Raw genomic sequence first — 57,671 nt, 5'->3', positions numbered from 1 at the left:
CGCTTGCTGCTCGGACAGCGTGACCGTGGTGACCCGCGCACCGCGACGTGCTGCACGAATCGCGAGTTCACCCCAGCCCGTCCCGATCTCGAGGAGTTCCGTACCGGCCCCGACGCCGGTCTCGTCGAGCAGTCGGTCGATCTTCGCGTGCTGCGCAGCAGTCAGGTCGGACCAGTCCGTGCGGGTCTCGTCGTCGAACAACGCGGCCGAGTAGGTCATCGTGGAATCGAGGAATGCGGCGAACATGTCGTTCGATAGGTCATAGTGCGCGGCGATGTCCTCCTGCGCGGCCTGCCGCCAGTCTCGCGTCTCGACGGGCGAACGTCGGACGGCGAGGCTGCGCAGTCGCTGCCACGATGCGGGCACGAGATTCGCGACGTTGTCGGCGAGCACGGAGACCAAATCGGTGAGCACGTCTGCGTTGGTGGTCGTCCACTCGCCTGCCATGTACGACTCGCCGAAACCGATAAGTCCACTGTTTCCGAGGCGAGCGAAGAACGCTGCCGGATTCATCACGACCATCATCGGGTCGGCGATCGACCCGGCGCCCCACGTTCCGATGCCGGCGAGACGCACTCGCATCGGCAAATTCTTCACCGCGTTCTTCATGATCATCCGCGCGATCGGCGTACGCCACGTTGCAGCGGGCACCGTCGACACGTCCGGCCACCGATCCGGATCGATGAACTGTGGCTCTCGGATGGACGCAATGGTGTCAGTCACTGTGGATTCCTTTGGCGTTCTGGTAAGGCTGGATGTCAATTTTCTTGCGCCACAAACTGATTCCCTGGCGACGGATGCGGGCGCTGGTGAGGAGTGAAGTGCCGACCGCGAGTGCAGCCGCGATCGTGCGGGGCGTGATGGCGACCTGGTCGCCAAGCACGGACGCCACGAACGGCGGCTCACCGCTCCGATGGAGGCTCACCGTCAGCACAAGGGACTGGCTCGGCACAGGGGACTGAATGTGGTACTCGCCGGAGGTGTCGTAGAAAGGCGACACGAAGAGTTCCTTGCGCGTCTCTGCGTGGTGATGCTCGTCCGGACGCAAGAGGTAGCGATGCCGCTGCCCGTAGGTGTTGTGGACCTCGGCGATCACCGCGACCGGTTCGCCGTCCACGCGCTGGCAGTAGAAGACGGTGATCGGGTTGAACGAGTAGCCGAATTGGCGAGGTGTCGTCAGCATCTTGATCGTGAGGCCGGTTGGGTCCACGCCTTGTCGGGACAGAAATGCCCGGACGTTGGCGCCGATCGGAGCGGTGGGATCGCCGCAATAGTCACGCGGTTCGAACCGTGCCACCAATCGCACGGACGGGGGCAGCGCGTCGAGTTGGTCGACGTCGACGAGCCACCAATAGCCCCGGTAGGTGAAGTCGTGCTCGACCGGATGCAGGCGTCGGTGAAAGATCCGAGTTCGGTACAAGCGGACGCTGTCTACCATTTCGCCCCCAGGGCATGCGCGGCGGCAAGGCCGGATCGAGCGCCGTCCTCGTGGAATCCCCACCCGTGGTAGGCGCCCGCGAACGCGACGCGGTCACTGGTGAGTTCAGGCAGCCGTCGCTGTGCGGCCACGGAGGTCGGCGTGAATTGCGGATGGGTGTAGTTCATCTCCGCGTGGATGCACGCCGGATGGACGTCATCGGAAGCGTTGAGACTGACGAGGTAACGCTGAGACGTCGGGATCTGTTGGAGCCGGTTCATGTCATACGTGATGGTCGGCGGGTCGCTGATCGAAGTGCCGCAGGAATAGCTCCGGTAGTTCCACGACGCGCGCGCCCGGTCGCTCACCGGGAGCTGAAATTCGTCGGAGTGCAGCTGCGCGGGATTCGGGGAGTATTCGAATGCGCCGAGTACCTCCTTCTCGAGAGCGGTTGCGTCGGACAGCAGCGCGAGCGCCTGGTCGGCGTGCGTGGCGATGACGACGGCGTCGAAGGACTGCGAGCGACCGCTCTCAACCTGAACCTCGACGCGCCTGGAGTGGCGGGTCACACCGACGACCTGCGTGTTCAGTCGGACGTCCGGAAGCTGTTCGGCGATTCGGTTGACGTACTCGCGAGAACCGCCCACGACGGTCTGCCACTGTGGCGATCCCCAGATCCGCAGCATGCCGTGGTTGTTCAGGAAGGAGAACAGGTAGCGGGCGGGATAGTCGAGCGCCACGACATCAGGGCACGACCACACGCACGCCACGAGCGGCGTGACGAAGTGATCGATGAAGTACTGGCTGAATCCGTGGCGGTCGAGGAACTCGGCCAACGTTTGATCCGAGTGATCGCTCGAGGCAAGCAATTCCCGCGCAGTGCGGTGGAAGCGCGGGATTTCGGTGAGCATCTTCAGATATGCGCGGTTCCGGACCATCTTCCGGCGGGGAAACAGTCCGGCTAATTTCCGTGCACCCGCATACTCGAGGCCACAGCCGCCGCACGACACTGACATCGACATCTCGGCCGGTTGGGTCGCCACGCCGAGTTCGGAGAACAGCCGCACCAGCGTGGGGTAGGTGGCGAAGTTCATGACGATGAAACCGGTGTCGACGACATCGCTGCTACCGTCCGGCCGGGGAATCACATGCGAATGAGCATGGCCGCCGAGACGTGAGTCACCCTCGAAGAGCGTGACATTCGCGGTGGTCCGTAATGCCCAGGCGGCGGTCAGTCCCGCAACTCCGCTGCCGATGACGGCAATTCTTTCCACGATGTGGCCTTCCGTTTGGGAAGCCCGGCTGGTCAGTCTCAGATTTCGACCAGCCGGGCAGTCGACCGCCCGGGTCGGGTGGGATTCCGGGCAGGCGACGTGTGAAATTCGGAGCGGCGCGGCCAGCGGATTGGCACGAGGCGGAAATTCGTCTATTTACTTGACCTATGCGCGCGCGATCGGTCGTCGGCCGGGAATCGGCCACTGGGCTGATCGCGACCGTGGTCGATGCCGCGCCGGCGAGAGGCGGTTCGGTCGCCATCATCGGCGGCGCTGGGGTCGGAAAGTCGGCTCTCATCCGGGCCGCTGCGGTCGACCCGGCGCGCTGTGTCATCGGCCGTTGTGTTCCGCCGCCCGTCGCGGCGCTGCGACCGATTCGCGAAGTGAGCCTCGGGCTCCTGCGTCGCGGCGCCGATCCGGAGTCGCCACAATTGGCACGGCTCCGGCGGCCGATCAACGCGTTGGTATCCGCGGAGCCGGACGACTCCACGGCAGAGCCACTGACTGCGATGACGATGGGCGAGGCAGTGCTCGCGTTGATGCGCGCTTGCGGTCGTCGTGCACCGGCTGCCGTCGTCATCGAGGATCTCCACTGGGCCGACCCCATGACGGTGGAGGTCGTCGAGTACCTTTCCGACGCGGCACCCGCCGCCGGATTTGCGCTGATCACGACCCTTCGCCCGGATTGCGACGCACTGTCGACGATCCATCGCCTCGGCCAGCGTCGCGCCCTGGAATTGATCGACCTCGCGCCGCTCGCCCCGGCCTCGGTGTCGGCGATGGTCGCCGACTGCTTGGGCTCACCCGACATCCCGCCGGGTTTGCTCGATCTTGCTAGTCGTGCCGAGGGCGTCCCGCTGTTGATCGAGGAGATGCTCAGCGTCGCTGCCGTCCGGGGTGACCTCGAACAGGACCGCGGATCGTGGCGTTACCGGCAGTCCGCGGTCGTGGTTCCCCCGACGATCATCGACACCGTCCGCATTCGGCTCGAGGGACTCTCGGTGCCGGAGCGCGACACTCTCGAAGCGGCCGCGCTGCTGGGGCGCCGCTTCGATCGGTCTATCCTCCCCATGGCCCTCGAGGCGACGCCCGAAGCGGTGGCCGCAGTTCTCGATCGCGGACACGCGCTGGGCCTTCTCGAACGCGAGCCCGGAACGGGGACGGTGCAATTCATGCACGCGCTCGTTGTCGATGCGGTTCTGGCCTTGGCGGATCCAACGAGGGTCTCCAGGACGGCGTCGGTGCTGGCGGTCGTTCATGAATCGCGTGGCGATTTCGAGTCGGCCGCGGCGATGGCGGAGATCGCCGGTGAATCGACCAAAGCCAGCCAGTGGTATCGCGCTGCCGGTGAGGAGGCGCTCGGACGAGGCTTGACCGCCGCGGCGATCGCACTGTTCGACCGTGCCCTTGCGGGGCAGTCGAACCCCGAACAGCTCATCGAGATTCGCGAGCATCTGACCGACGCGCTGGCTGCGGCCGGCGATGCCGACCGGGCATCCCGCGAAGGCATGCGACTCATGCGGCAATTGCCGGCTCTGGGGGCGGACACCGAACGCCAACAACGCGTTCGGTTGGCGGTCGCTCGCGCGGAAGCGAACGCCGGCCGTTGGACGCAGGCCGACGCGATGGTGCGTTCGCTCCGGGAGAACGACGAATTCCCGCCAATCGCAAGGAGTCTCGCCGCACTCGTGGCGTTGGAGTGTGGTCGCCTGGGCGAGGCGTCAGCGTTGGCCAAACGAGTGGTGGAAGCGAACGCGGACACGACGTCGGTGTGCGAAGCCGCCGAGGTGCTCGGCCGAATCGCCCGGCTCGACGATCTCGATCAGGCCAGATCCTGGTTCGAACTGGCGCTCAGCAAAGCCGAACTCGGTGGCTCGGCGCTTCGCCAGGCCCGTGCCCACCACGAATTGGCGACTCTCGATCAGCTCACGGACCTGGTTGTCGAACCGCTGTACCGGGCGCGGGACGCGGCGCTCGCCGCGGGTGCGCCGGGACTGCTCGCCGCTGTCGACTTCCATCTCGCGGCCGTGCATGGTGTGCGGTTCGAAAGTGAGCAGGCGATCGACGCCGCACGCCGCGTTCGCGCGACCGCAGTTTCTCTGGGAGCACGACTTCAGGAAGCGTGGGCGTGGATTCTCATCGGTCAGGCGCAGGCCGTTGCCGGGGCGCGCAACGAGGCCGCGGACTCCGCAGCGAAGGCGATCGCGCTCGCCGATGGCGATGCCGAGGTTCTCGGGGTGGCGACCGGAACCTGCATCGGGCTGGCCGCTCTCCTCGATGAGGACCGAACCGCGGCCTCGACGTACTGGCAGAAGGCGATCGATCACCTACGCGCAGCTCCGAATCAGGTCGCGCTGCCGCCGTGGTACCTGTGGCCGCTGCTCGCCACCGTGTGGGACCTCGAAGGCGACGGCGGAGTGCGGGCACGCGAGGAGACGGACACCCGCAATCTTCGCGTCCTCCCCGGGGTGGATGCGATCTGGCACCTTGCGGTTGCCGTGGCTCAGGGCCGGGACGGAAATCGCCAGGGCGCGAACGACGAATATGACCGTGCCGCAGAAGGATTCCGTCGCGTTCCCGCTTTCGCCGGCTATCGAGCGCTGGCCTTGCGGATCGTGGCCGAGGCGGCACTTCGCGATGGATGGGGTGAACCGGCTGCGTGGCTGACGGACGCGGACACGTGGTTTCTCGCCAACGGTTTCGGCCGGGCATCTCGTGCCAGCCGAGCGTTGGCGCGCAAGGCCGGAGGGCCGCAGCGCCGTGCCGGGAGGGGTTCGAGCGATGTGCCCAAAGGGCTCGCGCGGCTTGGGGTCACCAGCCGTGAGGTCGACGTTCTCAAGCTCGTCGAACGCGGTCTGACCAACGCCGACATCGCCGGCGAGCTTTATCTGTCGCCGAGCACGGTCAAGGGATACGTCGAATCGCTCCTGGCGAAGACCGGTTCGGAGAACCGGACCCGGCTTGCTGCGCTCGCCCGTGTCCACCGATTGGGGGAGCCGGGTTTCCCCTCGTAGAGGGCCTTTTCGGCCGATCAGGCGAGGCGACGGTTCGCGGGAAAGTTAATGCATCGCCGGAATACACCGGCACAGAACTTCTCCCGATAAGGACCACTGACATGAACACCAAGACCCTCATCGCCACCCCGCTCATCGGCCTTGCTGTCATCGGCGCCGGAATCGGAGCCGCCGGCATCGCATCCGCCGGAACCCTCCCGACCGACGGCAACACGATCGCCATGACGATCTACAACGACACCGACCAGACGATGACCCTCACCGGTGACTACACCTCGTCCGGTGACTTCATCGCCGCACCGCAGGACACCCTGGCGCCGCATTCGAGCGAGATCGTCACCGCGTCGGTCACTGATTGGGATGGATTTACCGCAGTCGTCAACTACGGCGTTCCGAACACCAACACGATCGCCACCTTCGAGGCCAACAACACCCCGCAAGGCGCTTCCACGGACGGCACCCAGGTCGGCGGATATTTCGCCCACCGGTACGACCTCAGCAGCAACATCGACTCGGCATTCCCGAACATGAACGCAAGCTTCACGATCGCACCGAACGGAGGACTTGTTTACTGACCTGAACTGACTTACCGACCGGAATTGCTCACAGCGCCCGCAGCCCACCAGCTGCGGGCGTTCCTCTGGGCTAAAACCCGCCGATCGGCGGGTACCCGCCGGTGGGTCCACCGAGGAACCTTGGGGATGTCCGAAAGAACAATCCAAGGAGATTCCAATGCACACAATTTCTTCCAACGTCGAATTCGTCCGCACGATGGTCGAGGCATTCCAGCGCGGTGACCTCGACACCGTCGGCTCGTGCTTCGCCGACGACGCGGTCTGGGAACTGCCCGGGACCTCGCCCGTTGCCGGCACCTATACCGGACCAGAGCAGATCGTCGGGTTTCTCGCTGACTCCTTCGTTCGCAGCGGCGGCACTCTTCGCCTCGAACTCATCGAGATCCTGGGCAGCGACTGGGGCGCGGTCCAGGTTCAGCGCGTGCTCGCCGAACGCGACGGGCGGACGCTCGACTGCGTGGAGCTGCTGGCCCACGAGGTTCGGGACGGGAAGATCGTGCGCACCTACCACCGGCCGGACCAGTACGCGATCGACGCGTTCTTCGGCTGAGTTCAGAGCAGGGGATTGTTGATCTCGAATAGGAAGGCTGCCGCGCCGCCGATGAACCCGGCGGCCGCGCAGACCGGAATCAACATCCACTCGTAACCGCCGAGCGCCGGGCGGATGAGGGCGCCGTACTGCGTCGGCGTGAGGTCGAGCATCTTGTGCACGAAGACGTCTTCGAGCACGATCTGACGTTCGCGATTGAACGTCGGCTCGTGCAGGGGCTCGAGCGCTTGGTCGATCGCCGCGTCCGTGAGGTCGTCGATGAGCCTGGCGACCTGCTCGCGCGAACGTTCTTTCTTGATGATCCGCATCGCCGGCTGCATCCCGTACTCGACAAGCGGAGTGACATGGCGCCGGATGATCTCGCGGGTTTGGTGTCCGCTGGGACCCTCAAGGGTGTCGCGGACGAGGTTCGACACCGTGATGATGTCGCGGGTGAAGATCCGCGTCGCGACTCGGACGGCGTTGTCCTGGTTCTGGTACAGCAGGCCATGGAAGGTGAACGGTCCGAGCTTGCCCAGCTCAGGCCACGCGAAGACCACCTGGATCGCCAGAAAAGCGCCGGCGGCGAACACGGTTGCGGCGGCGATGCCGTCGACCCACCACGGCTGGTGCGTCGTGTTCCCGATGAGCGATCCCAGCGCCGCGATGATGCCGATCGGCAGCCCCACGCGCTTGAGAAACAGGATCTCCTTGTGGCCGACGTGCTCGATCAAGCGGACGAGCATACCGGGCTGATCGATGAGGTGCACCTTGGTGATGTAGTCGATGCTCACGAGGTCGTCGAGGTTCTCCTCGATCTCACCAAGCAACTTCGGGATGACCTCGGGCATGCGTTCGTCGAGTCGCGTGTAGATCGATGTCTTGACGTCGTCGGGCAGGATGTCCCACAGCGTGGCGTCGGCGTCGAGGCACACATCTTCCACGATCTCGGGCATTCGCGGACGCAGCGAAAGAACCAGGTGTTCGCTGATCCGCGTCGGGTCAGCGTGGTCCCACACATCGCGAATCGTGCCGACCCGCGTCATGATCTGCTCGACCAACCGGTGGGCGATCACGGACGCCTTGGCGGGTACGAGACCACGCCAGCCGAAGATCGGCGGGATGCCCCGAAAGGTGATCGGGCGGAACATCGCGGCCACAGCAACGGATGTGACCACGTATCCGATCACGGCGAGAATCGCCGCGAGGACGACGAGCTTCACCGGGCTTCCACGCCCAGCCCGTCGATGGCCGCCTGGACCTGCGATCGCGATGGGGGATTATCGGTCCGGACCAGCACGAACAGCCCGCGACCCGAGACCGGATGCAGCGGCGCCGGGTTCGAGACGACCTTTCGCTGCTCGTCGACGTAACCGAGTACCGTGCCGTAGCCCTTCAAGAGCATCGTCGCGCCGATGTCGGCCCAACGGCGGTTGTCGATGCGCACGTTGAAACGCTGCGTGACGCTGCCTTCGCTGCTGAGGATGTCCTCGACGACGGTTTCCGAACCCGGGCACGCGAGCGCGCGAACGATGAACTCGGGGTACGAGCGGACCGGCCGGACGATGCGATGCGCACCGAATCGGCGGAAGCGCTCGCGCGAGGAATCCTCCACGACTTCGGAGATGATGCGTGCGTTCGTGTAGGTCTCGTGCAGTTCGAGCAGGACGTCGAAGTTCAGGCTGTCGGACCGGGGATGAGTCTCCTCCTCGGCGAGCAGCACGATGTACTTCGCCTTGTCCGCGCCGGCGCTCTGCAGGGCTTTCAGATCGTGTGGGGACCCGTGATAGAACACCGCCCCGAGATCGCGCAGGCCGTCCGGGAGTCCGTTGGTGAAGCGCTCGGTCAGGATCATGACCGGGATGTTGGTGAATTCGCGTTCGCGCCGGAGTAGCTCGATGAGCGAAACGAAATATCGCTCGGACTCTTTCGCGGGGGAATTCAAGATCAGAATGTGGTCGCGCAATTTCCACCTCCACGTGCCGTCACGCATACGGGTGAGCTTTTCCAGACGCATCTCGACCGCGGCCGACGCCACGTTGGCGACCATGAACACCGCGCCCGTGTAGAGCAGCAGCATGGTCGCCACTTTGCCCGGGATCGTGGCGGCGGAGATGTCGCCATAGCCGATCGTGAGGACCGTGGTCAGCGTGAGCCAGACCGAGTTCACGAAGACTTCGAGGCTGCTTTCGTCGCCACGTTTGTGCAGAGCGGCCTGTTCGAAAACGAGCATCGCGATGACGTGCAGCGCGATGAGCAAGAGCAGGAACAGCAGCATCTTGCGGAGTCGACTGGTGAGCGACGTTTCGATCTTGATTCGGCGATGCTCCACACCCAGCATGCGGGCGATGAAGAAGAACACCGAAGTAGGGTTTCGTTCCTCGACGCCAGATGTTTGCGGTTTACGCGAACCTGTCGGAAATGTCCGTATTCAGTGTTATCCGGTCTTCTTCTTTGACGATTGCTCGAGGCTCCGCTGCAGGGCCGCGACAAGATCGACCACCTCGGCGTCCTCCTCGCCTTCGGCGACCTCTTCGGCCGGGATGACCTTCTGGCCACCGGCCTTGATGCTCTCGTCGAGCATCTTCTTGAGCTGAACCTGGTAGTCGTCGGTGTACTCGGCCGGGTCGAAGTCGCCCGACATGCTCTCGACGAGCGTCTCGGCCATCTTGAGTTCGTTCGCGCGCGGTTCGCTCACGTCGTCGAGTGCCGGGAACTCGGCTGCCCGAACCTCGTCCGGCCACAGGAGCGTCTGCACCACGAGCACGTTGTTGCGCACCCGCAGGGCCGCCAGGCGCGTCTTCTGGCGCAGCGTGAAGTGGACCAGCGCGGTCCGGTCCGTGTTCTCGAGCGTGCGCGACAGGAGCACGTACGCCTTGGGTGTCATCGAGTCGGGTTCGAGGTAATAGGTCTTTTCGAACAGAATCGGGTCGATCTGCTCAGTCGGCACGAACTCGAGAACGGAGATCTCCCGCTTCTCGGCGGCGGGCAGCTTCGAGAGGTCCTGGTCGGTCACGATGATGCGATCGCCGTTCTCGTCCTCGTACGCCTTGTCGATATCGGCGTAAGGGACCGACTCACCGCACACCGAGCACTTTCGGTCGTACTTGATACGACCGCCGTCCTTGCCGTGGACCTGATTGAAGTGAATGTCGTGGTCCTCGGTTGCGGTGTACGCCTTCACCGGCACGTTGACGAGCCCGAAGGCGATCGAACCTTTCCAGATTGCTCGCACATCTCCATCATGGCTAACGATGATCAGATGTGCGAGTCGTTCCCCGCTGATCGACGGGCCGACATCGTTGCCGCGATGACGATTCGGCGCTGCGACATCGGCAGATCGGCGAAAACGCGGGCCATCGCGCGGGTCATTCCGGGCAGATTGTCGCGCTCACTGAGGTACGTCCGCTGCACGTCGACGGGCAGTGAGAAGAACGACGCGAAGAAGCTCGCGGTCTGATGCGGCTTGAGCTTGAGGAGCGTCCGGAGGCCCGCGAGTCGGAGTGCGTGAACTGCTCTCGCCGACGGCGTCCAGACGGTGCGCAGAAGCGACTCCTCGGCGGTGATCGCACTGGCGACGGTATCTGCGAGCGCGAGCGAAGTCGCGACGCTGTAGCCGGTACCCGGGTGCATCAGGGCACCCCGCGATCCGAAGCGGAACGCCTGGTTATTGCGTAGCGAGGGCGTCGGCGCAAGCACCGGAAAGCGCACCTTCTCGGTGGCCTCCGTGCCGGTCAGATGAATCCCGCGGAGGGCGAGACGAACCTGCAGTCGGCGCTGAAGCTCTTTGAGATCGAGGGCCGGGCTGCCGACGAGGCACGTCTCTTCGAGGAGCACGCGGTTGTCGTCAAGGGGAACGACGTAGAGAAAGGATCGTGGCTCGGCGGGTCGAGTGCCGTTGTCGAGCCACCAGTCCATGAACCAGGCCTCGTGCCCACCAAGAGCTTTCACGACGCGGTCACGATCTACGACAACGCCGAACGCCGTCTGCTCCGGGATGGACGCCGATCGGACCGCACCACGCGCGTCGACAACGTAGCCGGCTTTGACCTTGGCCCCGGAAGCAAGAACGACGTGGTTGCGGGCGACCTCCGCGACCCGATCCTGCACGACCTTGACGCCGCCGAGATCGAGCGATTCCTGCAGGCCTGGAGTGCTGAGGACGACGTACGGGCGATCGAGAACATGTTCACGAGTCGTCCAGGCGACCGGCTTTTCCACCCGTGTGGCGATCGTGTCGTCCGCGAGCCAGGCGGGAAGTTCGTCCGCCCAGGCGGCGTACGTCGGAGTCCAGCGGCGGTACGGATGCGGGTCGAGTGCGAGAACGTCGAGTCCCTGCTGTGTACAACGGTGGGCGAGAGCCCGGCCCGCCGGTCCCAGGCCTGCGATCACGACGTCCGGACTCTTCACATGGGCGAGGTTAGCGGGCCGCTCACAGATCCAGGTCGATGTCCGAGCAGGCGAGGCTGTCGCACACGGTGATCCGGTTGACGCCCACCTCGGCGTCCTCGTTCTGCGTGGTGCCACTCAACTTCGGCGTCACGCACGCTCGGCACAGGCCACGGCGGCAACCGGTCGGCACCGAGATTCCGGCGCGGTTCGCGGCTTCGAGCAGCGTCGTCGCGCCGTCGATCTCGACCTTGCGATCGCTGCGCCGGAAGTTCACCGTGTACCGGCGGCCGTCGTCAACGGGCCGAACCAGCTCGGGCGGCGTGAACGATTCGGTGTGGAACAGCTCGGCGGGCTGCCCGAGGTCGGACAGGTAGCCGCGCACCGAATCGACGAGTCCCGTCGGGGCACACACGAAAGTCTCACGCTCGTTCGCGTCGGGAACGAGTCGACCGAGGAGCAGCGCGGACGGCCGCAGACCCTCGAACAGGTGCACCCGGATACCCAGCTGGTTGCCAAGTGCTCGGATCTCGCGCTCGAAGAGTGTCGACTGCTTGTCGTGGTTGAAATACAGCAGGACGGCGTCGCTGGGGTCGCCGCTCCGGGCAATCTTGCGCAGGTGGCTGATGATCGGGGTGATTCCCACGCCGCCGGCCATGAACAGCGACTTGCGCGGCATTTCCGGCATGACGAGTCCGCCGGTCGACGTCGGCGCACCGACGAGCGTCACGTACGTGCCCTGCTGCAACGTGTCGTTGAGCTGGTTTGACACCCGGCCGCCGTCGACCCGCTTGATGCAGATGTCCATCGTGTCCGAGCCGTCGCTGTCGTTCACCAGGCTGTACTGACGCACGAGTGCTTCGCCGTTGTGTTCGACGCGAAGCGAGACGAAGGCTCCCGCGTCCCACCGCACGTCATCCCAGCCGTGGGGCTTCTCGAGACGGACGAGCCGTGCCCGGCCACCGGCCAGCTGCTGCGTCGCGACGACTCGGGCCGGAACGTTGTACCAGCGCGGCTTGTCGAGGTACGGGCTGTCGGGGAGGAGCCGATACTTTGCGCCGGCGACAACCCGCCGGGCGAGCGAGAACGGCTGCTTCACCAATCGCCAGGCGCTCGAATGTTCGCGTTCCCCGACTGGAATCGAGAGGCCAGTGAGGGCCTGCACCATCAGCCCGGCGGTGTCGGCAAGCGGCGTCTCGTGGAAAGGAAGGCCATATCGGAGAGCGATCTCCTTGACCTGCGGCGCGATCTCGCGCTGCCGGTTGGGCGGCAGATCGGGAAACAGATGGTGCTCGACGTGGGTGTCCAAGCCGCCGTAGAAGATTCGGAAGTCCGGCCGCTTCTCGTACGGCACCTCCTCCTCGAGGATCTGCTTGAACATCGAGTCGAGCCTCTCGTTCGGCAGGAAGTTGCGAGTGGCTCGGATCTGCCGGGAGTAGTACTCATCGCGCGTCTCGTCCGGGCCTGGGTCCGGGAAGGCCTCGACGTCACCGGCGTGGTGCTCGATGATGACCAGGAACAGCACAGCCAGGTAGCCGGCGACTCCGCCGACGTGATTGCCGAGCAGTGTCGGCAGGAATCGGGCACCCGCCGCGCGGGGTTCGGTGATGAGTCGGCGGACCGTGTCGCGGTAAGCGACCCCCGCCGGCACTTTCAGGGTGTCGAGGCTGAAGAACGGTGAGTTCTTCATCTGTCGGGCCGCATTGGTCACGACGAACGGTGCCACCTGGGAGACGAACGGCGTGGCCGCGCCGACCAGCAGAAGCTGCAGCGCATGGTGACCCAACCAGTCCTGTCCGGCATGAGCGCGCACGACGCTGTACCCGAGGTCGTGATCCTGACCGACGATGTTCGTGTTCGGGTGATGTCCCTCGTGGTGCATCACCTTCCACTCGGCGATGTCGACGTTGAAGTCCCACTGGTAGCGGTCGGAATGGAATTCGCCCGCGTTCGGCAGATGGTCGTACGACCCGTGGATGATGTTGTGGCCGAGCTCGGAGAATTGGAGGAGTCGGTACAGCATCTCGAGAACAACCGCCCGGCTCATCGCCTTGGGGGTGCCGGAGCGCACCAGCTCCCGGCGCCGCGCGTTGATTGCGTCCGCGTAGGCGGCGACGGCCCGGATGTGGGTGAGATCCTCGTCGCCGACCTTGGCCTTGGTCCTCGCGTAGAGGTCCTGGAGTTCGGTGGCGAGGGTGGTCTGTGGGGCGACGACTGCGGTGGCGTTCATGACATCAACGCTATGGACGTTGAATCCCCAGATGAACGTTCGCTTCGGGCGGACATTTGATATTTTCGGACAATGGCTGCCGCAGTTGCACCTGCCTGGGCAGTGCCTCGGGGGACCGAAGGTGTCCGGATCATGGCCAAGGGCGTCGCCGGACGCATGACCACTGCCGACCTTCTGTCGGGTACCGGATTGACGGAAGCGGACCTCGTCGACGAAACCGCGGAGATCTGGCCCCACCAGGAGTTCGCCGTTGTGCGGAACATCATTGGCCAGCTCGGCGATTGTCCAGGTCAGGGCATTGAGATCGGGCTGTTCAGCACCTTCGGCCGCGCCGGGATCGTCGGCTTCACGTTTCTCGCCAGTGCGACCGTCCGCGAGGGAATCGAGCGCATTGCTCCCTACCTGGCGCTCTCGCCGTCCCACGTTCGACTGTCGGCCGAAGTGGACGACACCCGCTCCTACATCGTCGCGGACGACAGCGACATCCCCGCTGATGTGCGATCGTTCATCGTCGAGCGTGACCTCGCCGGAATCGGGGCGGTGCTGCAGGGAGCCAACGTCTTGCTGTCCCCGGACTGGTTCGAAACCACTCTTGGCGAAGACCGTGCCGAACGCCTGGTCCGGACGTGGTCGCCAACGGCCGAGGTGCGGCCCAACAAGACACTCAACCGGATCGCCGGCCCTCGTGAAATGCTCGATGCCGAGCTGCCGCAGGCAGATCCGAACATGGCCAGACTGTTCGAGCGACAGTGCGCCGAGTTGCTCGATCGACGACTCGCACGAGTCGGGGTGTCCGGTCAGGTCCGCAGCCGACTGCTGCACGATCCCAGTCACTTTCCGTCCATGGAGTCCGTTGCGGACGAACTCCACCTCGACCCCCGGACGCTCCGGCGCCGATTGACCGAAGAAGGCACCTCGTTCCGGGCGCTCGTCGACGACGTCCGCCGCACCCTCGCCGAGAGCCTGCTAGCCGACGACATGACGATCGATGCAATTGCCGTGCGTCTCGGCTATGCGGAGACGGCGAGCTTGACGCACGCCTTCACGCGGTGGACCGGTATGTCGCCGAGTCGGTGGCGCGCACACCTGCGCCGGCGGTAGCCGAGACTTTCGTTGGTTTGGGCACGCCGTCGCCGCCGGTAGAATCGACCCTTGGCCCAACCCACAGGAGTTTCGTTTGATCACCGCCACCGACCTCGAGGTTCGCGCCGGTGTCCGGACTCTCCTGACAGCGCCGGGCCCGGCGCTACGCGTGCAGGCCGGGGACCGCATCGGTCTCGTGGGCCGCAATGGCGCCGGCAAGACCACGACGCTCCGCATTCTCGCTGGTGAGGGCGAACCGTATGCCGGGACCGTCGTGCGGTCTGGCGATCTCGGCTACCTTCCGCAGGACCCGCGCGAAGGCGACCTCGACGTGCTCGCGAAGGATCGCGTGCTCTCGGCGCGCGGCCTCGACAGCCTTCTGCGCAAGCTCGAGAAACTGCACGTTCTCATGGCCGAACTCGTGGACGACGCCGAGCGAGACCGCGCGATCCGCGAATACGGACAGGTTGAAGAGCGATTTTCCTCACTCGGCGGCTATGTCGCGGAAAGCGAAGCCGCACGGATCTGCCACAGTTTGGCGCTCCCCGACCGGGTGCTCGCACAACCTCTTCGGACACTCTCTGGTGGTCAGCGCCGCCGCGTGGAATTGGCGCGCATTCTGTTCGCCGCTTCCGACGGCAGCGGCGGCCGCTCGGACACCGTCCTGCTGCTCGACGAGCCCACGAACCACCTCGACGCCGACTCGATCACCTGGCTGCGCGGCTTCCTCCAGCAGCACGACGGTGGACTGATTGTCATCAGCCACGACGTCGAACTGCTTGGTGATGTCGTGAACAAGGTGTGGTTCCTCGACGCGGTCCGCGGCGAGGCCGACATTTACAACATGGGCTGGCAGCGCTATCTCGACGCTCGCGCGACCGACGAGCAGCGTCGTCGCCGCGAGCGGGCGAACGCCGAGAAGAAGGCGTCCGCGTTGCACAAGCAGGCCGCCAAACTCGGCGCGAAGGCCACCAAGGCGACCGCTGCGCAGAACATGGCCAAGCGTGCCGACAAGTTGATCGCTCAACTCGACGACGTTCGCGTCGCCGACAAGGTCGCGCGCATCCGCTTCCCGCATCCCGCATCGTGCGGCAAGACCCCGCTCATGGCGAGCGGTCTGACGAAGATGTATGGCTCGCTCGAAGTGTGGACCGGCGTCGATCTCGCGATCGACAAGGGGAGCCGCGTCGTCGTCTTGGGCCTCAACGGTGCCGGAAAGACCACCCTGCTGCGGGTTCTCGCGGGTGTCGAAACCCCGGAGGGCGGCAAGCTCGAGCCGGGTTACGGCCTGAAGGTCGGGTACTTCGCGCAGGAACACGACACGATCGACGGCGACGCATCGGTGTGGGAGAACATTCGCCACATGGCGCCGGACGCGGGGGAGCAGGACCTGCGTGGCCTGCTCGGTGCGTTCATGTTCTCGGGTCCGCAGCTCGATCAACCGGCCGGCACTCTTTCCGGTGGTGAGAAGACGCGTCTCGCGCTCGCCGGGCTGGTGTCGTCGGCTGCGAATGTGTTGCTTCTCGATGAGCCCACCAACAACCTCGACCCCGTCTCACGCGAGCAGGTTCTGGACGCGCTGCGCAGCTACGAAGGTGCGGTCGTTCTCGTGACGCACGATCCGGGTGCGGCTGAGGCGCTGTCTCCGGAGCGGGTCATCCTGTTGCCGGACGGTACCGAGGACCACTGGTCCGCGGACTATCTGGAGCTCATTCAGCTCGCGTAGCTAATGTCGGTTCGGTGCGGATTCTCTTCTCGAGCCTCGACGCTTTCGGTCATGTATTTCCCCTCATCCCACTCGCTCAAGCTGCCGTTCGTGCCGACCACGAGGTTCTGTTCGCGGCCGGCGACACCGCTAGTCAAGCGCTGCGATCGGCGGGGCTGAACTCGACGGCTGTCGGGTTCGGTATCCGCGAAGCCTTTGCCCGCGCAGTCGGGAACGTGCCCGTCGACCCGCGCACAATGTCCGACGACGTGCGCGAACGTGCGATCCGCACGGTGTTCGGCGAGATCATCCCGTTGTCGCAGGTGCAGGCTTTGCAACCAGTGATCGCCGAGTTCGCGCCGGACCTCGTCGTCGCCGAGGTAGGCAATCCCGGCGCAGCGCTGGCCGGCCTCTCAGCAGGTGTAAAGGCGGTGCGCCACGGCTTCGGCCGCGGCCACGCAAGCGTTGGTAATCCGTGGGCCGCGCTCAGTCCGGCGGTCCGCGAGGTGTTGGGGGACGCGTGCGTCGATTCGGTGCGCCGGACGCCGCTGATCGACATCTATCCGGCCTCGCTCCAGCCGGACGACCTCGATCCGGCGGTGCCCCGAATCCTCCTACGGCCCGTGCCCTTTGCTGAACCAGGTGCTGTGCCGGGGATCGTCACCGAAGGGAGCGGGCCGCTGATCTACCTCACCTTGGGCACTGCGTTCGGCTCACCCGATGTTTTCCGCGCGGTCCTCGAAGGTCTGTCGACTCATGGATTCCGTGTTCTGGTGGCCACCGGCCCCAGCATGCCAGTGTCCGTTCTCGGTGATCTACCGCCGAATGTCGTGGCACAACAATGGGTTCCGCAGGCCGAAATCCTGCCGCATGCCGACGTCGTCATCAACCACGGCGGCTCCGGAACCACTCTGGCCTCGCTGGGTGCCGGCGTTCCCCAACTGTTCCTTCCGCAGGGTGCCGACCAATTCATCAACGCCGCAGCCGTGAGCGACGCGGGTGCAGGTCTCACCATCACGGTGCCGGATGCCGAGATGATCGGCGAGAGTGTCACCAAACTCCTTGGCGACGACTATCGGGCACGCGCGCAGAAGATCGCCGCGGAGATCGCTGCGATGCCGTCTCCGGACGACGTCGCAGCGCGTCTGGTGGAGTTCGTCTAGGGAGTTCGATTGGCCGAGTGAGCCCAGAAGTCCTGGAGAATCTCGGCGATGCGATCCGGTTCCAGCAGGAGCGGTGCGATATGGCCTGCTCCCTTGACGGCGACTGCGCTCGCGTTGGGCATCCCAGCCACTGCCTTCTCGGCGTCGGCCGGGACCCAACCGGTGGGGTCGCGATCGGCCGCGATCATCAAGGTCGGTGCGGTGATCTTCGGCAGCAGGTTATCGAGGCTCGGACGTTGGAGCATGAAGCACCGCATGGCTCGCAGCATCGCTGGGCGATCCACGTTGCGGAATGCATCCATCGTCGCTTTCGCCTGATCCGGCTGTGCGGCCATGGCATCGGAACCGAGGAGTGCGTTGGCCAACGGCTTGACGAGCATGCGATGCGACCCGAGCAGGCGATACCCCTGAACGAGCGGAACGCACTGGGTCCAGCGCTCGCGGAAGCTCAGCGACTGCACCGGAGTTCCGATTGTCACCAGGGACCGAATTCGCGCAGGTTGGGTTGCCGCGAGCACGATCCCGATGTGTCCGCCGAGGGCATTGCCGACCCAGTCGACGGGCTCAGCGATGCCGAGATGGTCGAGGACTTCAGCGGCCGCTCGCGCTGCGTCTTCGACGGTGAAATCCCGGTCGGCAGGTTCGCTTCGACCGTGATTCGGTGCATCGATGAGGATCAGTCGACGGCCGGGAGCGAGGGACTCGACGACCAGCGCCCATGACACCTGATCGACGAAAAGGCTGTGGACCAGCACCGTCACGGGGCCGGAGCCGGTGTCGGTGACAAACAAGCGGCCCAGGCTGGTGGGAATCAGCGAGGACATCGAACCCTCCTCATTTACTTCGGTTACCGAAGCTTCGGTAACCGAAGTATTATCCCGCTATGGTGCCAACGTCAAGTGGTCTTCCTCCGGATCGCCAGGCAGTCGGGCAGTTGCTCGTTCGACTCCTGCGCGAGTTTCGGCGCGAGCTGTCCGAACCCCGGGGAGCCGGGGGCTACGGCGATATTCGCGACCCGCACCTGCAGATATTCGGCAATCTCGGGCCGCGCGGCGCACGTCTGACCGAGATCGCGGGTCGCGCCCAGCTCAGCCTCGCGGCGACCGCGGAGCTCGTCGACGACCTCGCCTCACTCGGTTACGTCGAGCGTCGCCCAGACCCGTCGGATGGCCGAGCGAAGCTCATCGTGTTCACCGAACGTGGCCGGCATCTGATGGTTGATGCGGGCAACCGGGTCGCGCAGATCGAAGCTCGCTGGGCTGACATCGTAGGGACAGAGCGATTTCACGCGGCGTGCTCGGTGATGCAGGAACTTCTCGACGAACTCGATCCCGACAACGCGCGGCGCTGAGTCAGTCAGCGCGAGTGACGGCGACCGGCCGGCCGTTCAGGTGAAAGCCGTTCCGCCAGGTCAGCAGGCCGTCGTCCAAGTGGAATTCGAACTCGATGCGGTCCGTGATGCGGAAGCGCATGGCTCGAATCGCGTGCGTCAGTCCGTCGATGCGAACACCCGCGCCCGGCGAGGGGAGCTCGATCCAATCGGCCGAGATGGACGGCGAACCGAGGTTCTCGACGTCGATCTCCGCGACCGCGCAATCCGTGTGCCAGAGAACGTGATTCTCGGCGGTCACTTCGTATTCATAGATGTCGAGACCCCGGCCGAGTTGGAGTGTCACGACGGGTGAACCGGCGGGGATCTCCAGGCGTATGCCGTCGACGTCGTATGCGCTTCCGTTGAGGTTCATCCGGGAAACGTCATGGGGTTCGGGCCGATGCGGTGGTTCTGATTCAGCGCCCCGATCGCGGCCATCTGGTCGCTGGTGAGTGCGAAATCGAGGTCGAAGTTCTCGCGCATTCGGCTGGGTGTCACGGACTTCGGGATCACGGCATTGCCCAGCTGCCGATGCCACCGCAGGATCACCTGGGCCGGCGTGCGCCCGACCTCCGCGGCGATTGCGTTTATCTGCGGAACGTCGGTGAGCCGCCCGCGCGCCAGCGGTGACCATGCGGTTGTCACGATCCCGTGCACCGCGTTGTACGCACGGAGCTCGTGTTGATTGAACAGCGGGTGGAGTTCGATTTGATTGACCACCGGTAGTTCGGGGAGGTTGTCCATCTGCTCGGGCTCGAAGTTCGAGACGCCGATCGAGCGGACGAGGCCGTCGTCGCGCAGCTTCTGCATTGCCGAAAATGTTTCGAAGTAGAGGCCGCGCGCGGGGCATGGCCAATGAATGAGCAGCAAGTCGAGGTATTCGAGGCCGAGGCGAGAGAGGCATTCCTTGCCCGCGCGCAGTGCGTTCTCGTAGCCGTGGCTGTCGTTCCACAGCTTGGTCGTGACAAAGACGTCCTCGCGGGCCAGGCCGCTGTCCCGCACGGCTTGACCCACGCCTTCTTCGTTTGCGTAGAGGGCCGCGGTGTCGACGCTGCGGTATCCGATCTCGAGCGCGTTGCGCACGACGTCACGAGCTTGTTCGGGCGGGACCTTGTACAGCCCGATCCCGATGCCCGGCATCGTGTGACCATCGTTGAGTCGAATCACGTCGCTCATTGTTCCCGAAGTCCCGTGTCTGCGCGTCAGTCAACCGATTCCTTGGCGTAGTCGTTCGCCCGTCCGAGCACCGTGTGCACGTAATCCATCGAGTTGTTGTACGACAGAATCGCCTGTTGCCAGCCCTCTGAGGTGCGCAGGTCTCGGTTGTTTGCGCAGAGATAGCGGGCTGCGGTGAGTGCCGCGTCGTCGATGTTGTCCGGGTTCGCGCGGCCATCGCCGTTGGCATCGACGCCCCAGCGGATCCAGGTCGACGGAATGAACTGAAACGGCCCGACCGCGCGATCGAATTTCTTGTCGCCGTCGAGGATGCCGCGATCGGTGTCGCGGATCTCCTGAACGCCTGCGCGTCCGTCGAGTGGGATGCCGCGAATACCGGGCCGGATGGTGCCGTCTGCGGCGATCTTCGCGCCGTCGTGCTGGCCGTGTTGACTCTCGGTTCGCGCGATTCCGGCGAGCGTCGTCCAGCTGATTCCGCAGTCGGGAGACGTCTGGCCGGCCGCTGCGGCGGCGTACGCGTAGGCCTCGAGGGCGGTGATCGGGATGTGGACCTTGCCGGTCAGATCCTTGGCCCAGTCCTGGAGTTGGTCGGCCGGTCGACCCGCGGCGTCGAATTCGACGTCCGGGATTTCGGCCCCGGCGGCGGGCGGAAATCCGGACGGATTGTCCGGTTTGTCATCGCACGCGACCATGATCAGAAGAATCGTGCCGAACACGGCGGTCCACGTTGGCCACGGAATCCGTCGGTTCACACTCACGAGTCCATGATCCAGACCTTTGGCCACAGACTGATCACGAGATCACCGAGTTGATCATTCGTTGACCCGATGAAGATCGCGAAAAATGATGCCATGGAAACAATGATCGCGTGGGTAATTGCGAATTCAATCGCAAAATTCGCTGTGCAGCAACATTTTTCGAATTCTTTGACGCGAATTCGGCGGCAACGCAACGATCTCCAATTTCAAACCTCAATTGCCACATTTTCCTCAGTTGAACCGTCTGTTCCGTGCGTTCCAGAAGTGGTTGAGCATCGTTGTGGGAGCGCCTACGTTAAATGCACATTCCCCCCTGCTCTGCCCACTTGGAGGACGGCGATGGCCCCAACTCCCACGCTCCCGCGCGGTTCCCGCGTAACCGGTAAGACTCGTGACCGGTTACAAAATCAACTCAAGAAGCAGTACGAAGCAGGTGCCAGCATTCGCTCACTTGCCAAGACCACAGGTCGCTCGTACGGGTTCATTCACAATGTGCTCGTCGAGGCGAACGTGAAGCTCCGCAGTCGTGGTGGGGCGAACCGTCGCCGCCGCGTGCTCGCCGCGCCAGCGATTGCGATGCCGGCCTAATAGCTGCTTCGCGCCTCAAAAACAACGAAAGCTCCTGAGCTTTCGAACTTCTCGACGACGAGACCGGCAGACGACAGCCAGGTGCGGGCGTCGGCGTTCGTGCCGGACGGACCGAACACGCCAGCCGCCCGCAACGTTGCCGCATAGGCATCTGCGCGACGCACTGCGCCTCTCGCGACGAAAGAAGAGATGAGGCGCCCGCCCGGGCGCAGGCATCGAGCCATTTCGGCGATGGCTGCGCCCGGGTCGGGCAAGCAATGCAATCCGTTGAAGCAGACGATCAAGTCGAACTCGCGATCCGAGAACGGCATGTTCACGACGTCGGCTTCGACGAATTCCGCGCTGACCCCGCTTTCCGCGGCGACCTTTCGCGCGCGATCCAGCATGACCGGCGAGATGTCGGCCGCGACGTATCGCAGGTGCTGATCGCGGCGCAGACGACGCATGGTGACCCCACCGCCACACGGCACATCGAGGATCGACGTACCGTTCGGGACGTCGCAAACGACATCCATTGCGGCGTACACCTTGCGTAAATCGGTGCCGAAGATGACGCGCGACAGTGGCACCGCGAGCGACTCCTTCTCGATCACCGAGTCGTAGAGCTTCGCTCCGACCGAACCGAGCCGGCTTGACTTCCACACCTCTGAAACGTCCCGCATCAGACCCCCACGTAAGTCGCTAGATGTTCGCCGGTCAGTGTCCCGCCCGATTCGACGAGAGCCTGTGGCGTTCCTTCGAAGACCACCTTGCCGCCGTCGTGCCCGGCGCCCGGACCCATGTCGATGATCCAGTCCGCGTGTGCCATGACCGCCTGGTGATGTTCGATGACGATGACCGACTTACCGGCGTCGACCAGTCGGTCCAACAATCCGAGCAACTGTGCGACGTCCGCGAGGTGCAGACCCGTCGTCGGCTCGTCGAGGACGTAGATCCCGCCCTTGTCCGCCATGTGAATCGCGAGCTTGAGGCGCTGGCGTTCGCCGCCGGACAGTGTGTTGAGCGGCTGTCCGAGGCCCAGATAACCGAGTCCGACATCGTTCATCCGGTCGAGGATCGCGTGCGCCTTCTTGTATTCGCCACCGCTGAAGAATTCGGTCGCGGCGCCGATCGACATCGACAGCACCTCGTGAATGTTCTTGCCGTCGAGGGTGTACTGCAGAACCTCCGGCTGGAAGCGGCGGCCCTCGCATTCCTCACACACGGTCGCGACGCCGGCCATCATCGCGAGGTCGGTGTACACGACGCCCAGACCGGAACAGTTCTGGCAGGCGCCCGACGAGTTCGCACTGAAGAGGGCCGGCTTGACGCCATTGGCCTTGGCGAACGCGGTGCGGATCTGGTCGAGCAGGCCCGTGTACGTCGCCGGATTGCTGCGGCGGGATCCGCGGATCGCCGACTGGTCGACCGAGACCACTCCCGACGATGCGGGGATCGATCCGTGAATGAGCGAACTCTTGCCCGAACCGGCGACCCCGGTGACGACGCACAGTATGCCGAGCGGAACGTCGACGTCCACGTTGACGAGGTTGTGCTGGCTTGCGCCGCGGATTTCGAGCTTGCCCTTGTGCTTTCGCACCGTCGACTTGAGCTGCACGCGATCGTCGAGGTGCTTGCCCGTCAGCGTTCCGCTCGAGCGCAGGTCCTGCACGGTTCCGGAGAAGCAGACCTCACCGCCGTGCACGCCCGCACGGGGCCCGAGGTCGACGACGTGGTCGGCGATGGCGATGGTCTCCGGCTTGTGCTCGACGACAAGCACGGTGTTGCCTTTGTCGCGCAGTCGGATGAGGAGGTCGTTCATGCGCTGGATGTCGTGCGGGTGCAGACCAACGGTCGGCTCGTCGAAGACGTAGGTCACGTCGGTGAGGCTCGATCCGAGGTGCCGGATCATCTTGACGCGCTGCGCCTCACCACCGGACAGCGTCCCGGACGGTCGGTCGAGTGAGAGGTAGCCGAGCCCGATCTCGACGAACGAGTCGAGCGTCTGCAGCAGGGTCGCGATGAGCGGTGCGACTGATGCATAGGCGACCCGTCCTTCCTCCGCTCCTCGGTCCGCTCCTCGCTTCGCTGCGGTGCTCCCTGCGATGCTCGGGCGTCCTCCTGTCGCCGGAGCCGCCGCGAGTCCGCGGCACCAGTCCGCCAGATCGCTGATCTGCATGCGCGACGCGTCGGCGATGTTGATGCCGTCGATCTTCGAATCCAGAGCGGCCTGATTGAGGCGCGAGCCGCCGCAGTCCGGGCACTCGGTGTACGTGACCGCGCGGTCCACGAACGCCCGGATGTGCGGCTGCATCGCCTCGCGGTCCTTGGTCAGGAACGACTTCTGCACTCGGGGGACCAGCCCCTCGTAGCTCATGTTGATGCCGCTGACCTTGACCTTGCACGGCTCCTTATAGAGGAAGTCGTGCAATTCCTGGTCGTTGAAGTCGCGGATCTTCTTGTCGGGATCGACGAAGCCGCTTTCGCTGTAGATCCGAACCTGCCAGCCTTCGGCGGTGTAGCCAGGGATGGTGATGGCGCCGTCACGCAGGGACTTGTCTTTGTCGTAGAGCTGGTCGAGGTCGATCGACGTCGCGTTGCCCATGCCCTCGCACGTGAGGCACATGCCCTGCGGCACGTTGAAGCTGAAGTGGAAGGACGGGCCGGCATAGGGCTGACCGAGTCGGCTGAACACGATCCGCAGCATGGCGTAGGCATCCGTAGCGGTGCCGACCGTCGACCGCGAGTTCGCGCCCATGCGTTCCTGGTCGACGACGATCGCCGCGCTGAGGTTCTCCAGCAGGTCGACCTCGGGGCGAGCGAGGTTGGGCATGAACGATTGCAGGAACGCGGAGTACGTCTCGTTGATGAGGCGCTGCGATTCCGCGGCGATCGTGCCGAAGACCAGCGAGCTCTTGCCGGAACCGGAAACGCCAGTGAAGACGGTCAATCGTCGTTTGGGGATGTCGATGTCGATGTTGCGAAGGTTGTTTTCGCGGGCACCGCGCACGTAGATGGTGTCGTGAGAGTCAGCCAGCACAAGGCCGACAATACGGATTGGGTCCGACAAGTTGGGGGAGGGCTACCCGTCACCACAGCAGACTGCGCAGAACCCGCATCGCGAATCGCATTTCGCTGAGGTCACCCCACGCCATCGTCGGCGACGCGAAGACGATCGAACGTCGAACTGCATCGCGCACCGGTGACGACGGGATGCTGACCAGCGGCTGGTCCTCTAGCCCGGGGTAGGTGGTCACCTGACCGTCCGAGGTCAACCACGTGAGACCAGGTATCTGACGGTTGATGCGCTTTCGAAGTTGTGCAGTGATGACGCCCGGTGCCGACCACAAGGCCACCACACGGCCGGCCTGCGCGCGCCAGCCGAGTTCGCCCTCGATGACGCGCCCCTCGAGGGCGACGACTGCCACCAAACCGTCGGCTTGCTTGTACTGGCTCCGCAAGTTCGTCAGGTCGCGGATGCAATAGATGCCGCATGTGCAGTCGGGCTCGGGCGGCTGGTGGTCAGGGTTGAACCAACACTTCGCAATGCAGGTTCCGCCCTCCCAGGTGTGGAAGTAGTCCCGGCGCGCGTGCCACTCCATCGGCAGGTTGACCGGTAGGAGAGTGCCGGACAGTTCTTCGACGTGAAACGTGCGGAGGCCGAATACGCCTACTTCCAGATCGGGCTTCATACCGGGACCTTGGCGGGCTCCGGCTCAGCTGGTTCGGCCGGACGCGACGGCGTTTTCGGCGCAGGTTCGGGCGGCGCTGGCAGCACGGGCTCAGTCAGCGGTAAGACCTCGATATGGCGGCGAACCGGTCCGATATCACCCATAACTGCCTCGAATACGCGGGACTCGACTCCAGCTTACGTGTGCGAGAAAGGTCGGAATCGGGCCCGTGAACAGGCGTATTCCCGAACGACACGTTTGTGAGGTTCCCCCCAGATGAATTGCCTTGCACGGTCGGACAGGGGAGAGTAACGGGCGTTGAAAAACCTGTGAAAGGGAATTCTGTGGACTCAGTACGTAAGTACGTGACCGAAGCGATCGGTACGTTCTTCCTCGTCTTTACCGTCATCACCGCGGTGAGCTCCGGTTCGCCGCTGGCTCCGCTCGGTATTGGTGCGGTTCTTATGGTGATGATCTACGCCGGTGGCCACATCTCGGGCGCTCACTACAACCCGGCTGTCTCGATCGCGGCATTCGTCCGTGGTCGACTGTCGGCGCCTGACCTCGGCATTTACATCGTTTCCCAGTTCATCGGTGGCCTCCTGGCAGCGGGTGCGGGCAAGTACCTGTTCAACCTCACGGGCGCCAAGGCCAACTTCACGGGTGCGGCCGTTGGGCACGCGCTGCTCGTTGAGATCCTGTTCACCTTCGCTCTCGCGTACGTCGTTCTGAACGTGGCGACCAGCAAGGACCACCCGAACAACTCGTTCTACGGCCTCGCGATCGGCTTCACGGTTGCGGCCGGCGCGATCGCCGTCGGTGGCATCAGCGGCGCTGTCTTCAACCCGGCAGTGGCGGTCGGAATCTCGACTGCAGGCATCACGGCCTGGGCGGACATCTGGGTCTACCTGGTTGCGCAGATCATCGGTGGTGCGCTCGCGGGCTTCGCGTTCCGTGCGCTCAACCCGGATGACCTCGACAACGAGGCTGAGACTGTCGACGCCTAAGTAGCAAAACAAGATGCTCCGTGCGCCCGAGGCGTACGGAGCCTTTTGTTTGTCTATGGTCCGCTTGTAGCGAGCGCACCACCCAATCCGACCATCATGACCCCGCCCGCGGCCCCCAGCCGATCGAGGCGCTGGGGCTTTTTCGCGAACCAATCGCGGGCCTTGCTCGCCAAGAAGACCCACACGCTGTCCGAGGCGATTGCCATCACGCCGAAGACAGTGCCCAGCAGCGCGATCTGCCATGCGGTGTGACCGGCGGTCTCATTGGTGAACTGCGGCATGAACGCGACGAAGAAGACGATCGTCTTGGGATTCGTCGCACCGACCACGAAGCCCGTTCGCACGGCCGCGGTGACCGATGCTGGACGTGGGGTAGGCGACGCCTTCATCAATGCGAGACGCGCGTCGGCACGGTGTCTGATCGCTTGGACGCCGAGCCAGACGACGTACGCAGCGCCGGCGAACTTCAGAATCGAATATGCCGTGGCGGATGCGGCGACCACGGCGCCGAGACCGATCGCGACGAGAAGAACCTGCACGATCAGTCCGAGACCGTTGCCGACCACCGAGAGCCACGCATCGCGGCGTCCGACCGTCAGCGCGCGACCGAGCGTGAACAGCAGGCTCGGTCCCGGAACCTGAATGAAGATGATCGACGCGATTCCGAACGCGAGCCATTGGGTGGATGTCGGCATCTGTTGATTGTGTACGGACGACGTACGTGCGGGCCACACAAATTTCGAGGGCCTGCACCGAGATCGGTGCAGGCCCGCGAAAAGACAGTTACGACCGCCGCCGAACCGACGCTTCGACGATGTCGAGGACGGCGGTCAATTCGTCCAGCGTCTGACCGGAGGCAATCCTCGCGATCAGGCCGTCCAGCACGAGGTCCAGGTAGATCTGCAAGACCTCGGTCGGGACGTCGTCACGCAGGGACCCGGCGGCCTTCTTGCGTTCCAGACGCGCCAGCGTCGCCTGGTTGAGTTCGGCCGACCGTTGTTGCCACTCCGCCCGGAAATCCGCGTCGGTGCGTAGCCTGCGGGCAATCTCCAGGCGCGTGCCGAGCCATTCGTAGTCGTTTGGATTGGCCAGCATGTTGCGCATGACCTGGACCAAACCCTCGGACGCCGCGACCTCGGCCATCCGCTCGCCGTCTTCTGCGGCAAGGGCAAAGAACAGGGCGTCTTTGTCGCGGAAGTGATGGAAGATCGCACCCCGGGACAAGCCCGTCGCTTCCTCCAGAAGTCGCACGGTCGCGCCTTCGTAGCCGAACTCACGGAAGCAGCGTCGAGCACCGGCCAGGATCTGTGTTCTGCGTGCGGCGAGGTGATCCTCGCTTACCTTTGGCATGAACCCCTCCTCGAACGGGAGCGGGGTGGGCAGCCCTCGAGCTACCCACCCCGTGCAGACAATCAGGGGGTACCCCTCCCAACTTCGTGGCCTACTGCGCGTCGCCCAGGCACGCGATCTGCTGCGTTGTCCTCGTCGTTCATAGCTCCGCTATGGACTCCTCGTTCGCCTTGCATCTCACCCACCTGGACGGCGCTCGCTACGGCCAGAAGTTGGCAGGCGCACCCTAGCCGCGGATCATGTTCCGGAGCACGTACTGCAGGATGCCGCCGTTGCGGTAGTAGTCAGCCTCACCAGGTGTGTCGATACGGACGACCGCGTCGAACTCGACCTTGTCGCCGTTCTCCTTGGTGGCGGTGACGTGAACCGTCTTCGGCGTCTTGCCCTCGTTCAGCTCGGTGATGCCCGAGATGTCGAAGGTCTCGGTGCCGTCGAGGCCCAGCGAACCCGCCGACTCACCCTGCGGGAACTGCAGCGGGATGACACCCATACCGATGAGGTTCGAGCGGTGGATGCGCTCGAACGACTCCACGATGACGGCCTTCACACCGAGCAGGCTCGTGCCCTTGGCAGCCCAGTCACGCGAGCTACCCGAGCCGTACTCCTTACCACCGAGGACGACCAGCGGAATTCCGGCAGCCTGGTAGTTCTGGCACGCGTCGTAGATGAACGACTTCGGTCCACCGTCCTGCGTGAAGTCGCGCGTGTAGCCACCCTGCGTGCCCTCGAGGCCGATGGTGTCCAGGACGCGGTTCTGCAGGCGGATGTTCGCGAACGTGCCGCGGATCATCACCTCGTGGTTACCGCGACGCGAGCCCAGGGAGTTGTAGTCCTTGCGCGCGACACCGTGCGAGTCGAGGTACTGCGCAGCCGGGGTGCCCGGCTTGATCGGACCGGCCGGCGAGATGTGGTCGGTGGTGACCGAGTCGCCGAGCAGAGCCATGACGCGAGCACCCGTGATGTCGGTGACCGGGGTGGTCTCCATGGTCATGCCGTCGAAGTACGGAGGCTTCCGGACGTACGTCGAGCTCTCGTCCCACGCGAACGTGTCACCCGCGGGGGTGCTCAGGTTCTGCCAGCGCGAGTCACCCTGGAACACCGTGGCGTATGAGTCGGTGAACATTTCGCGGTTGATCGACGACGCGATGGTCTCCTCGATCTCCTGCGGAGACGGCCAGATGTCCTTGAGGAACACATCGTTGCCATCGGTGTCCTGGCCGAGGGCGTCGTGCTCGAAGTCGAAGTCCATCGTGCCCGCGAGGCCGTATGCGATGACCAGCGGCGGCGACGCCAGGTAGTTCATCTTGACGTCGGGGGAGATGCGGCCTTCGAAGTTGCGGTTACCCGACAGGACCGCGGTGACCGTCAGGTCGTTCTCGTTGACGGCTGCGCTGATCTCCGGTGCGAGCGGTCCGGTGTTACCGATGCACGTCGTGCAGCCGTAACCACCGAGGTAGTAACCGAGCTTCTCGAGGTACGGCCACAGACCGGCCTTCTCGTAGTAGTCGTTGACGACCTGCGAACCGGGAGCCATGTTCGTCTTGACCCACGGCTTGGTGGCCAGACCCTTGTTGACCGCGTTGCGGGCGAGCAGGGCCGCACCCAGCATGACCGAGGGGTTCGAGGTGTTGGTGCACGAGGTGATACCCGCGACGACCACCGCGCCGTGGTCGAGGATGAAGGTTCCACCCTGCTCGGTGGTGACCTCGACCGGCTTGCTCGGACGTCCCTCGGCACCGTTGGCGGCCGAGACGACGTCGACTGAGTCGTCGTCGGCGAACGACAGGCTGGCCACGTCAGACGCCGGGAACGACTCCTCGAGCGCCTCGTCGAGGTGGCTGTGCGGCGTCGGCGAAGCCGGGGTGCCGTCGTTGGTGTAGTTGTGGATGTCCTTGCGGAACGCGATCTTCGACTCGCTCAGCAGGATGCGGTCCTGCGGGCGCTTCGGGCCGGCGATCGACGGCACGACGGTCGAAAGGTCGAGCTCGAGGTACTCGGAGTAGACCGGCTCGTGGTCCGCGTCGTGCCACAGGCCCTGTTCCTTGGCGTAGGCCTCGACGAGCGCGAGCTGCTCGTCGGTGCGGCCGGTCAGGCGCAGGTAGTTGATGGTCTCGGCATCGATCGGGAAGATCGCCGCGGTCGAACCGAATTCCGGGCTCATGTTGCCGAGGGTGGCGCGGTTGGCGAGCGGAACCTCAGCGACGCCCTTGCCGTAGAACTCGACGAACTTACCGACGACACCGTGCTTGCGGAGCATGTCGGTACAGGTGAGGACGACGTCCGTCGCGGTGACGCCCGGGTTGATCTCGCCGGTCAGCTTGAAGCCGACGACGCGCGGGATGAGCATCGAGACCGGCTGGCCGAGCATGGCGGCCTCCGCCTCGATACCGCCGACACCCCAACCGAGAACACCGAGGCCGTTGACCATCGTGGTGTGCGAGTCGGTACCGACGCAGGTGTCCGGGTAGGCCTGACCCTTGCGGACCATGACGGTCGGGGCGAGGTACTCGATGTTGACCTGGTGGACGATTCCGACGCCCGGCGGGACGACGCGGAAGTCGTCGAAGGCTCCCTGACCCCAACGGAGGAACTGGTAACGCTCGCCGTTGCGCTCGTACTCGAGGTCGACGTTGCGCTCGAGGGCGTCTGCGCGCCCGAACACGTCGAGGATGACCGAGTGGTCGATGACCATGTCGGCGGGGGACAGCGGGTTGACCTTGTTCGGGTCGCCGCCGAGCGTGGTGACGGCCTCACGCATGGTCGCCAGGTCGACGACACACGGCACGCCGGTGAAGTCCTGCATGATCACGCGGGCCGGGGTGAACTGGATCTCGATGCTGGGCTGGGCCGATGCGTCCCAGTTGGCGATTGCCGTGATGTGGTCTTTGGTGATGTTCGCGCCGTCTTCGGTACGGAGCAGGTTCTCGGCGAGGACCTTCAGTGCGTACGGAAGCTTCTCGGTGCCCGGCACGGCATTCAGGCGGAAGATCTCGTACGAGTTCTCTCCGACCTGCAATGTGCCCTTGGCGCCAAACGAATCAATGCTCATGCTGGCTGGCTCCACACATCTATCAGGGTTGTTCTCACCGACAGGGCTGTGCCGGTGAAGGCTGGAAGCAAGGGGCCGCAGGCGACCCGGACCTCGCTTCGGAGTCTAACAGTACGCTTGTCCTATGAAGATCGAGTAGTGTTCCGTCGATCTCATTCGACGCTCGTGACGGTCGACGTTAGTGCGATCCCCATCACCCCAGCGGCAGTTTCGTTAACAGCCTTCTGTGCCGAAATCGATATGTCGGTCAGCGCCAGCTACTCAATGGCCACCGACAAAGCACGTGGTCCCTGCGAACGGAACCGCGATGAACTCGGACCGCAATCCGCCACCCGCCTGGCCGCCGCCTTCTTCGGCGTGGCCGCCACCGCCCCCGTCCTACCCGGGTAACCAGTGGAACCAGCCCGGTCAGCCGCTGCAGTATTGGCCGTCGCCGCCGCCATGGCCCGCGCCGACGCCGCCCAGACGGAAGCCGAACTACGCGGGATTCCTGCTTATCGCGATGGTTGCGTTCATGCTCGCGACGGTAGCGGCACTCAAGATCGCGACTGGCGCTGCCACCGTGCTGAATGCGCCGTCGACGTACGTGCCGACGCCGCAGCAGACGATCACCGTCACCGCGAATGGGCATCCCGTCGTGCGCGACTACACGCCCGTTCCGGCCGGTGGCTATGGCCACACCATCGGGCCCGGAACGGCGATTGTGCAGGCCAGCCCGAACATGACCGAGGGGGAACTGTGCACCATCGGCTTCGTCGGTGTCCTGCCGGACGGGCGTAAGTTCGCCATCACCGCAGGCCATTGCTCTGCCTACATCGATGATTCCAATCCCGTATTGGATGAGCAGACCCATGAGCCGATCGGCCAATACCGGGTGTGGCAGGACGAAGGGGACGACTCCGGCAGCGTCAGTTCTGCGGACACGTTCGGGTTCGCAGTCATCGAGTTGGCTCCCGGCGTGCGCGTCAGCTCGGCAATCCAGTTGGGCGGCATCACCGGCATCGGCTCGGTCGATCCGGGCGATCAGGCTTGCAAGCTGGGCTACACCACCGGCTGGACCTGTGGTGCGGTGACCAGTGTCAACGATCGGCAGATTCACTTCGACATCAACGCGGCGCCCGGCGATTCGGGCGGACCTGTGGTGGTGAAACGGGCAGACGGCTCATACATGTTGGTGGGCATCGTCATCGGTGCCGGCGACGGCCAAATGGTGGCACAGCCGATTGCGGCGTTGCTCGACCTGGTCCACGCCTACTACAGCACGGACGCCGACGTTTACACGCGTGCCTAATGCCCTTCCGGTGTGGCGATCGATGGGGAACAAATCCTGGAGATAGGGTGCAGACGTGTCACCGACGAAGCCGTTTGTTCCTGCTCCGGCGCAGCTTCCGCCAGGTGCGGACGTCGGTTTGATCTTGGCCGGACTCCGCGGCGATCACGTCTATGCGCCCACTGCTGACGAGTTTGCGCTCGAGGGTGTGGTGGCCAACGCGAAGTCGCGCGGGATCGAATTGAGCATCGTCGTCGTGCCAGACCTGCCGGCTAATGATCGCCAGCTCCGGGACCTGGCCACGAAGATCGGCGAGCAGACTCACGGGACGGTCCTCGTCCTGGGGCGCGACCTCGTCGGCACGAACAGTGATTCGATCCCACGTGTGCGGATCGATGCGGCCGAGGATGTCGCCGAGGGTCAGCACGGCGACTACGTCGGCGCCGCGGAGCGCTTCCTCAATGAGGTGTCACAGCCCGGGCTGCCGTTCACGGAGATCACACTGCTGCTCTGCGGTGTCACCGCGGCCATCGCCGCGGCAACCGCCGCCGCAAAGCGGCGTCGCGCCAAGGCTGCGCCGGCGCTCGAACCGGTCGCCACCCTCTAACGCCACGTCCTGGTCGATTTGCCACGAAATCCCGCGCTAGCCGCGGGATTTCGTGCTTGATCGTGTACCTCGCACCCTGTCTCTGACGCAAGCCGCACGCGCGCTTGTGAAAATTTCGTTGCTGTAATTTGTGACAAAAGTTTATTCGTGATGCCGCTGTGACGTATGGTGCAGAAGACACTTTTTGGGGAAGGAGTGTCGCAGACAGTCTTTTGGGGCCTGATGTGATATTAGGCCCCAAAAGGCTGATCGGTTGCACCTGAATATCGGCAAACCTGTTCTTCCAGCGACTGCGCGCTGGGGGTTCAGTGGTGTACCCACGCGGCTTCTACCCCGTGAAGTGGACCCTCCAACGCCCGTCAAACGGCGCGGGGGCCTACCAAGGGAGAACCCGTGAGATACACGAAGACCGTGACGGGCGCTGTGGGGCACAGCGCGTCGTCCGGCACTGGGGAGGCGTTCTGGCGCCGCGCGACTGGTCGTACGACCGTCGGGCTGTTCGCCGTCGCCGCACTTGCGTTCGTTGGGCCTGCACACACGTTCGCCGCGCCGGCATCGGAGAACGGTCCGGCCGGGGCCGTCGTCGGAGTCGGGAACGTCGGCGCACTCGTCAACCAGGTCGCATCGGCCAACGCCGAACTCGCGGACCTCAACAGTCAACTCGCCGGACAGCGGGAGTCGGTCAACAAGGCCATCGTCGATCTCCAGCGTGCTAGGACCGCCGCATCCCGCGCGGCCCAAGCCGTTGTCGCCGCCCAGAAGGCGCTGAAGTGGGCAGACGACAAGATCGTTTCAGCTCAGAAGTCGTTCGATTCGCAAGCCGCGCTCGCCTACACCCAGGGCAGCGCCGGCGGCGGAATCGCTTCCTACCTTTCCGCATCGAACCCCGAGCAGTTGATGCAGCGCGGACAGGCCTTGGCGCTGGTGTCCGAGGCACAACAGATGACGGTCGACACCCTCAAGCGAGCTCGCGAAGAGCAGACCAAGCGCGTCGATGCCGCCCAGAAGAAGCAGGAAAAGGCCGCCGCCGCGCAGACCGCGGCCGAGCAGGCCAAGAACAACGCCGTCGCCGCGATCCGGGCGGTCCAGCGAGCTGCGGCACTTCAGGCCGCCAAGACCGCCGAACTGACGCACCACCGCGATGAGGCCCAGGCCGCCATCGCGGCGACCACGCCGCCGGCGCCCGCGACCGTCACGACCGCTCCGGCGGCGACCACCGCGGCAGCCGCGACCACGGCTGCAGCAGCTCCGACGGTCGATGCGGCGGCCACGACGACGGCCGCCCCTCCCGCCGCGGCGATGACCACTCCGGCTCCCGACCCGACCACTGCGGTCGCCTCCGATTGGGTGCAGCTGCTGGTGGAGCTCATGAACACCGGGTCCGCGGGCGCCGGATCGTCCGGAACCGGCTCGTCCGGCACGGGTTCCTCGGGCGACCAGTCCACGCCGGCGGCCGTTGACCAGGCTGCACCGGTCACCACTGTGACCGCGGCGACCCCGGTCACGACCGTTGTCGGACCGACCACGACGGCGGCCGCCGCCGCGACCACCACCACGGCTGCAGCCGCAACGACCACCACCGATTCCGCGACCGCCGCGACGGACACGTCGACTGCCGCGACGGACACGACCGGCTCGGAGTACTACGAGGGCGACGGCACCACGGTGTCGACTGGCGACAACGGCCTGTCGCAGGCGCCGACGATCACCGGCACCGCGGGCGTGGAGACGGTCGTCAGCCGCGCGATGTCGCAGCTCGGCGTCACCTATGCGTGGGGTGGCGGTGACGCCAACGGCCCGACGCTCGGTATCCGCGACGGCGGTGTTGCCGACAGCTACGGCGACTACAAGAAGGTCGGCTTCGACTGCTCCGGCCTCATGGTCTACGCCTTTGCCGGCGTGGGAATCTCGCTCCCGCACTACAGCGGCTACCAGTACACCTCGGGCAAGCAGGTCCCGATCGCGGACGTCGCGCGCGGCGACATGATCTTCTGGGGTGGTGGCGGCAGCCAGCACGTCGCGCTCTACCTGGGCGACGGCAAGATGATCGAGGCGATGGAGTCCGGCACCGTCATTCACATCACCGATGTGCGGTATAGCGGCATCCAGCCGTACGCGGTTCGCCTTGTCGAGTGATCCACTCTTGCTGTGAATGTCGCGTCCCAGTGGCCGTGGTCACGGTCGAGGCTGTAAAGATGGTGAAGGGATAGACGGATCGCCCAGGAGCGTAGCCTGCGGAGCGACCATCGATGCAGCGTGAAAGCGGGGAGCAACCGGTGACCTCTACGGACGGCGCATCAGCGCTGGCAGCCGACGTTCAGGCGTTGGAGAAGGCGGTTTACGAGGTCAAGCGGGTCATCGTCGGCCAAGACCGCCTTGTCGAGCGGCTTCTCGTCGCCATGCTCGCCAGGGGACACGTTCTGCTCGAAGGTGTTCCGGGTATCGCCAAGACGCTCGCGGTCGAGACGTTTGCCAAAGTCATCGGCGGTTCGTTCACGCGTGTTCAGTTCACTCCGGACCTCGTGCCGACGGACCTCGTGGGTACCCGCATCTATCGTCAGGGCCGCGAGGAATTCGACACCGAACTCGGTCCGGTCGTCGCGAACTTCGTTCTCGCGGACGAGATCAACCGTGCACCGGCCAAAGTGCAGTCGGCGTTGCTCGAGGTCATGGCTGAGCGGCATGTATCGATCGGTGGCAAGACCTACCCGATGCCGGACCCGTTCCTGGTCATGGCAACGCAGAACCCGATCGAGAGTGAGGGCGTCTACCCGCTGCCGGAAGCCCAGCGTGACCGCTTCCTGTTCAAGCTCCTCGTCGACTACCCGACGCTGGAGGAAGAGCGCGAAATCATTTACCGGATGGGCGTACAGCCGCCTACGGCGAACAAGGTCTTCGACCCCACCGAGATCGTTCGCCTGCAGAGGCTCGCAGCGAATGTCTTCGTTCACCACGCGCTCGTGGACTACGTGGTCCGCGTCATCGCCGCCACGCGTCGCCCGGGCGATCTCGGACTCACCGACGTCGCCGGCTGGATCTCCTACGGTGCGTCGCCGCGTGCAAGTCTCGGCATCATCGCGTCGGCTCGGGCGCTCGCCCTTGTTCGCGGTCGTGACTATGTGATCCCGCAGGACGTCGTCGAAGTCATTCCGGATGTGCTGCGTCACCGCCTCGTTCTCTCGTACGACGCGCTCGCCGACGAGGTCTCACCGGACACGGTCATCACGCGCATTCTGCAGACGGTCGGTCTTCCGCAGGTCGTCCCGCAAGCGGTCGGCCAGCACGCGGCACCGCAGGCTCCGCCGGTTTCGGCGCCAACCGGGCAGTACCCGGCACCGACGCAGGCACGCTAAGGCCCAGCGTCGATGAAGCGGTCGCACCCGCACGCGCCCCCGTCTTTTCGGTCGGGGAATCTCGACGACCCGAAGGTCGCCGCAGCTCTCAAGACACTCGAGCTCACCGTTCGCCGTCGGCTCGACGGCGTTCTGCACGGTGATCACCTCGGCCTCATCCCAGGCCCTGGTTCCGAACCCGGCGATGCCCGGCTCTATCAGCCCGGCGATGACGTTCGTCAGATGGACTGGTCGGTCACGGCGCGCACCACGCACGCACATGTTCGGCAGACGGTCGCCGACCGTGAGCTCGAAACGTGGATCGTCGCGGACATGTCCGCGAGCCTTGACTTCGGAACAGCCGACTGCGAAAAGCGCGACCTAGTCGTCGCCGCCGCGGCCGCTGTCACCTACCTGACCAGCGGGGGCGGCAACCGGATCGGCGCGATCATCGCCAACGGCGAAACCATGACCCGCATCCCGGCACGCTCCGGTCGCATGCATGCACGAGCGCTGCTGACCGCGATCGCGACGATGCCGTCCGCACCCGACGGCACGCGCGGCGATCTGCGTGCCGCGATCGATGCGTTGCGACGACCCGAGCGGCGTCGCGGACTTGCCGTGGTGGTCAGCGACTTCCTCGGCGAAATCAATTGGCAGCGACCGCTGCGTGCGATCGCCGGCCGGCACGACGTTCTCGGCGTCGAGGTCTTGGACCCCCGCGACATCGAACTTCCCGATGTCGGCGACGTCGTTCTCCACGACCCGGAGTCGGGGCGGACGCGTGAGTTCACCGTCACCGAGCAACTCCGGCGTGACTACGCGGCCGCCGCCGCAGAGCATCGCGAGCAGGTTGAGCACACGCTTCGCTCGGCCGGCGCCCCGGTGATGACGCTCCGGACGGACAAGGACTGGATTGCCGAGGTCGTCCGCTTCGTCGCGACGCGTCGCCATAGCTTCGGTGCTGCGCCGACGAATAGGGTTGTGCGCCAATGAGCCCGCGCAAGGAGGACGACCCGAGCATCGCAGGGAGCACCGCAGCGCAGCGAGGAGCGGACCGAGGAGCGCAGGAGAGGACGGTGCGCGCATGAGCTTCAGTGACTTCTCCAGCCCGGTCTGGTTGTTGTTCGCGGTTGCCGTCATTGGACTCGGTGTCGCGTACTACTTCCTGCAGCGGCGCAAGCAGGCGCACATGCTTCGGTTCGCGAACATGGAGCTGCTCGAACGCGTCGCACCCAATCGTCCCGGCCGCTGGCGCCACGTTCCGATCGCATTGTTGCTGGTCGGACTGCTGCTCATGACCGTCGCGCTCGCCGGCCCGACGGCCGTTCGCAAGGTTCCGCGCAACCGCGCGACCGTGGTTCTCGTGATCGACGTTTCGCTGTCGATGGAGGCCACCGACGTCAAGCCCACGCGTTTGGAGGCGGCTCAGGCGGCGGCGAAGGAATTCGTCGATGGACTGACCCCGGGCATCAACCTCGGGCTCGTCGCGTTCGCCGGTACGGCCTCGGTTCTCGTGTCGCCAACGACCAACCGGGCATCGGTCAAGGCCGCGATCGACCAGCTCAAGCTCAGCGAGCGAACCGCGACCGGCGAGGGCATCTTCACCGCCCTGCAGTCGATCGACACCCTCGCCTCGGTGCTCGGTGGTGGCGCGGAACCGCCGCCCGCGCGCATCGTTCTGGAATCCGACGGAAAGCAGACGGTTCCGGAGAGCCCGGACGATCCTCGCGGCGGTTACACCGCAGCCCGGATCGCCAAGGAGAAGCACGTTCCGATCTCCACGATTTCGTTCGGTACCAGCTACGGAACTGTCGATATCAAGGGCCAGGACGGACAGACCGAGCGGGTCCGCGTGCCCGTCGACGACGACTCACTGCGCGAGATCGCCAAGTTGTCGGGCGGCGATTTCTTCACCGCCTCGAGCCTCGAAGAACTCAAGAAGGTCTACGACACGCTCGAAGAGCAGATCGGCTACGAGCTCACCCGCGGCGACGCGAGCCGGCCATGGCTCATCGGCGCTCTGGTCTTCATTGCCGGGGGTCTCGCGGTGGCCATCGGCCTTCGCCAGCGCCTGCCCTAATTTCCGCGTCATCGGTGAGGCGAGTCTGAGCCTTATCCGTTTCACAGTTAGGTTGTTCCCCATGTCTGAAACTGCTGCCGGTAATCCGTCCCGATCTGTTCTCGTGACCGGAGGAAACCGCGGCATCGGGCTCGCCGTGGCGCAGCGTCTGCTCGCTGATGGCCACAAGGTTGCCGTGACTCACCGCGGTTCGGGGGCGCCGGAAGGACTCTTCGCGGTGAAGTGCGACATCACCGATAGTGAGCAGGTCGACGCCGCGTTCAAGGAAGTCGAAGCTCACCAGGGACCGGTCGAGGTCCTTGTCGCCAACGCGGGAATCACCGACGACACCCTCCTCATGCGGATGACCGAGGAGCAGTTCACGCGCGTCATCGATGCCAACCTGACCGGTGCCTTCCGCGTCGCGAAGCGCGCGAACCGTGCGATGTTGCGCGCGCGCTGGGGTCGGATCATCTTCCTCGGCTCCGTGGTTGGCATGGCCGGTAGTCCGGGGCAGATCAACTACGCCGCATCCAAAGCCGGCGTCATCGGAATGGCGCGCTCGATCTCGCGTGAGCTCGGCTCGCGCTCGATCACGGCGAATGTCGTCGCACCGGGATTCATCGATACCGACATGACCCAAGACCTCGACGCCAAGTGGCAGGAGCAGATCACGGGTGCGATCCCGCTGCAGCGCATCGGCAAGCCCGAGGAAGTCGCTGCGGTCATCAGCTGGCTCGCCTCGGAGGACTCGTCGTACGTGACCGGGGCAGTCATCCCGGTCGACGGCGGCCTCGGTATGGGTCACTGAGCTAATTCACTTACGTACGAAAGGCTTCACAACATGAGTGGGTTGCTCGCGGGCAAGACCATCCTCGTCACGGGAATCATCACCGACTCGTCGATCGCATTCCATGTCGCCAAGCAGGCGCAGGAAGCGGGCGCGAAGGTGATCATCACCGGCTTCGACCGCCTGCGGCTCATCGACCGCATCGCGCAGCGTCTGCCGCAGCCGGTCCCGCCGGCCATCGAACTCGACGCGACCAACGAGGAGCACCTCGCGGCGCTTGCGGACCGCATTCGCGCCGTTGCTCCGGAGGGCATCGACGGTGCGGTGCATTCGATCGCGTTCGCACCGCGCACCCTCATGGGCCCGGATGCGAAGCCGTTCCTCGAGGGTCCCGGACCGGACGCTGCGAAAGCCTTCGAGATCTCCGCGTGGAGTTACGCCTCGCTGGCGCGCGCTGTGCTGCCGGTCATGAACGAAGGCGGATCGATCGTCGGTATGGACTTCGATCCGCGGACCGCGATGCCGTACTACAACTGGATGGGCGTCGCGAAGGCTGCTCTCGAGGCGGTCAACCGGTACGTCGCCCGCGAGGTCGGTGCAGCGAAGAAGGTTCGTTCGAATCTTGTTGCCGCTGGCCCGATCAAGACGCTCGCCGCCAAGGCGATCGCGGGGACCGCCACCGACGACGCCACCAAGCTCAATCAGCTGAACGAGTACTGGGATGGCGCATCGCCGATCGGTTGGAACGTCGACGACCCGACCCCGGTCGCGAAGTCGGTGTGCGCGCTGCTGTCGGACTGGCTGCCGGCAACCACCGGATCGATCGTCTACGTCGACGGCGGAGCGAGCCACAACACCTGGCTGCCGGAGAGCTAAGTCATGGACGCGCTCCTCGTTCTCTCGTTCGGTGGCCCGGAGAAGCCCGAGGACGTCATGCAGTTCCTCGAGAACGTCACGCGCGGTCGCGGCATCCCGCCGGAACGACTCGTTGAGGTCGGCGAGCATTACTACCACTTCGGTGGCCGCTCGCCGATCAACGAGCTGAACCTGGCGCTCATCGAAGCGGTCAAGGCCGAGCTCAAGCGGAACGGTCTGGAGCTGCCCGTCTACTTCGGGAACCGCAACTGGCATCCGATGGTCGAGGACACCGTCGCCACCATGACCGCAGATGGCGTGCAATCCGCGCTGGTGTTCGCGACGTCGGCGTGGAGTGGGTACTCGGGCTGTCTGCAGTACCAGGAGGACATCAAGCGTGCGCGGGCTGCGGTCGACGGCGCACCGCATCTGATGAAGCTTCGGCAGTTCTACGACCACCCGCTTTACATCGCGGCGATGGCCCACGCGATTGCCGAAGCGCGCGAAGAACTTCCGGCTGAGCTGCGGGAGGAAGCGCGGTTGATCTTCACCGCGCACTCGGTGCCGAACGCGGCCGACGCCGCAGCGGGTCCGTCCGATGCCGGCGGCCATCTCTACAGTCGTCAGGTTGCGGAAGCGTCCCGGTTGGCGGCGGCTGCTGCCGCATACCCAGACTTCGATCTCGTGTGGCAGTCGCGTTCGGGACCACCGCAGGTGCCGTGGCTCGAACCCGATGTCGTCGACCATGTCTCCGCCCTTGCCGACGCCGGCGCACGCGCAGTGATCGTGTGCCCGATCGGCTTCATCTCCGACCACATGGAAGTCGTGTGGGACCTCGACAACGAGCTGCGCGACATGTGCGTCGAACGTGGGGTCGCGCTCGCTCGCGTCGCGACCGCCGGCACCGATCCGCGATTCGCGCAGATGATCGTCGAGCTGGTGCAGGAGCACATCGGGGGAGTTCCCGCCCGACGTCTCGGCGCGGAACCTTCGTTCGGATGCACTGTTGACGGTGCACCGTGCGCCGTCGGTTGTTGCGCTATCCGGAGAGGTTGAGCACTCCGAGCAGTCCCTCGATGGCGACTTTCTGCGTTGACAACAGCACGACCGGAATCAGCGTGGTGAGGACCAGGCGGCGAACCATCGAGTTGGTGAACGGCCACTCGGGCGCTTCCTTGAGCCGCTTTTCGTAGTTGCTCCAGATGTTGGACAGCGTGTTCAGCTGTCCGAGTGATTCGCCGAAGTCGTCTTCGCGGTAGCGAAGCTTCAGCTCGCGGTACACCTTCCGCATGTTGGCCCGGACTTTGTTCAGTTCGCTCTGCTTCGCACCGGCCATCACCCGGTGCGTGTTTCGGAGACTCAGGAAGAACAATGCCGCGGCAATGACCGTTATCGATATGGTGATCGCGAGTCCGGGCGCGTCCTGGTTCGGAAACAGCAGGATCCCGATCGAGATTCCGCCGAGCAGGACCAGCGACGTGAACAAGTTTCGCTTCGCGATGGGTTCCAGATCATTGGGATTGAACACATTCACGCGCAGCCGTAGACGATGGAGTCGGGTGAGGACACTTGTTCCCGCGAACGACTGTCTGACAATGAGCCCGACAAACCCGCACATGATCAGGGTCGCGACCACACGATAGGTAATCGTCCAGGCCATGCCCTCGACCTCGCGCCACGGTTGCAGCAACGCAATACCGATGAGCGCCCCCAGAAGTGCGCTGATTACCTTCGAGCGGGGTCGCGGAGCCCCGTCAGCGACGATCGCATCGAAGGCTGCGGTGTCGACCGCCAGTCGACGAAGGGACGCGAACGCGTCGTCGCGCAACCTGTCGACCAGCGGTTCGATCGCCACGATGTAGGTGATGATGACCGGTGCGAGAATGCTCTGACGCCAGAAGGTGAAGTCCACGCTGCCGACGACGCCGTCGAGCCAGGTCGCACCGATGAGCGCGAGAAAGGCAAACGCCGGTATCCCGATCACGAGGAGGCGCCGCGCCGACATGATCGAAGTGTAAAGGTGGCTGGTCAGCGTCGTGAGAACTCCGCCGCGCGGGCAACCTGTTCCCGCGTGATCGAGACGCCGGTGTAGCGCTCGAACTGCCGAGCAGCCTGGTTCGTGTGGACGTCCGCGCCCGAGATCACTGTCTTGTTCAATTCACGTGCCGAGCGAATCAACGGCGTTTCCGCGGGGAAGGCCACGACGTCGAACACCACCGAGGCGGCCTCGATGAGGTCGGTAGGGAAGGACAGAGCCTCGGAATCTGGTCCTTGCATTCCGAGCGGTGTCACGTTGATGAGGACCTGGGCGGCGCCCGGGGCTGGTTCGTCGGGGGTCCACCGGTATCCGTAGCGGTCGGCCAACTCCGGGCCGAGGGCGGGGTTCCGGGCCAGGATAGTGACGTCTTCGAAGTGGTGATCGCGCAGCGCGGCGACGACGGCTTTCGCCATTCCTCCGGAGCCGCGCACAACGACAGGCAGCCTGAAGTCGAGGTGATTGTCGACGATGAGTGTGGCGATCGCTTCATAGTCGGTGTTCGCGCCGACGAGGTGGCCGTTGGCGTTGACGATCGTATTGACGGATTCGATCACCGCGGCCGAGGACTCGATCTCGTCGACCAACGGGATCACTGCCTCCTTGAACGGCATTGACACCGAGCAGCCGCGAATGCCGAGCGCACGAACGCCGCGGATCGCACCTTCGATGTCGTCGGTCGTGAACGCCTTGTAGGCGAAGTTCAGTCCGAGTTCGTCGTACAGGAAGTTGTGGAATCTCGTCCCCAGGTTGGATGGCCGGCCCGCGAGCGAGATGCAGAGTTTCGTGTCCTTGTCGAGGGTTGGCACGGTCCTCCGATCGGAAGTTCGAAGACATCAGAAGGACCTGATCAGGGCCTTCTGATGTCTTCTTCAAACACTTACTGCGGCGGTGCCGACTTGTCGTTTCCGTCGATAAGACCGAAGACCTCACCCTGCGGACCGGCCACGACAGCCATGCGTCCGAACGGGGTAGCGTCCGGGCCCATCATCTTGCTCGAGCCGAGTGCGATCGCCTTCTCGAGCGACGCATCGAGACCGTCGACGTGGAACCACGTGAGCCAGTACGACGCCGGCTCGCCGAAGAGCTTGGCGTCGGCGATGCCGCCGACACCTTCCTCGGCGCCCGGGTTGGCGAACGTCGAGTAGATCATGTTCACGCCGTCACCCATGTCGGTGTACGTCCAGCCGAAGACCTTCGTGAAGAACTCGCGCGACTCTTCGTACTGCAGCGTGTGGAGCTCGTTCCAGGTGTACGCGCCGTGCTCGTTGTAGATTCCGGCGCCGGTGTGTGCCTTCGACTCCCAGACGCCGAACGGTGCACCCGCCGGGTCGGTTGCGACGAACATGCGGCCGACGTCGAGGACGTCGAACGGAGGGCCGAAGAGCATGCCGCCGGCGGCACCGATCTTCTCGGCGATGTCATCTGCGGAATCGGCGGCGAGGTAGGTGGTCCACACCGAGGGCATCGGTGCGTCGCCGAATTTGGGTCCGATACCGGCTGCGGGCTTGCCCTTCAGCATCGCCATCAAGTAGCCGCCGGCATCGTCGGGGCCGTCGAAGATTTCCCAGCCGAACAGCTCTGAGTAGAACTGACGGGCCTTTGCTACGTCATCGACCTGTAGGTCAACCCAGCAGGGCGTGCCCTGGGGCCAGGCCGAATCACGTGTAGGCATGCTTCCTCCGAAATCAGTGTGGTGGTGGCCGTCTCGACCACCACCACACTGAATCACGGACCTACGACAAGTCGACCCCCATCTCAGGATCTGGTCCGACATACCGCGCCGACGGTCGGATGATCTTGCGATCGTGCGACTGCTCGACGACGTTGGCGCTCCAGCCGACGATGCGACTGCAGGCGAAGGTCGGCGTGAACATCGAACGGGGGAGGCCACAGCGGTCCATGACGACACCGGCGTAGTACTCGACGTTCGCGTAGAGTTTGCGGCCTGGTTTCAGCTCCGCCAACGTCTCGACAACCGTGTTCTCGATGGCAACGGCGCGTTCGACGGTATCGCCGCCGAGTCCAACGGCTATCTCGCGCAACAACTCCGAGCGTGGATCGAGCGTCCGGTACACCGCGTGCCCGAATCCCATAATGCGGTCGCCACTTTCGACCTGGCGACGAACCCACGCGGCGGCATTGGCCGGTGAGCCGATTTCGTCGAGCGCATCGAGGGCGCGATCCGGGGCGCCGCCGTGGAGCGGGCCAGAGAAGGCGCCGATCGCCGCGACAACTGCGGAGACGAGGTCTGCGCCGGTCGATGCCACCACCCGGGCCGTGAACGTCGAGGCGTTGAAACCGTGGTCGATCGTGGCGATCAGATACTGCTCGATCGCTCGTGCTTCGGCCTCACCCGGCCGCTCGCCGGTGACCATGTAGAGCCAGTTCGCCGCGGTCCGTAGCGATGGGTCCGAAGCAACGACCGGAAGCCCCAGACTTAGTCGGTGCAGCGCCGCCAGGAGCGTGGGCGTGATGGCGCAGATGCGAAGTGCCGCTTCGGCTTTCTCGTCCTCGGTCGCGTCGTAGAGCGGTGTCGCCGTCTGTCCGATCAACGACAGCGCGGTTCGCAATGCGACGAGCGGTCGGTCGCCGATCGCCGCGATCGTGGGAAGTGCCGCCTCGATCTCAGGCGGAAGAGTGCGCAATTCTGCGACCTCACGTGTGAACCTTTCGCGTTCGGAAGCCGAGGGGAGATGCCCGTGGGCAAACAGGAACCAGACGTCCTCGAACGTCTGCGTGCGGGCGAGCTCGACCGCCGGGTACTGGCGGTAGTGGTAGAAGCCCTCGTCCCCGCGGACGTCACCGATTTCGGTGTCGGCTACCACGACATTGTGGAGACCCCGTGGGGCGACCGTAATTGTGTCCATGACAACACTATCCGAACGAACATTGATTTCTGTCAATGTTGATCGAATCAATGTGAACGCGCACAGATCGGTTACAGACGAGCCAAGTCGTCCAGAAGGGGCAAGCCGAGAACCCGGGCAAGGGCCTTGAAGTGATGGCGTCCCGTTGCCAGGCGCAGCCCATCCGAGTTTGGATCTCCAACCGGGTTACGTTCGACTTTGGCCGCCTCGGTCATCGCAGATGTGACCCCTGATTTCTCGCCGTGCTGCCAGCCCGCATGACGCGGCTGACGCGTCCAGCTTCCATTTCGGGTGCTTCCTGAATGTTCGCCGCGGTGGCCCAGAGCGCTGTCTTGATTTGAAAGGGACGAAGCCGTGGGTGCTTCGACTTGATGAGCGCAACCAAGCCGCTGATGTGCGGTGCTGCAAACGAGTTACCCGTGACGGTAGTCCGTCCACCGCCCTTCCATGGGACGGTGACGTTGACTCCACGTGCGAGGAATTCGGTCGGTGGCTCCGGATTGAAATGGAACCTATAGGGATCGGCACTGAGGTTGCAGGCGACACTCGCTACGGAGGCGTAGAGCGATGGGTAGCTGGGACGAGTCGTGTTTCCGGCGGCCGTGACCACGAATGAGCCACTGAAGTAGGCCTGGTCACAGAGGTCGTGGAAGGGCAATGCCCACTCTCGCTTCATCGCGCCCAGCGAAAGATTGATAACGTCAAACCGTTCGGCAACGGCCCAGCTCAGGCCCTTTTCGAAGGCTGCTGCTTGACCTGTGAGGCCTCGTCCGAAGATTTTGATGCTGACGATCTCGGCTTTTGGTGCGATCGCGTGGACGATGCCCGCACATGCTGTTCCGTGCCCGAAGCTGTCGTCGTGTGCGCCACGTACTAGGACCAAATTGCCCGAATCATCTATCTCGACGGCCGCTCCTTGGGCCGCCGCGACGCTGCCGTCAAGATCGGGGTGGTCCGCCTCAACGCCTGAATCGACGATTGCGACCCGGACACCCTTTCCGGTTGCTCCCCCGAAGGCCCACTCCGGTGAAAGGTCCCCGAGTGAATAGCGGGTCACTCGCGGAAGCATCACCGACGGTGCCCCGTACGCGGGCAGTAACCCTGCCTCCGGTGTGATCTTGTCAGGCAAGGAGCGACTCCACCAGTGAGCTGACGTGGTGGTACCGAACCGGATCGGAATGTGCCAACGCGGTCAATCGGTCGCTGAGAATCCCGGGATCTGTGGGGATATCGAGGTCGGATGCCTGGGCGAGCACCGCGCTCGCGACGCCGACGACGAGGTCGGCGACCTCCACATCATCAATCGTGAATGCGCCGCCGCGTGTTTTGTCGAGCAGCACGAGAACGCCAATCACTCCTTCGTCGCTAAAACAGGGCAGGCACAGCAGCGACTGAGGTGCTGAGTCCAACACGGCTTCGAGACCCGAGAGAATTGGCTCTGCTGAACCGCTCGCCGAGATAGACATCGGTTGTCCAGAGCGCACCACCAAACCCGCGACACCGTCGCCGTCATCGATGAGCAGACCTAGGTGATCGGGGACTTGGGAGGTCGTGGCGACGACCCTCAGGTCTGTGCCTTCAACATGGAGAAGCCATGCACCCGACGCGCCGGTCGTATTCACCGCACCAACGACGAGCGCATCAAGGACGGGATTTTTTGTCATGCGCCGGATCCGTCGCTTTCGGTCGAGGGGAATTCGGGTGACCACCGATTCGGCTTTGGCGGACAGCCCGAGAAGCATCTCGCCGGCGGACGGTCCGGGCGTCCGCGTCCCCGAAAGACCGTCGGCGATATCTGTGAACTCGGCTGCGAGGAATTCGATCGCGCGGGCATCGAGAACGTAAAGCGTTACAGCGCCATTCGCAACGAGGGCTGAGCCGGTCGGTTGTCCGACGATTCCGCTCAGCCCGAAGGCGTCTCCGTGGGCCAGGTCAGCGATCGGTCTGGCTGCTCCATTCGTAGCGATCTCCGCGACGCTTCCGGCTCCTGAGCGTACGACTGCCAGTTGCATTCCGTCGTCGTAAAGGCGCTCGCCGCCATCGAGGTGTTCAATCCGAACCATGTCTGCGGCAGCGGCGACTGCCTTGCTCGTGACGCTTGCAAAGAGCGCGGTTGCGGCGAGCGCGCTCCTTACCTGTCCCAACTCTGTCTCGTCGGGACCTGCCGCGGACCCGATCTGCTCAGTCCACAGATCGGCGTAGATCCCGCCCCGGCGCACGAGTTGTTCGTGGGTCCCATCCTCGACGATTGAACCGTTAGCGACGACGAGAATCCTGTCGTAGTCGACAACGGAGGTGAGGCGATGGGTGACGGCGAGGGTGGTGCGTCCCCGTGACGCCTTCTCTAGCGTGTCCACGATCAGGCCCTCTGTGCGTGGGTCGAGTGCAGAAGTGGCTTCGTCCAGGATGAGGATCCGGGGGTCTCGGAGCAAAGCTCGTGCAATTGCCATCCGTTGGCGTTGGCCGCCGGACAAACGGGCGCCGCGTTCACCGACCAGCGTGTCGAGGCCGTTGGGGAGGGAGGCAATGAACTCGCTCAGCTCGGCCGCCGCGACCGCTTGCTCGATACGCGACTGAGAAGCGTCGGGGTCTCCTACGAGGATGTTGTCGCGGCACGTGCCCTCGAAGAGGCAGGTGTCTTGGAACACCACACCCATCTGTCCGCGCAGGGATTCGAGGGTCGCGCCGCGGATGTCGTTGCCGTCGATCAATACTCGGCCCTGCTGTGGGTCGTAGAAGCGGAGCAACACTTGCAGGATCGACGACTTGCCGGCGCCGGTTGGCCCGACGAGTGCCACCCGCGTCCCGGCAGTGATGGAAAGGTCGACGTCGTTCAGGATCATCGTCGAGCCGTCGTAGCCGAACGTGACATGGCTGAACTGGATTTCTCGCTGAAGTGGCTCGAGGTTCGCTGCGTCCGGATGTTCCGCCACTTCGGGCTCCGAGTGCAAGATTTCGTTGATGCGGACGAGAGCGCCCGACGACGCCAGAATCTGCTGGCCGATGCTCGTCAAGGCAGTGACCGGATCGATGGCCTCGCCCATGAGCGAGGTGAACGCAACGAGCCCACCTAGGGTGAGATGTCCGTGGAGGACCAACCACGTTCCAAGCGCGAGGACCACCAGCCTCAATACCGTCACCACGAGGTTGACGACAAGACTGAATGTGCCGCCGAACAGGTTGAGCCGAATCTGTTTTTTGAAAAGGCGGTCAGCTGCGCCAGCAAGTTTGGCGATCTCGCGATTCTCCAGGCCGAACGCGCGGACCACCGGCTGAGCCGAGTAGTTCTCCGCTGCTATCGCGACCACGACACCGGTTTCTTCCTGTACCGCGATGCTGCGGCGCTGAGCTCCTTTCGACATCACTCGGTAGGCGAGTGCGACCAGCGGGATGCCGATTGCGACGATGGCGCCGAGGAGCGGATTCAGGATGAACAGCACTATCGAGGTCACGATGACAGTTAGGATCTGGAATACGCCGTCCCGAAGTGTCTGCGAGATGCCCGCCTCGAGCAGCCCCACGTCGTTGAATAGTCGCGACAGCACGTCTCCCTGCTGCCGCCGGAGGTGCCACGCGATGTCCAATTGCTGGAGTTTGCCGAACATCTCAGCACGAATTTGCCGGACCACGCTTCCGCTGACATAGGCGCTCAGGTAGGAACGACGAAGCGTCGCGAGTAGCGAGATGGCGAGGGCAACGCCAACCACGGTGAGGATCGACATCGCTGCAGCGAGGTCTCTATCGGGGATGGCGACATCCAACAACTTCTTGAACTGGAACGGGAAGATCATCGTGAACGCCAGGCCGAGCAGCATATAGGCGAACATCTCGATCTCGCGGCGCCAATGCGGGCGGATATATCCTGCGGCTAGGCGCAGGAACTGGTTCGCCTTCACCGCCCCGGTTCCGTTCCGGAGTCCGTTGCGCCAGCGCTGCTCAAGGATCGAAAGGCCACGTCCGTATACCCTGATCAGGGTCCGATCGAGTTCGCCCCTTCGCGCAGATCGGATGACTTCAAGCAGGTCATTTTCAGAACTCAGCGCAATCAGGAATTTGACGAACGACGCCGCCATGCGAGCGCGCAACGGCCCAGGTGCCGCCGCGAAGTCCGGTAAGTCAACTCCCGCGAGGTCGCCGTCGTCTTCCTCCTCGAGAGATCCAAGGTAGGTGCCGTAGCCCTCTAGCAGCAGGGCCAATTCGGGAGCCGCATCGAGTTCGGCGCCACACATGAGCGCTACTGCGCGCGCAATTGGCTCAGGCGGGGACTCGGCAGTGACGATGACCCAGATCGTAGATGTCGGCGGCTCGATAAGCGTGCCTGAAGTAATCAACTCATGTGATACGGGGTCCGCCACAGGGTCGCTGAGTCGCACAACGATGGGCCTATCCCCGCGCAATTCCAGGAGTTTCCCGAGTTTGCGCTGGCAGCGGCGCACTTGCTCCTCGATGCTGGGCAGAAACCGTTCCCCGGGACTGTCGTGTCGGCAGGAGATCTGGAAGTTGCCCACCGTCACGAGCCGGGCACGGTGGTTCTGCGACATGTTATTGGTTGCCGTGATCAGAGCGACCTTCGTTTTTCCCAAACGCAGGATGTCGCCAGGCCTAAGTTGCCGGGTGCCTTCCACTCGCTCTGTATTGATATACGAGCCGTTCAGGCTGCCAAGATCTTCCACCATCAGGCCGCTCGCTGTGGGAGCAAGGCACAGGTGCCGGCGGGAAATCTCAGGGTCATCGACAACCAGGCCGGTGCCGCTGCGTCCGACCTCGACGGGCTCGTCGATTGTTACCCGTCGAGGAAGCCGGTCAGGCTCTGATATCTCGATTGTTTGCATTCAATGTTGCTCTCGGTCAGGTGTCGAGTCGCTCCAGATGAATTGGGATAAAACGGACAAAAGGCTAAATTTCTGACGGATGACCTTTTAATTGTCACCGGTCCAGGCAGAACGTACGTGGGAATAGCTGAACGGTCCTGCAGTCGCACCGAGGCATTTCTGGACGTCAAAGTTCGGTGACTAATCACGATTGGAGTTGCTTGTAGCGGCGGTCGATCGCCGATAGGCTACGACGATAGGCCGAGCCGTCAAACTCGCATCGGAACCGACCAAATTGGAGTTGAAATGGCGGTTGACGAATTCGCGACAGCACTGATCGCAATGGATGACGATGACGTGCGCACCCAAATTGCTCAAGGCGACCTCTCGGCGTTCGGTAACACGTTCACGGACGACGAGCGCACGCTCCTCGTCGAGGCCGCCAGAGAGGAACCCGAAGTCGTCCTCTTCGGCACGGATTTCGGAGTCAATCCCAGGAACGTGGCTGCTATCGGCTACGTCACGGACAACCAGAACCAGATCAGTCCCCAGATCCGCGTGAACTTCGGAACGTTCTTGACGGCGAAGGTCGGTTCTGGGTTGGTTTTCTCGGACTCGTTCACCCGCGGCTAGGTCCCATCCGAGGTTCCGAGGTCACGGATTGCCACATTGGAGTTGAGATGGCGGTTAATGAATTCGCGACTGCACTGATCGCGATGGATGACGATGACGTCCGTGCCCATATTGCCAAGGGCGACCTCTCGGCGTTCGGTCACACGTTCACCGACGAAGAGCGCACGCTGCTCGTGGAGGCAGCGCAGGACGATCCCGAGGTTGTCCTTTTCGGCAGCAGTTTTGGCGCCAACCCCAGGAACGTGGCCGCTATTGGCTACGTCACGGACAACCAGAGCCAACTTAGTCCGCAGATCCGCGTGAACTTCGGGACGTTCTTGCGGACGAACATCGGGTGGTCAAAGGCGTTCGGGGACACCACCCCCGACTGCCCTAGTTGCCAATAGTGTCCGATTCGGATATCTACTCGCGGATTGGTCGTGTCCTACGTGAACTCCGACGGGGTCGCTGCACGACCCCGCGTTCGGTTGGCAATTCTGCAACCAACGTCGCATTGCAACCTCAACTGCGTTTACTGTTATGTCCCAGAACGGTCCAATAGTTCATTGATGTCGGACGCGGTCGTTCGCGCTGCGGCTGTGTTTACGTTCAGCACTGCGCCGCCGGACCAAGAATCGTTCACATTCGCGTGGCATGCGGGCGAGCCACTCGCCGCCGGAATCGAGTTCTATCGTCGCGCGTTTCGAATCATTGCCGACGAGGCGCCAGGTGGCAGCACAATTCGCCATCTGATCCAAACCAACGCAACACTGGTTAACGCCAGTTGGTGCGAATTCTTTTCTGGTCATCAGATGGAGTTCGGCGTAAGTCTCGACGGCCCCCGCGACCTGCACGATTCTTCCCGCGTCAATTGGGCAGGCCGGGGATCATTTGACCAGGCAATGCGTGGGGTGAAGCTTCTGCGCGATGCTGGCTACAACCCCAATGCGATTTGCGTGCTCACGCCGAGATCTCTTGATGCAGCCGATGAGTTGTACGACTTTTTCGCCGAGAACGCTTTCCCGTCAGTGGGGTTCAATCTTGAAGAGTCTGAGGGCGCACACGCACGGTCACGCCACGCGGATGCTGATGAGACTTCGTTGCGGTCGCGCTACACCGCCTTCATGAGGCAGATTTGGAAGCGATGGTATTCCGATCGAGGCCGGATGCGAATTCGCGAAATTGAGCAGGAACTCGGGTGCATCTTCCAATCGAGGATCGACCCAAATTTTGTAGCGGTGCCGGATGAGGCCATTCCATTTGCGGACATTACGATTCGCCGTGATGGGGAAATCAGTACGTTCTCACCGGAATTTGCCTCCACCGCGAGTTCCGAGTATCAAAACTTCGTTATTGGCAACGTGCTGGTAGACACGCCGGATTCCGTCACCAACAGCACGGCATTTCAACGCCTCAGCGGTGATATTGAGAAAGGAAGGAATGCCTGCCAGAAACGATGCAGCTACTATCGTGTTTGCGGGGCCGGATTTCAGTCCAACAGGTACGCTGAGCACGGCAATTTGCTGGCCACGGAAACGGTCACTTGTCGCATTCACAAAATGGCGCTGAATGACACGGTCACTTCTGAACTCAATGCAATGTCGAATCGTCAGGCTGGCCTGCCTTCAGGCTGGCTCGAGGAAGCCGACCGGCCACCTACCGAGCCAGAACGCGACGATCGACGGGAGCCTCGCGTCGAGGGTCGAGCCGTCGTGCACGAGTAGCTCTGTCGGCGCGACGTATGCCTGCCCGGGTTCAAGCACTACCGAGTAACAGCGCAGGGGGCCACCGTTCGCCACGAACTCGCGCACGTCAGTGGTATGCGGGAGATGATCGTCCGTCCTGCCCAAACTGCGACAAATTTGACACGCCGTCGGGCTCGCGAACAGCAACGCTCGGCTCCCCGGTCCGAGGTTGACGGCAAGGCGCCGGCGACTCTCAGACCGGGTGCGCATCGGCATCTGATCCCAGTTGTCGAGGTGGAGCCCTATTCGCTTGCTGCCGGGACTGCGCCGACTGGTGGTGAGCTGCCCTGGTGCCTCGATGCTGATCGTGAGGAAGTCGCCGTCGGAGAGCGGGCTGAGTTCACGCCGATCTAACTGTCGCACTGACTGGACCGTGTCATCCGAACTCCACCATCCCTTGATCTGGGCCGAACCGCCCGTCGGAAAGCTGTCTCGGATGTATTCGCGTGCTTCGTTCAGCCCAGCCGGAGCACGGACGAATTCGATCGTCTCCGAGTCGAGTGTTCCGGCACCCGTCAACGGGAGATCGAGGAAGTCGATCTTGATCCACTCCCCGTCGGGCACGATCGCGCCCGCCTCATAACGCTCGTCACCGTTCGCGACCCACCGCACGCTGTCCGCAATGCAGGCGGTGACGTTCGGGACCGTTGCATGCACTAATTCATCGTAGAACTAGGAGCACTCTCTGATTGAGTGTCTGGATCTCCGGCTGAATCTGCGCTGAGGGCCACAATCATCGGTAGCCCTGACCGGGTTGGTCAGGGCTACCGTGAACCCTCGGATCACGCGCGGGTGAGGCGTACGTGGCGTTCATCTGCGGTCCGCCGTTGTCGACCCAGGAGTGGACGGTGTAGGTCCCGTCGCCGTTCCCGATGATTCCCGAACCGTCGACCTTGGCACCCGAGACGACGTTCGTTGCGACGAAGTCGACCGTGGTGTTTGTGTCCATCTGATACGCGGTGCTGACGGTGAAGTCGTCGGCCAGGTTGTCCGACCGTGCGGTGACGACCTCGGTCTGGCCCGGGCCCAGCGAGTTGAGCGGTGCGTCGAACTACATGCCGTGTGGGTTGGTGGAGCCGTTGCGCCACAGCGTGTAGCCCGTGTCGTTGGTGATCGTCATCTTCGTGGTCGGAGCGGTGGCCGATCCGGCCCCGTCGAGCGGAGCAGCCGATGCGATGCCGGCGAATCCGGCCATTGCGGCGACGATTGCGGTACCGGCGATCGCCGGTCGGGCGAGACGTCGGCGGTTGGTGGTGGTGGACATGGCACTTGATCTTTCGAGATGTGGTGGTCAATTGACCAGCGGGCTGAGGACGTACGAGGCGTTGACGTTCGGTGCACCGGTGTCGATCGTCGACTGGACCGTGTAGGTGCTCGCACCAGGTCCGGAGACATTCGAACCGTCGGTGTTGGCACCCATGTAGTCGTTGGTCGAGACGAACTTGACGATCGTGTTGGTGTCCATCTGGTACGAGATGCTGATCGGGAAGACCGGCGCCCGGTTGTTCGACGCCCCGGTGATGATCTCGGTCTGACCGGGTGCCAGCGACTCGCGCGGAGCCGCGATCCAGTAGCCGTACGGGATGTTGGCGTCGTCGATCGTGAGCGCGTGGCCGGTGTTGTTCGTGATAGTCATGGCGGTCGTAGGAACGTCAGTGGGGAGCGTGCCGGCCGTGGCAACGCCGGAAAGGCCGGCCATGGTAGCAACGACTGCGGTTCCGGCAATGGCGCTGAAGACGATCCGGCGGCGGGTGGAGGTGGTGAACATTGGATTCGACTTTCAGGAGGTGGATCCGGCGTATTTGCCGTTGCCCATAACTCTCTGCCTGTCCGGCGCCCCGGACGGTCCTCTGAAAAGGCCGATCACCAGGGGAAACGCGCATCCACCAATTGGGTGACATGCCCTGGCAACTACGCCAATCCAGCCAGTTCCGCCAACCGTGCCATTCCCGCCGGCTGGTGCTGCTGAAGTCGGCGCATCGCCTCGACGACTTCCGGGTCCGCCGCGCGTTCGGCCGGCACCCTTCCCGGATTGATCGCGGTCGAGTCCGCGAACGCCTTGATCTCCGGCACCGCGCTGAAGGCGGCCGAGGATCGGGCGCCGAGCACCTGCATCGCTGCCCAGTCCTGCGGCGTGTTCGAATACGGCGAGGGACGGCAGACCCGATTCTTCTCGCCATCGCCGTCCATGATCGCTTCGACGAAACCGATGATGGCCGCCCCAAAACAGGGGAAACCGGTGCGGACCGGTTGCAGCGTTATCGCCTTGCGCTGCCAGATCGGGACCAACCCCGGATACTGCAATCCGGATGCGGCGCAATGGATCACGGTGGTTCGCTCGGGCACCGCGACGTCGCCGTCGGCACACGACACGACGCCTGGAGCAACTCCGCGAATGTGGCCGAGCCGCACGACGTTCTCGATTGTCCGGAGCCCATCGAGTTCCCACTGGGCCAATGTCGGGGTCTTCGCCATCGTCGGCGTCACCGACGGGTCGATGCGCAGCATGATGCCCGCGGCCTCGAGGCGGAGGAACAGATCGTCGGGTGAATCGGCCGCAGCCGCGGCGGCCATGAGGTCCGCGCCCATGCCGATGAAGACAGTGGGGTCCGGTTGGACGACAGCCCGGTTGAGCATCCACGGGTCGCGTGGTCGAACCCAGCAGATTCGGTCCGGTTCGACGCCGTTTTCGAGGAGGTACAGGGTCGCATCGGTCGCTGTCTTGCCGGAACCGACGACGACGAACCGGTCCGGCGAGTCCGCAATCGCCACGACGTCGTTGACCGGGATGACGTGGCTTCCGCTCGCGACCGTGAACGGCGGCGGAGTCAACGCTGGAATGTCGGGCGACAGATAACGCGCATCAACAACTCGGCCGCCGCGGGCGAGTTGGTACGTCGTGCCAGCTAGGCGCGACCTGAAGCAGCCGTCACCGAGGTACTCGCAGTTCGGGTAGAACGAGACGCGGCCCGTGGCCGTCATCGCCTGGAGCACGCGGGCGTAGTAATCGCAGATCTCGGCGGCGGAAGCGCGTTCGTGCAAACCGGCTTCGGGTCCGTCGGTCTGGACTCGCGCGTTCCCGAGCAGCGTCGACGCGACGCCATAGAACGCGGACGCCTGGTGTAACCGCACGAAAGGGTAGTCGGAGAGCCAGTGTCCGCCGGCGCTGTGGCGTCGATCCACGAGAGCCACGGTGGCGTCTGAATGGTTCACCAGCGCATCGGTGAACGCCATTCCGGCGGCACCTGCCCCGACGACGAGGTAGTCGACTTCGATTGTGCGGCTCACGTTGTCAATTATTGATCCCGTCAGTCAATGTTTATGGCTATGAAGCGACGGATGAATCCGCAGCGCCACGACGGCCGCGACTATTTGACGACGGCACAGACCGCCGCGCGGTTGGGCGTGAAGACCGAGACGGTCTATGCGTACGTCAGTCGTGGATTGCTGACGAGCGCGCGAATTCCCGCGGTTCGCGGCAGTCTGTTCGCGGTCGACGAAGTCGAGCAGTTGGCGTCGCGCGAGGGTGCCCGCCGGGTCGCCGGGGGATCGGTCGAGCGCATCCGGACGCAGCTGACTCTGCTCGAAGACGATGACCTGTACTACCGTGGTAAGCGCGCGACCGAACTCGTGGAGTGCGGATTCGAGCGGGTCGCGGAGTTTCTGTGGTCGGGGGAGTTGCCGGATGAGGCTAACTTTCCCGCGGCCACCGTGCCGGTGGTTGCCTTCCCGGATTCCGCCCGACTCATCGATCGGCTCCGCTTGTCCGTCGACCTTGCCGCCGCAAGCGATCCATTGCGTTCCGACCTTTCGCCGCGGTCGTTGGTCCGCTGCGCCCACGGAATCCTGTCCGCTGGTGTCGCGGGACTCGGTGGCGGTTCCGATGGTCGGGTCGCGGCTCGGTTGTGGCCGGCTGTTTCGAATCGTGAACCGCGGCCAGGAGAAATCGACATTCTCGATGCCGCCCTTGTCCTACTGGCTGACCATGACCTCGCCGCGTCAACCTTGGCCGCCCGCGTGGCCGCCAGCACTCGCGCAAACCTTTACGCCGTCGTCGGGGCGGGCCTCGGCGCGATCGATGGGCCGCTGCACGGGACGATGGCTGAGCGAGCGGTCCGGTTGTTGGACGACGATCCACTTGTCGCGCTTGGCAACGCCTTTCGGCTTTCGGAACCCATCCCGGGTTTCGGCCACCCGCTCTACCAACACCGGGATCCGAGGGCGGACTACCTGCTCGGACGATTGCGGGCAGAATTCCCGAGTCCGATCCTCGACGCGGCGAATGTGATCGTCACCGAACTCCAGACGAGAAACTCGACGTTCCCGACCTCGGATTTCGCACTCGCAGTCATGACCCGCGTCTTCGACCTTCGCGCCGACGCCGCCGAGGCGATCTTCGCACTCGCGCGGACGGCGGGCTGGATCGCGCATGCCATCGAGGAGTATCAGGAACCTCCGTTGCGGTTCCGTGTGCCGGGGGTCTACGTCGGGATTCGTCCGGCGCAGAGCTAGGTCGTAGCCACACTCAGTGCAGCGCAGCCCGCAGGGTGTCCTGTGCCAGCTTGATCGCAGCGGTCGCGGCGTGGGTCGGGCGCAGTGCGTTGAGCATCATGAAGTCGTGGATGATGCCGCCGAACCGAACCTGGGTCACGGGGACGCCGGCTTCGCGAAGCTTCGATGCGTACGCTTCGCCTTCGTCACGGAGCACGTCGGCCTCGCCGGTGATCACGAGTGCCGGCGGCAAGTCTTTCAGCTGGTCGAGTGACGCCCGCAGCGGTGACGCGTAGATCTCGTCGCGCTGTGCGTCGTTCTCCGTGTATTGGTCCCAGAACCACTGCATGCCTTCGCGGGCGAGGAAATAGTGCTCGGCGAACTGGTGGTACGAGCCGGTATCGAAGTTCGCGTTGGTGACGGGGTAGAGCAGGACCTGTTGGTTGATCGTCACGTCGCCGCGGTCCTTCGCCATCAGGGTGAGGGCCGCGGTCATGTTTCCGCCAACCGAGTCGCCAACGGCCGCGAACCGCGTTGCGTCCAGGCCCTTCTCGGAACCATGTGTGAAGACCCACTGAGCGGCCGCGTAGTTCTGTTCGATCGCCGTCGGATATTTCGCCTCGGGAGAGAGGTCGTACTCCGGGAAGACGACGGCGGCTTCCGCGCCGACAGCGAGTTCGCGCACGAGGCGATCGTGGGTGTGCGCATTGCCGAACACCCAACCCGCGCCGTGGATGTAGAAGACGACGGGGAGTGTTCCCGTCGCACCAGCCGGCCGGACGATGCGGACACGTACTGTGCCGGTCGGACCGCCCTCGACAGTGACCCACTCCTCGTCGATCTCGGGCTTGTCGATCTCGCTCGATTGGACCTCGTCGACGATCTTGCGGCCCTCTGCAGGAGGCAGCTGGAACAGGAACGGCGGGTTGTCGGTGGCCTTCGCGAAATCGGCTGCTTCAGGCTCGAGTACGGGTCGAATGTCGGTCATCGATTCACTCCTCTACTTCGCGGGCGGAACCCACGATCCATCGTGGTCCATGCAACAGGTCGTCCGCATCAATGTGGCCACTACGCGCAAGTTATTGGTCGCGCGTCCGCGGTGGCGATCCCGGCTACGGTGAACGTCGAAGATGGTTGAGAAGGAGCCCGCCCCGTTGAATTCACCAGCCGACCAGTACGCAGCAGGATTGTCAGTCCGGCGAGCCGTGATGGGGGATGCGTTCGTCGAACGCGCGCTGGCTCGGACGGCAGGGACCGAGTCCGAGGAGCTGCAGCGGTTCGTCACCGAGCATGTGTGGGACGCCGTGTGGAACCGTCCCGGCCTCGATCGACGTAGCCGAAGCCTGCTGAATCTCGGCATCCTCACGGCCCTGCGGGCGCACGAGGAACTCGCGGGACATGTCCGCGGCGCACTAACGAACGGACTGACTCGCGAGGAGATCGTCGAAGCTGTCATCCACACCGCCGGCTATTGCGGCGCACCGGCGGCGCTCTCGGCAATGCGCGTCGTCCAACAGGTGTTCGACGAAATCGGCCCGAACTCTCCGGAGTGATCCGTCACGCGCACTGACGAACGATTCGCTGCTCCCACAGCCATTCCATCGACATATTGAGATGGCGACCCCGACAGAGCACCGAACCGTTTCGCATTCGAAGGCGACCAACAAAGGCGGGGTCACTCATGCCTGCCGTCTCGGGGCACCTCCATGAATTGGCATCGGCTGGCGGATTAATTCCGGCCTGTAGTCCTCCCGGCCCAAACGACCAACAGCCCTCTCCTCCAGGCCAGATGCCCCTATTTCGGCCGGGGTGACCAGGCGATTCTGAACCTGATCGAGCGCTGTCGACACGGGAAGGAAAGC

53 protein-coding genes and 1 pseudogene (1 of these 54 cut by a window edge) are annotated in these 57,671 nt (G+C 64.1%); 23 read left to right on the top strand and 31 right to left on the bottom strand.

What is annotated here, in order from left to right; genetic code table 11:
• The 3 genes in view from F600_RS0120615 to F600_RS0120605 are tightly spaced (each overlapping or abutting the next) and all read right to left on the bottom strand, a layout consistent with a single transcriptional unit that may run on beyond the window.
• Positions 1-723, bottom strand: the 5' portion of a protein-coding gene (locus tag F600_RS0120615; protein WP_018162549.1) for an SAM-dependent methyltransferase. 546 nt of this gene lie to the left of the window's left edge; 723 of the gene's 1,269 nt are visible here — the first part of the coding sequence; it begins with the start codon at positions 721-723; its stop codon lies beyond the left edge, outside the window.
• The gene (locus F600_RS0120610) at positions 716-1,438 is read right to left on the bottom strand and encodes a DUF1365 domain-containing protein (RefSeq protein ID WP_018162548.1); all 723 of its coding nucleotides are present in this window, start codon (positions 1,436-1,438) and stop codon (positions 716-718) included. Before F600_RS0120610 ends, F600_RS0120615 begins: the two co-directional genes overlap by 8 nt.
• Positions 1,432-2,691, bottom strand: coding sequence for an NAD(P)/FAD-dependent oxidoreductase (locus F600_RS0120605; RefSeq protein ID WP_018162547.1), 1,260 nt, complete (start codon positions 2,689-2,691; stop codon positions 1,432-1,434). The genes F600_RS0120610 and F600_RS0120605 overlap by 7 nt, the downstream gene beginning before the upstream one ends.
• A gap of 167 nt (positions 2,692-2,858) precedes the next feature.
• Here F600_RS0120605 and F600_RS0120600 point away from each other — a divergent pair, with 167 nt between their 5' ends.
• From F600_RS0120600 to F600_RS0120590, 3 genes are all read left to right on the top strand, one after another.
• Positions 2,859-5,705, top strand: a complete 2,847-nt coding sequence (locus F600_RS0120600; protein WP_018162546.1) for a helix-turn-helix transcriptional regulator — start codon at positions 2,859-2,861, stop codon at positions 5,703-5,705.
• Positions 5,706-5,806: 101 nt separating this feature from the next.
• Entirely contained in the window at positions 5,807-6,280 is a 474-nt protein-coding gene (locus F600_RS0120595; protein ID WP_018162545.1) for a hypothetical protein, read from the top strand.
• 157 nt (positions 6,281-6,437) lie between these two features.
• Positions 6,438-6,830, top strand: a complete 393-nt coding sequence (locus tag F600_RS0120590; RefSeq protein ID WP_018162544.1) for a nuclear transport factor 2 family protein — start codon at positions 6,438-6,440, stop codon at positions 6,828-6,830.
• A gap of 2 nt (positions 6,831-6,832) precedes the next feature.
• Here the strand turns inward: F600_RS0120590 and F600_RS0120585 are convergent, their stop codons facing one another.
• From F600_RS0120585 to F600_RS0120565, 5 genes are all read right to left on the bottom strand, one after another.
• A complete protein-coding gene (locus tag F600_RS0120585; protein WP_018162543.1) occupies positions 6,833-8,032 on the bottom strand; it encodes a DUF445 domain-containing protein in 1,200 nt (399 codons plus the stop codon).
• Positions 8,029-9,171 (bottom strand): ion channel, encoded by a 1,143-nt coding sequence (locus F600_RS0120580; RefSeq protein WP_018162542.1) that lies wholly within the window; start codon positions 9,169-9,171, stop codon positions 8,029-8,031. The genes F600_RS0120585 and F600_RS0120580 overlap by 4 nt, the downstream gene beginning before the upstream one ends.
• 75 nt (positions 9,172-9,246) lie before the next feature.
• Positions 9,247-10,044 carry a non-homologous end joining protein Ku gene (gene ku / locus F600_RS29220; protein ID WP_018162541.1) on the bottom strand — a complete coding sequence of 266 codons (798 nt, stop codon included), beginning with the start codon at positions 10,042-10,044 and terminating at the stop codon, positions 9,247-9,249.
• 23 nt (positions 10,045-10,067) lie between these two features.
• Positions 10,068-11,219, bottom strand: a complete 1,152-nt coding sequence (locus tag F600_RS0120570; protein WP_018162540.1) for a lycopene cyclase family protein — start codon at positions 11,217-11,219, stop codon at positions 10,068-10,070.
• 22 nt (positions 11,220-11,241) lie between these two features.
• Positions 11,242-13,428 (bottom strand): fatty acid desaturase, encoded by a 2,187-nt coding sequence (locus tag F600_RS0120565; RefSeq protein WP_018162539.1) that lies wholly within the window; start codon positions 13,426-13,428, stop codon positions 11,242-11,244.
• A 72-nt stretch (positions 13,429-13,500) separates the two neighbouring features.
• On the opposite strand from F600_RS0120565, the gene F600_RS0120560 reads away from it, so the two are divergent.
• The 3 genes from F600_RS0120560 (at position 13,501) to F600_RS0120550 (ending at position 17,379) form a co-directional block, all read left to right on the top strand.
• Positions 13,501-14,529, top strand: coding sequence for a helix-turn-helix domain-containing protein (locus F600_RS0120560; protein ID WP_026306772.1), 1,029 nt, complete (start codon positions 13,501-13,503; stop codon positions 14,527-14,529).
• 76 nt (positions 14,530-14,605) lie between these two features.
• Positions 14,606-16,237: an ABC-F family ATP-binding cassette domain-containing protein gene (locus F600_RS0120555; RefSeq protein ID WP_018162537.1), complete on the top strand. Its 1,632-nt coding sequence runs from the start codon at positions 14,606-14,608 to the stop codon at positions 16,235-16,237.
• 14 nt (positions 16,238-16,251) lie between these two features.
• Positions 16,252-17,379, top strand: coding sequence for a glycosyltransferase (locus F600_RS0120550; RefSeq protein ID WP_018162536.1), 1,128 nt, complete (start codon positions 16,252-16,254; stop codon positions 17,377-17,379).
• Here F600_RS0120550 and F600_RS0120545 read toward each other — a convergent pair.
• Positions 17,376-18,203, bottom strand: a complete 828-nt coding sequence (locus F600_RS0120545) for an alpha/beta fold hydrolase (RefSeq protein WP_018162535.1) — start codon at positions 18,201-18,203, stop codon at positions 17,376-17,378. The genes F600_RS0120550 and F600_RS0120545 overlap by 4 nt on opposite strands.
• Before the next feature lie 59 nt (positions 18,204-18,262).
• On the opposite strand from F600_RS0120545, the gene F600_RS0120540 reads away from it, so the two are divergent.
• On the top strand, positions 18,263-18,730 hold the full coding sequence (locus F600_RS0120540) for a MarR family winged helix-turn-helix transcriptional regulator (RefSeq protein ID WP_018162534.1): 468 nt from the start codon (positions 18,263-18,265) through the stop codon (positions 18,728-18,730).
• A 1-nt stretch (position 18,731) separates the two neighbouring features.
• On the opposite strand, the gene F600_RS0120535 is transcribed toward F600_RS0120540, so the two are convergent.
• The 3 genes from F600_RS0120535 to F600_RS0120525 are packed head-to-tail and all read right to left on the bottom strand — an operon-like array spanning position 18,732 to position 20,685.
• Positions 18,732-19,124, bottom strand: a complete 393-nt coding sequence (locus F600_RS0120535) for a hypothetical protein (RefSeq protein WP_018162533.1) — start codon at positions 19,122-19,124, stop codon at positions 18,732-18,734.
• A complete protein-coding gene (locus F600_RS0120530) occupies positions 19,121-19,927 on the bottom strand; it encodes an aldo/keto reductase (protein ID WP_018162532.1) in 807 nt (268 codons plus the stop codon). Before F600_RS0120530 ends, F600_RS0120535 begins: the two co-directional genes overlap by 4 nt.
• 26 nt (positions 19,928-19,953) lie before the next feature.
• Positions 19,954-20,685 carry a lytic transglycosylase domain-containing protein gene (locus F600_RS0120525; RefSeq protein WP_018162531.1) on the bottom strand — a complete coding sequence of 244 codons (732 nt, stop codon included), beginning with the start codon at positions 20,683-20,685 and terminating at the stop codon, positions 19,954-19,956.
• A gap of 339 nt (positions 20,686-21,024) precedes the next feature.
• Between F600_RS0120525 and F600_RS31315 the strand changes: the two genes are divergently transcribed.
• Entirely contained in the window at positions 21,025-21,273 is a 249-nt protein-coding gene (locus F600_RS31315; RefSeq protein WP_026306771.1) for a helix-turn-helix domain-containing protein, read from the top strand.
• Here the strand turns inward: F600_RS31315 and F600_RS0120510 are convergent.
• Genes F600_RS0120510 through F600_RS0120500 form a run of 3 tightly spaced genes read right to left on the bottom strand, consistent with a single transcriptional unit; the run spans position 21,270 to position 24,944 of the window.
• Positions 21,270-21,935, bottom strand: a complete 666-nt coding sequence (locus tag F600_RS0120510; protein ID WP_018162528.1) for a class I SAM-dependent methyltransferase — start codon at positions 21,933-21,935, stop codon at positions 21,270-21,272. The genes F600_RS31315 and F600_RS0120510 overlap by 4 nt on opposite strands.
• Positions 21,935-24,292 (bottom strand): ATP-binding cassette domain-containing protein, encoded by a 2,358-nt coding sequence (locus F600_RS0120505; protein WP_018162527.1) that lies wholly within the window; start codon positions 24,290-24,292, stop codon positions 21,935-21,937. The genes F600_RS0120510 and F600_RS0120505 overlap by 1 nt, the downstream gene beginning before the upstream one ends.
• Before the next feature lie 49 nt (positions 24,293-24,341).
• A complete protein-coding gene (locus tag F600_RS0120500) occupies positions 24,342-24,944 on the bottom strand; it encodes a hypothetical protein (protein WP_018162526.1) in 603 nt (200 codons plus the stop codon).
• A gap of 323 nt (positions 24,945-25,267) precedes the next feature.
• Here F600_RS0120500 and F600_RS0120495 point away from each other — a divergent pair, with 323 nt between their 5' ends.
• Positions 25,268-25,930 carry an MIP/aquaporin family protein gene (locus F600_RS0120495; protein WP_018162525.1) on the top strand — a complete coding sequence of 221 codons (663 nt, stop codon included), beginning with the start codon at positions 25,268-25,270 and terminating at the stop codon, positions 25,928-25,930.
• A 53-nt stretch (positions 25,931-25,983) separates the two neighbouring features.
• Here F600_RS0120495 and F600_RS0120490 read toward each other — a convergent pair whose 3' ends face one another.
• The 3 genes from F600_RS0120490 to F600_RS0120480 all read right to left on the bottom strand — a co-directional run bounded on the left by F600_RS0120490 (position 25,984) and on the right by F600_RS0120480 (position 30,329).
• Complete coding sequence (locus tag F600_RS0120490; RefSeq protein WP_018162524.1) at positions 25,984-26,625, bottom strand: LysE family translocator; 642 nt, start codon at positions 26,623-26,625, stop codon at positions 25,984-25,986.
• Between the two features lie 88 nt (positions 26,626-26,713).
• Positions 26,714-27,280 carry a TetR/AcrR family transcriptional regulator gene (locus F600_RS0120485; RefSeq protein ID WP_018162523.1) on the bottom strand — a complete coding sequence of 189 codons (567 nt, stop codon included), beginning with the start codon at positions 27,278-27,280 and terminating at the stop codon, positions 26,714-26,716.
• 226 nt (positions 27,281-27,506) lie between these two features.
• Positions 27,507-30,329: an aconitate hydratase gene (locus tag F600_RS0120480; RefSeq protein WP_018162522.1), complete on the bottom strand. Its 2,823-nt coding sequence runs from the start codon at positions 30,327-30,329 to the stop codon at positions 27,507-27,509.
• Between the two features lie 307 nt (positions 30,330-30,636).
• Here F600_RS0120480 and F600_RS0120470 point away from each other — a divergent pair, with 307 nt between their 5' ends.
• From F600_RS0120470 to F600_RS0120430, 9 genes are all read left to right on the top strand, one after another.
• Positions 30,637-31,620, top strand: coding sequence for a S1 family peptidase (locus F600_RS0120470; protein WP_156024701.1), 984 nt, complete (start codon positions 30,637-30,639; stop codon positions 31,618-31,620).
• 55 nt (positions 31,621-31,675) lie between these two features.
• Positions 31,676-32,206: an Rv1476 family membrane protein gene (locus tag F600_RS0120465; RefSeq protein ID WP_018162519.1), complete on the top strand. Its 531-nt coding sequence runs from the start codon at positions 31,676-31,678 to the stop codon at positions 32,204-32,206.
• Positions 32,207-32,599: 393 nt separating this feature from the next.
• The gene (locus tag F600_RS32585) at positions 32,600-34,342 is read left to right on the top strand and encodes an NlpC/P60 family protein (protein WP_018162518.1); all 1,743 of its coding nucleotides are present in this window, start codon (positions 32,600-32,602) and stop codon (positions 34,340-34,342) included.
• Between the two features lie 113 nt (positions 34,343-34,455).
• Positions 34,456-35,559 (top strand): AAA family ATPase, encoded by a 1,104-nt coding sequence (locus F600_RS29210; RefSeq protein WP_051090857.1) that lies wholly within the window; start codon positions 34,456-34,458, stop codon positions 35,557-35,559.
• Positions 35,560-35,571: 12 nt separating this feature from the next.
• Complete coding sequence (locus tag F600_RS0120450) at positions 35,572-36,534, top strand: DUF58 domain-containing protein (protein ID WP_018162516.1); 963 nt, start codon at positions 35,572-35,574, stop codon at positions 36,532-36,534.
• Between the two features lie 91 nt (positions 36,535-36,625).
• Entirely contained in the window at positions 36,626-37,621 is a 996-nt protein-coding gene (locus F600_RS0120445) for a VWA domain-containing protein (RefSeq protein ID WP_018162515.1), read from the top strand.
• Positions 37,622-37,682: 61 nt separating this feature from the next.
• Entirely contained in the window at positions 37,683-38,411 is a 729-nt protein-coding gene (gene fabG1 / locus F600_RS0120440) for a 3-oxoacyl-ACP reductase FabG1 (protein WP_026306769.1), read from the top strand.
• Positions 38,412-38,444: 33 nt separating this feature from the next.
• Positions 38,445-39,266, top strand: coding sequence for an NADH-dependent enoyl-ACP reductase InhA (gene inhA / locus F600_RS0120435; protein WP_018162513.1), 822 nt, complete (start codon positions 38,445-38,447; stop codon positions 39,264-39,266).
• Between the two features lie 3 nt (positions 39,267-39,269).
• Complete coding sequence (locus F600_RS0120430) at positions 39,270-40,301, top strand: ferrochelatase (RefSeq protein ID WP_018162512.1); 1,032 nt, start codon at positions 39,270-39,272, stop codon at positions 40,299-40,301.
• On the opposite strand, the gene F600_RS0120425 is transcribed toward F600_RS0120430, so the two are convergent.
• From F600_RS0120425 to F600_RS32735, 7 genes and pseudogenes are all read right to left on the bottom strand, one after another.
• On the bottom strand, positions 40,285-41,250 hold the full coding sequence (locus F600_RS0120425) for a hypothetical protein (protein WP_018162511.1): 966 nt from the start codon (positions 41,248-41,250) through the stop codon (positions 40,285-40,287). The genes F600_RS0120430 and F600_RS0120425 overlap by 17 nt on opposite strands.
• Positions 41,251-41,273: 23 nt before the next feature.
• The gene (locus F600_RS0120420; protein ID WP_018162510.1) at positions 41,274-42,089 is read right to left on the bottom strand and encodes a shikimate 5-dehydrogenase; all 816 of its coding nucleotides are present in this window, start codon (positions 42,087-42,089) and stop codon (positions 41,274-41,276) included.
• 71 nt (positions 42,090-42,160) lie between these two features.
• Positions 42,161-42,955 (bottom strand): VOC family protein, encoded by a 795-nt coding sequence (locus tag F600_RS0120415; protein ID WP_018162509.1) that lies wholly within the window; start codon positions 42,953-42,955, stop codon positions 42,161-42,163.
• A gap of 61 nt (positions 42,956-43,016) precedes the next feature.
• A complete protein-coding gene (locus tag F600_RS0120410; RefSeq protein ID WP_018162508.1) occupies positions 43,017-44,150 on the bottom strand; it encodes a citrate/2-methylcitrate synthase in 1,134 nt (377 codons plus the stop codon).
• Between the two features lie 211 nt (positions 44,151-44,361).
• Positions 44,362-45,279 (bottom strand): S8 family serine peptidase, encoded by a 918-nt coding sequence (locus F600_RS29205; protein ID WP_156024700.1) that lies wholly within the window; start codon positions 45,277-45,279, stop codon positions 44,362-44,364.
• Positions 45,272-48,691, bottom strand: a complete 3,420-nt coding sequence (locus F600_RS0120400) for an ABC transporter transmembrane domain-containing protein (protein ID WP_245541578.1) — start codon at positions 48,689-48,691, stop codon at positions 45,272-45,274. The genes F600_RS29205 and F600_RS0120400 overlap by 8 nt, the downstream gene beginning before the upstream one ends.
• 27 nt (positions 48,692-48,718) lie before the next feature.
• A pseudogene (locus F600_RS32735) lies at positions 48,719-48,982 on the bottom strand (FHA domain-containing protein); the annotation flags it as partial.
• 285 nt (positions 48,983-49,267) lie between these two features.
• Between F600_RS32735 and F600_RS0120390 the strand changes: the two are divergent.
• Genes F600_RS0120390 through grrM form a run of 3 tightly spaced genes read left to right on the top strand, consistent with a single transcriptional unit; the run spans position 49,268 to position 51,297 of the window.
• A complete protein-coding gene (locus F600_RS0120390; protein WP_018162504.1) occupies positions 49,268-49,594 on the top strand; it encodes a hypothetical protein in 327 nt (108 codons plus the stop codon).
• 47 nt (positions 49,595-49,641) lie between these two features.
• Positions 49,642-49,980 (top strand): hypothetical protein, encoded by a 339-nt coding sequence (locus tag F600_RS0120385; protein WP_018162503.1) that lies wholly within the window; start codon positions 49,642-49,644, stop codon positions 49,978-49,980.
• Between the two features lie 33 nt (positions 49,981-50,013).
• Entirely contained in the window at positions 50,014-51,297 is a 1,284-nt protein-coding gene (gene grrM, locus F600_RS31310) for a cyclophane-forming radical SAM/SPASM peptide maturase GrrM/OscB (protein WP_162141456.1), read from the top strand.
• Here grrM and F600_RS30730 read toward each other — a convergent pair.
• The 5 genes from F600_RS30730 to F600_RS0120355 all read right to left on the bottom strand — a co-directional run bounded on the left by F600_RS30730 (position 51,199) and on the right by F600_RS0120355 (position 54,606).
• Positions 51,199-51,975: a hypothetical protein gene (locus F600_RS30730; protein ID WP_018162502.1), complete on the bottom strand. Its 777-nt coding sequence runs from the start codon at positions 51,973-51,975 to the stop codon at positions 51,199-51,201. The genes grrM and F600_RS30730 overlap by 99 nt on opposite strands.
• A 76-nt stretch (positions 51,976-52,051) precedes the next feature.
• Positions 52,052-52,267 (bottom strand): hypothetical protein, encoded by a 216-nt coding sequence (locus tag F600_RS0120370; RefSeq protein WP_018162501.1) that lies wholly within the window; start codon positions 52,265-52,267, stop codon positions 52,052-52,054.
• Positions 52,268-52,369: 102 nt separating this feature from the next.
• On the bottom strand, positions 52,370-52,582 hold the full coding sequence (locus F600_RS0120365; RefSeq protein WP_018162500.1) for a hypothetical protein: 213 nt from the start codon (positions 52,580-52,582) through the stop codon (positions 52,370-52,372).
• A 27-nt stretch (positions 52,583-52,609) separates the two neighbouring features.
• Complete coding sequence (locus tag F600_RS0120360) at positions 52,610-53,086, bottom strand: hypothetical protein (RefSeq protein WP_018162499.1); 477 nt, start codon at positions 53,084-53,086, stop codon at positions 52,610-52,612.
• Positions 53,087-53,229: 143 nt separating this feature from the next.
• A complete protein-coding gene (locus F600_RS0120355) occupies positions 53,230-54,606 on the bottom strand; it encodes an NAD(P)-binding protein (RefSeq protein WP_018162498.1) in 1,377 nt (458 codons plus the stop codon).
• Positions 54,607-54,645: 39 nt separating this feature from the next.
• On the opposite strand from F600_RS0120355, the gene F600_RS0120350 reads away from it, so the two are divergent.
• Positions 54,646-55,830, top strand: coding sequence for a citrate synthase (locus F600_RS0120350; RefSeq protein WP_018162497.1), 1,185 nt, complete (start codon positions 54,646-54,648; stop codon positions 55,828-55,830).
• Positions 55,831-55,843: 13 nt separating this feature from the next.
• On the opposite strand, the gene F600_RS0120345 is transcribed toward F600_RS0120350, so the two are convergent.
• Positions 55,844-56,797, bottom strand: coding sequence for an alpha/beta hydrolase (locus tag F600_RS0120345; protein ID WP_018162496.1), 954 nt, complete (start codon positions 56,795-56,797; stop codon positions 55,844-55,846).
• A gap of 142 nt (positions 56,798-56,939) precedes the next feature.
• On the opposite strand from F600_RS0120345, the gene F600_RS0120340 reads away from it, so the two are divergent.
• On the top strand, positions 56,940-57,362 hold the full coding sequence (locus F600_RS0120340) for a carboxymuconolactone decarboxylase family protein (RefSeq protein ID WP_018162495.1): 423 nt from the start codon (positions 56,940-56,942) through the stop codon (positions 57,360-57,362).
• Positions 57,363-57,671: the final 309 nt, after the last annotated feature.

The sequence above is a fragment of the Smaragdicoccus niigatensis DSM 44881 = NBRC 103563 genome, from assembly GCF_000380645.1.
GTDB classification, from domain to species: Bacteria; Actinomycetota; Actinomycetes; order Mycobacteriales; family Mycobacteriaceae; genus Smaragdicoccus; species Smaragdicoccus niigatensis.
This window is presented reverse-complemented; position numbering and strand designations above follow the sequence as displayed.

Bases quoted from the DNA above. Each gene is read 5' to 3' on its own strand.
- fabG1 (WP_026306769.1), top strand. From the start codon at position 37,683: ATGTCTGAAACTGCTGCCGGTAATCCGTCCCGATCTGTTCTCGTGACC.
- F600_RS0120385 (WP_018162503.1), top strand. From the start codon at position 49,642: ATGGCGGTTAATGAATTCGCGACTGCACTGATCGCGATGGATGACGAT.
- F600_RS0120560 (WP_026306772.1), top strand. From the start codon at position 13,501: ATGGCTGCCGCAGTTGCACCTGCCTGGGCAGTGCCTCGGGGGACCGAA.
- F600_RS0120350 (WP_018162497.1), top strand. From the start codon at position 54,646: ATGAAGCGACGGATGAATCCGCAGCGCCACGACGGCCGCGACTATTTG.
- F600_RS0120430 (WP_018162512.1), top strand. From the start codon at position 39,270: ATGGACGCGCTCCTCGTTCTCTCGTTCGGTGGCCCGGAGAAGCCCGAG.
- F600_RS0120425 (WP_018162511.1), bottom strand. From the start codon at position 41,250: ATGTCGGCGCGGCGCCTCCTCGTGATCGGGATACCGGCGTTTGCCTTT.
- F600_RS0120470 (WP_156024701.1), top strand. From the start codon at position 30,637: ATGAACTCGGACCGCAATCCGCCACCCGCCTGGCCGCCGCCTTCTTCG.
- F600_RS0120410 (WP_018162508.1), bottom strand. From the start codon at position 44,150: ATGGACACAATTACGGTCGCCCCACGGGGTCTCCACAATGTCGTGGTA.
- F600_RS0120445 (WP_018162515.1), top strand. From the start codon at position 36,626: ATGAGCTTCAGTGACTTCTCCAGCCCGGTCTGGTTGTTGTTCGCGGTT.
- F600_RS0120595 (WP_018162545.1), top strand. From the start codon at position 5,807: ATGAACACCAAGACCCTCATCGCCACCCCGCTCATCGGCCTTGCTGTC.
- F600_RS0120365 (WP_018162500.1), bottom strand. From the start codon at position 52,582: ATGTCCACCACCACCAACCGCCGACGTCTCGCCCGACCGGCGATCGCC.
- F600_RS0120600 (WP_018162546.1), top strand. From the start codon at position 2,859: ATGCGCGCGCGATCGGTCGTCGGCCGGGAATCGGCCACTGGGCTGATC.
- F600_RS0120340 (WP_018162495.1), top strand. From the start codon at position 56,940: ATGGTTGAGAAGGAGCCCGCCCCGTTGAATTCACCAGCCGACCAGTAC.
- F600_RS0120485 (WP_018162523.1), bottom strand. From the start codon at position 27,280: ATGCCAAAGGTAAGCGAGGATCACCTCGCCGCACGCAGAACACAGATC.
- F600_RS0120510 (WP_018162528.1), bottom strand. From the start codon at position 21,935: ATGCGGGACGTTTCAGAGGTGTGGAAGTCAAGCCGGCTCGGTTCGGTC.
- F600_RS0120530 (WP_018162532.1), bottom strand. From the start codon at position 19,927: ATGAGCGACGTGATTCGACTCAACGATGGTCACACGATGCCGGGCATC.
- F600_RS0120390 (WP_018162504.1), top strand. From the start codon at position 49,268: ATGGCGGTTGACGAATTCGCGACAGCACTGATCGCAATGGATGACGAT.
- F600_RS0120545 (WP_018162535.1), bottom strand. From the start codon at position 18,203: ATGTCCTCGCTGATTCCCACCAGCCTGGGCCGCTTGTTTGTCACCGAC.
- F600_RS0120535 (WP_018162533.1), bottom strand. From the start codon at position 19,124: ATGAACCTCAACGGAAGCGCATACGACGTCGACGGCATACGCCTGGAG.
- F600_RS31315 (WP_026306771.1), top strand. From the start codon at position 21,025: ATGGCCCCAACTCCCACGCTCCCGCGCGGTTCCCGCGTAACCGGTAAG.
- F600_RS0120500 (WP_018162526.1), bottom strand. From the start codon at position 24,944: ATGAAGCCCGATCTGGAAGTAGGCGTATTCGGCCTCCGCACGTTTCAC.
- F600_RS0120610 (WP_018162548.1), bottom strand. From the start codon at position 1,438: ATGGTAGACAGCGTCCGCTTGTACCGAACTCGGATCTTTCACCGACGC.
- F600_RS0120490 (WP_018162524.1), bottom strand. From the start codon at position 26,625: ATGCCGACATCCACCCAATGGCTCGCGTTCGGAATCGCGTCGATCATC.
- F600_RS0120450 (WP_018162516.1), top strand. From the start codon at position 35,572: ATGAAGCGGTCGCACCCGCACGCGCCCCCGTCTTTTCGGTCGGGGAAT.
- F600_RS0120590 (WP_018162544.1), top strand. From the start codon at position 6,438: ATGCACACAATTTCTTCCAACGTCGAATTCGTCCGCACGATGGTCGAG.
- F600_RS0120360 (WP_018162499.1), bottom strand. From the start codon at position 53,086: ATGTTCACCACCTCCACCCGCCGCCGGATCGTCTTCAGCGCCATTGCC.
- F600_RS0120370 (WP_018162501.1), bottom strand. From the start codon at position 52,267: ATGGACACAAACACCACGGTCGACTTCGTCGCAACGAACGTCGTCTCG.
- F600_RS0120480 (WP_018162522.1), bottom strand. From the start codon at position 30,329: ATGAGCATTGATTCGTTTGGCGCCAAGGGCACATTGCAGGTCGGAGAG.
- F600_RS0120345 (WP_018162496.1), bottom strand. From the start codon at position 56,797: ATGACCGACATTCGACCCGTACTCGAGCCTGAAGCAGCCGATTTCGCG.
- F600_RS0120565 (WP_018162539.1), bottom strand. From the start codon at position 13,428: ATGAACGCCACCGCAGTCGTCGCCCCACAGACCACCCTCGCCACCGAA.
- F600_RS0120540 (WP_018162534.1), top strand. From the start codon at position 18,263: ATGGTGCCAACGTCAAGTGGTCTTCCTCCGGATCGCCAGGCAGTCGGG.
- F600_RS0120415 (WP_018162509.1), bottom strand. From the start codon at position 42,955: ATGCCTACACGTGATTCGGCCTGGCCCCAGGGCACGCCCTGCTGGGTT.
- F600_RS0120400 (WP_245541578.1), bottom strand. From the start codon at position 48,691: ATGTCGCAGAACCACCGTGCCCGGCTCGTGACGGTGGGCAACTTCCAG.
- inhA (WP_018162513.1), top strand. From the start codon at position 38,445: ATGAGTGGGTTGCTCGCGGGCAAGACCATCCTCGTCACGGGAATCATC.
- F600_RS29210 (WP_051090857.1), top strand. From the start codon at position 34,456: ATGCAGCGTGAAAGCGGGGAGCAACCGGTGACCTCTACGGACGGCGCA.